This is a genomic window from Compostibacter hankyongensis, assembly GCF_039541075.1.
GTDB lineage: Bacteria > Bacteroidota > Bacteroidia > Chitinophagales > Chitinophagaceae > Compostibacter > Compostibacter hankyongensis.
In genome coordinates this window covers 806260-863041 of sequence record NZ_BAABFN010000002.1, presented here as the reverse complement: position 1 = coordinate 863041, position 56782 = coordinate 806260, and the positions used below count along the sequence as shown (strand labels likewise).

Genomic DNA, 56782 nt, shown 5'->3' with positions numbered 1-56782 from the left:
CAATGATCTTGTCGTCCGCTTCGCCGTTGTCCGTCATTTGCATGACGCCGATGACTTTGGCTTCCACGACACAGAGGGGCACCAGGTCGATCTGGGAAAAGATAAGGATATCCAGCGGGTCCTTGTCGGCGCAGTAGGTACGGGGAATGAAGCCGTAGTTAGCCGGGTAGTATACGGAAGAGTACAGCACCCGGTCCAGCTTCAGCATGCCGCTGTCCTTATCCAGCTCGTATTTCGCCCGCGAGCCTTTGGGTATTTCTATGATCCCGTTTACATATTGCGGTATACGGTCGCCTGCGGCCACGTGATGCCAGGGGTTAAACATAACAGCTTTTATATTACAATCAGTAAAAACAGCGCTGCAAAGGTAAGGGAGAAAGGGGAGAAATCCTTATTCCCCCGGGCTGTCAGGGGCGGGAGCGGAGCTGTCGCGGACAGCGGAATCTCCCGGCGGCACCGGCAGCGCAGATTCCCCGATGGAGTCCGGCATGGAGGGGCTCGTCAGATCGGGCATGAGGGTATCCTTGGTAAAGGCTACCTTCCATTTTCCCTTTTCGCGGAGCAGCTTCAGGGTCCGTTGTACGGTAGTGTCGGATTTGTTGGTGTAGTAAACGGTGGCTTCCTGTCCGTTTTGCTCCACATGCTTTATCTCGAATTGCTCATGCTGGTATTTTTCCCGGGCGGAAGCCGGCATCATCTTCTGGAAGGAAGCCAGCGCATCGAGCATGCTTTTGCTGCTTTCGGTGGCATATTGCTTGGCTTCTTCATAATGCATCTGCTGGATGGCGCTGAGAAATTTCAGGGCAACGCCTTTCGGGTCATTATCTTTCCTGCAGCCGGGCAAAGCGCTGATCGTCAATAACACAAAAGAGAGGAGAAACAGGAATTTTTGCATCAGGAAAGATTTATGATGTCCACGCAAAAATAGCGGTTAAGCCCTGAACCAACAAAAAAGTATAGGGCTAACGATAGGTAACGCGACAGACCTCGGTGGCATGCGGATTCAGGAAGAGGTTGTCCACTGCCACATAGGTAAACCCCGGCAGGTGGGAAAGGGGCAGATAGCCATCGTCGCCCGTCGCCAGCCGGAGCGCTTTGTATATAAATTCCGCGCAGTACATCCTGTTGTTGGTGTGCAGGTCGAACTGCAGGTCGAAAGGCAGCTTTTGCCGGTAGAACAGGGCTACGACGCTGTCCAGCCGGTGCTTTTCGCAGCCGGAGAGGCTGTAGCGGTAAATGCCGAAGCCGAGGTTGTGAACGGGGTCGCAGAAGTTTTCAAAGCGTTCCCGGCGGAGCGCCGCATCGGGGTTGTCTTCCCCGCCGAGCGCGTGGTACACGTAGGGAATGCCGTTTTCGATATGTACGATGCCGCCGTGGGAATAGGTCTTGTCGCGGAAGGAAAACTGCCGCAGCACCTGGCTGGTAAAATCGTTCCCGGTACGGAGTACAAGATCGCCGTCCTTCAGCGAAGGGCCGGCTGAGCCGATGAGGGTAAGGGCTCTCCGGTAGCGCCGGGTGGCCGCGGGGTCGGTTTTATACCAGGCGGGCATGCGGAGCGAGCGGGGGGCCGGATGGGGAACAGGGCGGACGGCGCGTGGAGCGCCGGACAGGCGCAGTTCTTTTATGCCGGGATAAAAAGCCATACCGGCGGTCAGTGTGGCCAGCAGCAGCGCCAGGCGCAGACCTGTTCTAAGGATGGCGCTGCCGCGGGGCGGCGGGTACTTCCTGTTCGTGATCTTTTTCATACGCCTTGATAATGGCTTTTACGAGGCGGTGGCGGACCACATCTTCCTCATCGAGCTCCAGGTACCCGATACCGTCGATATGCCGGAGAATACGGGTGGCCTTCAGGAGGCCGGACTGCTGATTTCTCGGAAGGTCCACCTGGGTAAGATCGCCCGTAATGATGGCCTTGGCGGAAGCCCCGATGCGGGTCAGGAACATTTTCAGCTGCAGGTCAGTGGCATTCTGCGCTTCATCGAGTATGATAAAGGAGTGATCCAAAGTCCTGCCTCTCATATACGCCAGGGGCGCGATCTCGATGACGCGGGTGGCCATGTAATAGCTGAGCTTGTCGGCCGGTATCATATCGTCCAGGGCATCGTAAAGGGGGCGCAGGTAAGGATCTATTTTTTCCTTGAGATCGCCGGGCAGAAAGCCCAGGCTTTCTCCCGCTTCCACGGCAGGGCGCGTCAGGATGATCTTCCGGACGGCCTTGTTTTTCAGCGCCCGCACAGCCAGCGCTACCGCCGTATAGGTCTTTCCCGTTCCCGCGGGGCCGATGGCAAAGACGATATCGTTTTTGCCGGCCAGGCTCACCATTTTTTTCTGATTGGCGGTACGGGCCTTTACCATACGCCCGTTGGGCCCCAGCACCAGCACATCGTTGCTGTTCTGTTCGGCAAACTGGTCGGCGCCGTCCTCCCCGAGGATCTGTTCAAAATACTGTTCGCTCAGGTGTCCGTTGCGCTCCAGATATTTCACTACCTGCCCGATCTTTTCCCGTGCCGTATCGATTTCTTCCGGGGCTCCCGAAAGCTTCAGCTGTGTACCCCGGGAGAGAATCTTCAGCAGGGGGAATTTTTTTTTGAGGATATCCAGCTTCCCGTTGTTGGTGCCAAAGAACTCTACGGGGTTAACGGTATCCAGGTTAATGATCGTGTCTGTCAAGGTTCACATGGATTTCAAAGATGAAAAAGAGCTTCTGCTTTTACCGCTGAAGCACCTTGTAGCCATTTTCCAGGAAGGCTTCCCGCTTAACTTTACAGTCGATTTCCGATCTGTCATGATGAATGCCTTCCTCATGTTCTGTTTTATCTTGTGACGTTAAACAGTTTCAAAGATATTCAAGAAAATGCAAACCGGGATAACGGCGTTACGCTGCCGCTCTTTATCCAAGCTTGAGCTGGCGGATCACGGCAGCGGGGTTGTCGCTGTTGAAAACCGTATTGCCGGCCACCAGCACATCGCAGCCCGCATCGGCCAGCCGCGAGGCATTTTCCAGCGTTACCCCCCCGTCTATCTCTATCAGGGCGCCGGATGACGTATCGTTGATCAGCTGCCGGAGCTGCCGGACCTTGGTCAGGGAATGCTCGATAAATTCCTGCCCTCCGAAACCGGGATTAACGCTCATCACCAGCACGATGTCCACGTCCCGGATGATATCGGCCAGCAGCGATACGGAAGTATGGGGATTGATGGCCACACCGGCTTTCATGCCCAGCTGCCGGATCTGCTGTATGTTGCGGTGCAGGTGCGGACAGGCTTCGTAATGAACGGTGAGGTGATCGGCGCCCGCTTCGCGGAAAGCTTCCGCATAGCGCTCCGGTGCGGTGATCATCAGGTGAACGTCCAGGGGCTTTTTGATCTGCTGCTTTACCTGCGCGAGGATAGGGAGGCCAAAGCTGATATTGGGTACGAAATTTCCGTCCATCACATCGAAATGCAGCCAGTCTGCCTCGCTGTTGTTGATCATATCTATTTCCCGGTCCAGCTGCAGGAAATTGGCCGACAGGAGGGAGGGGGCAACGTATATTTTTTTTGTTTGCAAAGCGTGTGTTTTAAGGTTTAAAGATAATCTTTTCAGGGGTTAACCGTGAGCCGTCTTTATTTTTTCCCGCCGCTGTGCAGGCGCTCCAGCGCTGTCCGCGGAGCCTCATAACCACTATCCAGCGCGGCCGCCTGACGGTAATCTTCCACTGCCCGGTGGCTGTCGTCCAGCGCTTCGTAACAACGGCCCCGCTGATAAAAGGCTTCGGCGCCGGCAGGCTCCACCTGGGTGGCCATCGTAAAAATATGCAGCGCCTGCTTCCATTGTCGGCCGCGCATATAAATTTTCCCCAGGCCCAGGTAGGCCGGTATATAATAGCGGTCTGTGCTTATAGATTGCCGGTACTGCTCCAGGGCGGCGGACAGATCGTGCTGCTGTTCGTGGAAGACGGCTTGCGCATACAGGGGCTCGGCCCGGGTGGTGTCCAGCAGGTAGGCCCGCCGGTACCAGCGCAGGGCTTCGTTTTTCCGGAGATGGCCGAGCAGGTCGCCCAGCGCCATGAGCGCATCGTAGTTACCGGGCTGCAGGGTCACCGCTTTGCGCATGTCGGGCAGGGCGGCCAGCGTATCGCCTTTTTCCTGCAGCACCTGTGAGCGCAGGCCATAGCCCTCCGCCGTTCCGGGATGTTGATCCAGCAGACTGTCCAGCAGCTGCAGGGCGGCCGGGTACTGCCGGTGCTGGAAATAGATATAGGCCAGCCGGAGGTAGGGCTGCGGGTTGGCGGGCGCTTTTTGCAGGGCCTGCCGGAAATGACCCGCCGCCTGCTGCCATTTTCCCAGCGCATCCTCGGTTTCGCCCAGGGCAAAATAGTAGCCGGCCTCTGCAGGACTGAGCTGTATGGCTTTCTCCAGATCGCGGCCGGCGGGTACATATTGTTTTTGCCGGTAGAAAGCCCGGGCACGCTCTGCGTAAAAACGGGCGCTGTCCGGATGAGCGCGGATGGAATCCGTCCAGGCCGCCGCTTCCGGCGACAGCTGCGCAGCGGCTTTGTCTCCCGCCTGCCGGTCGGCATGGCGGCAGCTGCTGCCTGCCAGCAGCAGGCATGCGATAAGGAACGCCGGAAAAAGAGAACGGGCCATGCGGCAAAGATAAGGGTCATCGACTGTTCCTTCATACCGGACTCCGCAACAAAACGGGAAAGCGCAAATCCTCTTTTTCTGATGGCATGGTTTTGGCGGGCGATGGTGAAAAAAAATTTGTTATGAAGACCTATGCCACGCTGATCTTGCTGGCGGCCATCGCCATCGGAGCCGTATCCTGCTCGAAGTCCGGCGATGATGCTCCTGCCAAAAAGAAGACTACCGTTACCCTCGAGAACAAAGGGGATATCGACTTTTCCAATTCCGTTATCGTGGCCTACCGCGGCAAAACCGCCGCCGAGATCGAGGAGGACACCACCCATAAAAGCTTTATGCTGGGAGCGCTTGCGCAGGGTGAAACATCGGAGACCATCACCATTGACTCGGGCTACAAGAGCATCGTTATCGGCTTCGTATATGCGAATGAGTTGCTGGGCCATCAGTATGTGTGCCAGATCACCGAGCTTTCGGGGGATATCGACTGTAATCCTTATGTGCTGAAGGCAGGGGAGAACAAGCTGGTCTTCGACACAGCGGCCACCTATCAGATCATCAGCTCTTCTCCGCTGGAAACCGGGGGACAGACAAATGACGCCGCCGGCCTGTCGGCCGATGGGTCCGTTAACATACAGGCGGGGAAAAGCGCATCCGCCGCCGCCATCCTCCATGCAGTTACCCCGGATATGAACCGCTGATCCTTTGCGTTTTTCATTTTATGCAGACTTTCGGATATTCGCAGGGTAACAAGCCACAACAGTTTTATGGAATACAGACAAATCGGTAGCAGCGATCTGAAAGCATCGGTAATTACCTTCGGCGCCTGGGCCATCGGCGGGTGGATGTGGGGCGGCACGGACCGCAAGGCCGCCATCAGCGCCATACGCGCCGCGCTGGATGAAGGCGTCAACACCATCGATACCGCTCCGGTATACGGTCAGGGGCTGAGTGAAGAGCTGGTGAAGGAAGCCCTGGAAGGTGTTCCACGTGAACGGGTGCTGCTGCTCACCAAATTCGGCATGCGATGGGATCTGGAAAAAGGGGTGCTGAAGATGCGCAGCCAGGACGCTGCGGGAAAAGATATCGCCGTGTACCAGTATGCCGGCAGGGAAAGTGTCATCAAAGAATGCGAGGATAGTCTCCGCAGGCTGGGAACCGATTATATTGACCTGTACCAGCAGCACTGGCCGGATGCCACCACTCCCATTGCGGAAACGATGGAAGCGGTGCAGCGCCTGATCGAGCAGGGCAAGGTACGGGCTGCCGGGGTGTGCAACTATTCGGCAGATCAGATGCGGGAGGCGGAGCAAACGCTGCCGCTGGCGTCCAACCAGGTTCCTTACAGCATGGTGCTCCGGGATATAGAGAAAGCGGTAGTGCCCTATTGTCTGGAGCACGGCAAAGGGATCCTCGTATACAGCCCCCTGCAGCGGGGTGTGCTCACCGGCAAATTTTCTCCTGAGCATGTTTTTGAAAACGACGATCACCGTTCGGGCATGCGTTACTATCAGCCTGAAAACATCCGGCGCATCAACGCTTTTCTGGAAAAGCTGCGCCCGCTGGCCGAAGAAAAGAAGGCCAGCATCGCGCAGCTGGTCATCCGCTGGACCATCGCGCAGCCCGGCATTACCGTTGCCCTGGTCGGCGCCCGCGACGCCCGGCAGGCGCAGGAGAATGCCAGGGCAGCCGCCATCCGCCTGTCGGAAGAGGAGCTGCAGCTCATCAGCCGGGAGCTGGAGGCGCTCCGGCTGGCCTGAGGCCGCTGCCGCGTTCCTTTTTCTGCAAAAAAAGCGCTACCCGCATGTACGGGTTGCCAAAGCTTTTGTAATTTTACAGGGAATATTTCCATCTGCAGGCCTGTAAAAGAACAAATTATTTTTCCGATGAAGCAAATAGGGGTGCTGTTGGCATTGTGCTGGGCGGTACAATTACATGGACAGTCTTTTATGCAGCAGCAGATGCATTCCGCAAAATTCCGGGAAGCATATGCGCAGAAAGAATTTGAGCTCAGGAAAGCCTTTGCCGCCAAGGGACTGACGTACCCCGCCCGGTATATCTATCTGCGGTCTTTTAAATACGACAGCGAGCTGGAGGTATGGGTAAAGAATGCGCCCTCCGATACCTTTACGCTTTTTAAGCGCTACCGTGTCTGCGCGCTGTCCGGGACCATGGGCCCGAAACGCCGGGAGGGCGACCGCCAGGTGCCGGAAGGTTTTTACTACGTCAACGAATTTAATCCCAACAGCCTTTACCACCTGTCGCTGGGGCTTAACTATCCCAACTTCTCCGACCGCCTGCACGGAGATAAGGAAACCCCGGGCGGGGGCATTTATATACACGGCAGCTGCGTTACCGTCGGCTGTATTCCGCTCACCAATCCCCAGGTAGAGGAAGTGTATCTGCTGGCCGCGCATGCGCGCAGCCTGGGACAGGACTATATCCCCGTACATATCTTCCCCATCCGTTTTAACAATAAACGGTCGCTGGATTATCTCGGCAGCGTATCGCTTACCGATGACGTATCCCAGCGGTTCTGGCTGAACCTGAAAAAAGCTTACGATTATTTTGAAGAGACCCATGAGCTGCCCGTGGTGATGTTCGACAGCAAGGGCAACTATGTGCTGCAGGAATACCGGCCGGCGCCGAATGCGGCCGCAAAGCCTGCTGCCCCGACGGCTTTTACCGAGCCGGTGGGCGCGCCCCAGTAGCCGCGGTCATTTCAGCACAAACTGTACTGTCTGCGGTGCACGCTGCTCCAGCAGCAGCGTGCGTCCCGCGGTAAAGCTTTCCAGCAGCTCCGGCTGGTAATGCCGGATGGTGAGCAGCTCCAGCCCTTCGTGGTAATTCACGCTGAAATCCCGGTGAAGGGTCTTGATCAGCCTTTCTATTTTTTCCCCGTCGTGCTCGATGCAGCAGGAGAAGCTGATGGCGCCGTTCTGTGTGAGGTTGATATGAATATTCAATCCGTGGAAGATATCGTAGATATCGCTGATCTTGTCTTCCGTGATAAAGGAAAAATCCCGGGAAGTAATGGTCAGCAGCACCTGCTTCTGTTTTAATACGATCAGGGGCGGCAGCTGACGCGAGTGATCTCCTTCATGGATGACGGTGCCCGGAAGCTCCGGGTCCAGGAAGCATTTCACATACAGCGGTATCTTTTTGTTCTGCAGCGGCTTGATGGTCTTGGGATGGATCACCCTTGCGCCGTAGTAGGCCATCTCGATGACTTCGCGGTAATTGATCTCCCGTATGCTGATGGTATCGGCAAACAGCTTGGGGTCGGCGTTTTTTAATCCCTCCACGTCTTTCCAGATCGTCAGGCTTTCCGCGTTCAGCATGTTGGTAAAGAGGGCCGCCGTATAGTCGCTGCCTTCCCGGCCGAGGGTGGTGGTATGCCCTTCCGCCGTGGAGCCGATGAAGCCCTGGGTTAACAGCAGGCCGTGCTGCCGGAGCAGCGGCAGTACCTTTTCGGTCATCTGCTGGCTGCTGTAAGGCCAGTCTACCTGCGCATCGCGGTAGGTGGCGTCGGTCCGGAGAACGCTGCGTACATCCAGCCATTCGTTGCCGATACCTTCATCCTTCAGATAGGCGCTTACGATAATCGACGAAAGCAGCTCTCCCAGACTCACCAGCTGGTCATAATAATAGTCGAAAGGCAGGTAAGGCTTTTCGCCGAGCCGCCATTCGGCCTCGGTAAAAAAGCGGCGCATACACTCGATGGCAGCATGCTCGGGATCGCGGAGCAGGGCCTCGGCAATTTCGAGATGGGACTGCTTGATGTTCTGCAGCAGCCGCGCTGCCGTTTCCCGCTGTCGCCGGTAATAGTGGATGGCTACTTTTTCCAGCTCGTTGGTGGTCTGCCCGATGGCGGATACCACCACCACCAGCTCTGTGCCGGAAAAGGGACGGATGATGCCGGCCACATTCCGGATCTGGTCGATCCCGGTCAGGCTGGCGCCCCCAAATTTAAAAACCTTCATAACTACTGCTGTAACGGTTGAAACCGGTCGTAATGATATCGCTTTGATATTCTTCGATCCTGCCTCAGGCAGGATGGTCATCTAAAGATAACCGTGACCGGATAAAAAAACCGGGGGCAAAGTTCGCATTCTTTAAACCAATAAAAAAATAAAGCCGGCTCCGGCACAACGAAAGGAAGATCAGCGGTTTTTATAGTAATTTAGGCGCATTTTTATCAAATAGACTGTGCTAAGATGAATCCGCAACGTAAGATCATGACCCTGGGGGAGTTCACCATCCAGGAACTCCGTAATTTCCCGGCGGCTACCGGCGAGCTCTCCGGCCTGCTCCGCGACATCGGCCTGGCGGCCAAACGGGTGAATGTGGAAGTCAGCCAGGCGGGGCTGGTGGATATCCTTGGCGATGCAGGCAGGATCAATGTTCAGGGCGAAGATGTAAAAAAGCTGGATATCTTTTCCAACCAGCAGTTCATCAGCGTGCTGCAGGGCGGCATCAACTGCGCCGGGGTAGGATCGGAGGAGAACGAGGATATCCTGGTGTTTGACGATCCGCTGAGCAACCAGTCCAAGTACGTATTGCTGATGGACCCGCTGGACGGCTCCGGCAATATCGATGTAAACGTCTCCATCGGCACTATCTTTTCCGTGCACCGGCGGGTGACCCCGCGCGGAACGCCCTGTACAAAGGACGATTTCCTGCAGCCGGGTAACTGCGTGGTGGCGGCAGGGTATATCATATACGGGTCTTCCACCATCCTGGTATATGCCACCCGCCGGGGGGTGAACGGATTTACGCTCGACCCGTCCATCGGGGAGTTCTGTCTTTCGCATCCCAACCTGAAATGTCCCCCGGACGGCAATATTTTTTCGGTGAACCTGGGGAATATGGAGAAATACGATGAGCCCGTCAAAGAATATGTGCGTTACTGTATGCATCGCGACCCCGGCAGCGGCCGTCCTTATACCCACCGGTATATCGGCTCGATGGTAGCCGATATTCACCGCAACCTGATCAAGGGCGGCATCTTTATTTATCCCGGTACGTCGGACCGCCCTTCGGGCAAGCTGCGCCTCCTGTATGAATGCAATCCCATGGCCTTTATCGTGGAAGTGGCCGGCGGAAAAGCGCTGACCGCGGCAGGGCAGCGGGTGCTGGATGTACAGCCCACCGCCATTCACCAGCGCACTCCCATGTATATCGGTTCCCGGCATATGATGGAAAAACTGGAAGATTTTTTGACGAATGCAATGTAACTTGCAGCCATGAGCGCTCCGCAGCAGATCATCGAGGTAAAAGAGCTTGTAAAAAAGTACGGCGATTTCACGGCGGTAGACGGCATCAGCTTCGGGGTGCGGGAAGGAGAGATATTCGGGCTGCTCGGGCCCAACGGAGCGGGGAAATCCACCACCCTCGAGATCATCGAGACCCTGCGGGAAAAAACTTCCGGCGAGGTATGGGTGGGCGGTTTCAGCCTCGACGAGCACCCGGAACAGATCAAAAAGATGATCGGCGTGCAGCTGCAGAGCTCCGGCTATTATCCCGGGCTGAACCTGACAGAGCTCATCGAGCTGTTTGCCGGGCTGTACAACCGGAAGGTAAAGCCGATGGAATACCTGGAGATGGTGAACCTCGGCGACAAGGCGAAGGTCCGGTACAAAGCCTTGTCCGGAGGCCAGCAGCAGCGCTTTTCTATTGCCACCACCCTGATCAACCAGCCCAGGATCATCTTCCTGGACGAACCTACCACCGGCCTGGATCCGCAGGCCCGGCGCAACCTTTGGGAGCTGATCCGGAAGGTGCGCGGTCAGGGCGCTACTATTGTCATCACCACTCACTATATGGACGAAGCCGAATACCTCTGCGACCGGGTGGCCATCGTGGACAGCGGCAGGATCATTGCCCTGAATTCGCCGGACGCGCTGATCGACGAGCTGGTAGCGGGCGGGTTTGAGCGTCCGCGCGCCGTAAAAAAGGCCAACCTGGAAGACGTGTTTATCCAGCTTACCGGCCGGGAGTGGAGGGGCGATTGAATATTGATTACCTGTTTGTATTTTTAGCCTATGTATCCTACAGTTTCCGATCTGCTACATGACCTGCTTGGCATCCGTGTGCCGCTGCCCATACAGACCTTTGGCTTCTTTGTCGTGGTCGCCTTCCTGGGGGCCGCCTATACGCTGATGCGGGAGTTGAAAAGACGGGAAGAGCTGGGCTGGATGAAGGGCGTAACGGAATCTTACTGGGTAGGTAGGCCGGCCGGTACGGGAGAGCTGCTGTGGAACGGGATATTGGGTTTCATCATTGGTTTTAAGCTCGTATATGCCCTTTCCCACTGGTCCGCCTTCTCCGCTAATCCCCAGCAGGTGCTGCTGTCCGTCGAGGGTAACTGGCCGGGTGCCCTTGCCTTTGCCGCCCTGTTTGTATTTCTGAGGTACCGCGATAAGAAAAAGCGCCGGCTGGATCCGCCCCGGCAGGAGAAAAGAACGGTGATGCCCCATCAGCGGGTGGGCGACTTTACCGTGCTGGCCGCCATCGGCGGTCTGGTGGGGGCCAAGATCTTCGACGGGCTGGAAAACTGGAACAGCTATATGGCCGACCCGGTAGGCAGCTTCTTCTCTTTCAGCGGACTCACCTTTTACGGGGGGCTGATCGTGGCGGCCATCGCCATCATCTGGTATGCCCGCAGCAAGCAGATCAGCGGCTGGCACCTGGTGGACAGCGCCGCCCCTGCGCTTATGCTGGCCTACGGGCTGGGCCGCATCGGCTGTCATATGGCGGGCGACGGGGACTGGGGTATCGAGAACCCCCATCCGAAGCCTTTTGCCGGGCTGCCGGACTGGCTCTGGAGCTATACCTACCCGCATAATGTGAACAATGCCGGCGTTCCTATCCCGGGCTGCGAAGGGCCGCATTGCTTCCAGCTGCCGCATGGCGTGTACCCCACTCCGTTGTATGAAGTGATCGCCTGCCTGATCCTTTTCGGCGTGCTATGGAGCATCCGGAAGAAGATTACCCGTCCGGGTATGATGTTCGGTATTTATTTCATTTTCACAGGAATAGAAAGATTTCTTGTAGAAACCATTCGGGTAAATACCCGGTATCATTTCCTGGGCATCAGCCCCACGCAGGCGGAGATCATCTCTACGCTGCTGGTGATCAGCGGGATCGGGCTGATCCTCTATGTGCGGAAAAAACATGCCGCGCTGCCTTTGATCCCGGCAAAGACTGCCGGCTGAACGGATAGGCGCTAACAGCGATATGACCTTTGCATCGGGATTATTTAGAACAATTATCTTATTGGGTGCTGCACAAGGGTTTGTGATCAGTGTGTTGCTTTTTTACTCGGGGAAAGACCGGCAGACGAACCGTCTGCTGGCCCTGCTGATCTTCCTGATCGCCCTGGCCTGTCTTGACCTCTATGGCAGCTTTCAGGGCTGGTTTGACCGTGGTATCCCCGAGCTGATCTCCTACTTTGTACCGATGATCGTGGTGATGCCTTTTGGTCCGCTCATCTTTTTCTATGTAAAATCTTCCCTGGATCCCGGTTTTAAAATGAGCAGGCGGCTGTGGATCCACTTTTATCCGGTGGTGATCGACTGCGTCCCCCAGCTTACCGCCATGCTGTATTTTGCCGGCCTGGCTACCGGTCTCATTCCAAGACACCCTCAGCCCTGGGGGCGTTTTATCGATACCTATAATGTATATTCAGATATTCCGAGATGGATATCTGTCAGTACGTATACTTGGTTATCAATAAAAAATATTCATTCATTTAAAATAAAAAGCGAGAATCTCACTATCTTCTATGACCCTGCCCGGCTGCGCTGGCTGCAACAGCTTACCCGTGGATTCTTAGGTTTCCAGGTGCTGTGGCTGCTTTATCTGATCCCTTATGTGATTCCCCGTTACACCAATATGATGCTGGATGTGTTTGACTGGTATCCCCTGTATGTACCCCTGGCGGTGCTGGTCTACTGGCTGGGAATAAAAGGATACCTGATGGCTCAGCAGGCCCGGCAGGGCGTCAAAAAGGGATTGGGCAAATCTGCGGTCCTGGAGGATGCTGCCGCCGGCCGGATACTTGCCATTCTGAAAAAGGCCATGGAAGACGACAGGCTATACCTGGACCCGCTGCTCAACCTGCAGGGTTTGGCGCGCCATACCGGGATTGCGCCCAAGACGATATCCGCCGTCCTGAACCAGCACCTGCATAAGAATTTCAACGAGTTTGTGAATGCCTACCGGGTGGAGGCTTTTAAGGAAAAGCTGTTGCAGCCGGAGGTGGACCGCTGGACCATCGCCGGCATTGCCTCCGAATGCGGGTTCAATTCCTCCGCCAGCTTCCAGCGTATTTTCAAGCAAACCACCGGGATGTCCCCTTCCGTTTACCGGAGTCAGGTTGTCTCTGCCGGAACATCCGTTTCCGGTTCTTCTCCTGTTTAACAGCGCTCAAATCCGGATCTGAGCACTGGATAATGCGCTTCATTTTACGGTTTTGGCGGAAATTTACCGCCGGGATTGCGTCCCTGCCGTCCTGTGTTTTTCCGGGGTTGTGTTCCTGCGTTTTAAGCGCATCTGTCATAAAATATTATAATTTCTTCTGTATGAAAATGACGTACTTAATATTATTTACTTCTATTTTTACTATAAATTCATCTGCCCAATCAGGGAAGGACAGCTCCCGCATCGCAGCATTTGAAAAAAAGATCGAGTTCCTCCGCAGGAAATATCATATCCCGGGTCTGTCTGCCGGGATCGTGAAGGGGAAGACGCTGGTCTGGTCAAAAGGTTTTGGCTATGCCGATGTGGAACATCGGACCGTGCCCGACAAGAACACCGTTTACCAGATCGCTTCCGTGACGAAGACGTTTGGCTCTATCCTGCTGATGCAGCAGGTGGAGGCCGGCCGGGTCAGTCTGGACGATCCTATTGCCCAATACGGCATCAACCTGGGCGCCCGCTGGGGCAGCGACCCCAGGATCAGGGTGAAGCATCTGCTGACCCATACGGCCATGGGGAACACGCTGAACGGGTTCAAGCCCGGCTATAGCTTCCGGTATAACGGCGGATGGTACAATGAGCTGACAAAGGTGATCGAAAGATCCTCCGGCCGACACTTTGGGGAGCTGCTGATGGAGAATATCGTACGGCCCCTGGGCCTGAAGAACACCGTTCCCAGCACGGATGACAGCGCGGCCTTCGCGCTGACGGGCTATGACCGGGAGGAGTTTATGCAGCGGGTAGCCAGACCTTATGACTGGGATAAAAAGCAGCTGAAGCCTGTCAGGTTCTCTTACGGCTTCGGCGCCGCTGCCGGCATTATGAGCACGGTGGCGGACCTGGCGGCTTATTCTGTAGCTATCGATGAAAAGCGGTTCCTGGACACGGCTACCTGGGAAAAGGTCTTTACCCCATTTGTTACACCAAAAGGAAAAACCCTGCAGTATGGCCTGGGATGGTTTGTAAAATATTATAAAGGGATAAAGGTGGTCTGGCATACCGGCTGGTGGACCGGCTATTCGGCTCTTTTTGTAAAAGTTCCTGAAAAGGGGCTCACCTTTATCGTTCTGGCTAACTCCCAGGACCTGAGCCGTCCCTTCTACCACATCATTCATCCTGTTCCCGGGATCGGCATGTTCAATCCTTTCCGCCGGAACCTGAACCGTACCTTACTGGGTTCGGATTTCGGACGGGCGTTTATGGAACAGATGGCGGGACTATAACGTTCCCGCGGATAGGTACGCGGAGTATAACTGGAGCGCATATACTCCTTTTCCCCGTGCTTACCGGCCGGCCGGTGAAATGGTAAAGGTCACCGGTATGGTATTGCAGGCGTCGTTCCAGTCCGGGCGGTCGGAGTTGTAAACGCTGAAGACCATACGCAGCTGCTTCCCATCGTGGCTGCTCCATTTGTTGGGAAATTCGAAGCCGAGGTATTCGCCTTTGTTCAGCCCGCCCCAGTGGTCGCTGTAGTAAACAGTCTTCCAGGGTCCCCAGGGCTCCGGCGCTTCGAATATGCCTATGCAGCCTGCAGGGCCGTGACAATCGGTAAGCAGATACCGTTTCAGTCCCGCATTATAAATGATGACGGGAAAGGGGTTGGCCTCTCCTGTGTCCTGGATGCTGAAAACAGGGTACAGGGATGCGGTGTTCCGGTTCCAGGAGGGGCGCCGCCGCCGGTCCAGGCCGCTCAGGCATTCGTATGCAGCAGGATATTCCAGGCTGTCCCGGTCGGCCCGCAGCAGATATATCCGATGTAGCGTATCCCCGCTGTTGAACCCGGCAATGTATATATTATGGTCGCGTGCGCCGGTATACCCCTGTCCGAAATTGACAAAGGATACCGGCTTAAAGCCTGCAGGACCGAACACTACGGGCAGGCCGGACCAGGACCTGCCCCGGTCGGTCGATCTGATCAGCCGGATATCGCACAAGGGATATTTTCCGTTCTGCTCGTTTTTCCAGGCATACAGGGTATCGCCGAGGGCCAGCAGTCCGGATACCTTTCCCTGCCGCACGCCGGGCGGGCCGTAAAAGATGTCCCTGCCGGCCCATTGGCCCGCCGAGTCGTCCAGACAGGCCAGGCCCCAGCTGACCTTTTTCGGACCGGAGAATCCGTTACCGTCGCCCCAGGCGGTGTACAGCCGGTCGTCTGCAGCCCAAGTCGCCGGCCAGATATCGCTGCCGCGGGCAGATGTTCTGACCTCGTTGAAATGGAAGATCACGTCCGTGATAAGGCTGCTGCGGGGGTAGGGAGAGGCGGTCTGGGCCCGGACGGGCATCCCGCTGCCCAGGATAAAAGCGAGAGAGAAGAGGCGGAGCAGGAGATTGATCATTGGTATTCGTTTTGGGAATAATTATATGTTCATTAGTTATTTGATAAGTAAATTATTACAAAATCTACTTGAAATTAAATAACGAAATTTTGAATGCTTTGTCTCTTTATTTACTTTAACTGAAGATCGGATTGGCCTCTTGTGTTAAAAATGTGTCTGATTTATTTTATGTTGTTTGTTGATTATTGGTTATGAATTTATAATGAGATTTATTTCAAGTTAAATATTATACGTGATCAATCTTGTCTTCGCAACCGTTACCCTCCTTCTTACCGGCAAATCCTGTTCGTACTGCTAATATAATCATTAAAAAAATCACCGCCTTTGTACATCAGCATGCCGTTGCTGCTAAAGCGGTTTTCCGGTTTCTTCCGCCCTTTTCCACCGTTCGTCCCGTCCTACAGACCGTTTGTGTAATACTATGTAGTATGTATTACATAGTACATATCTTTGCATTGTAACTGGTTAAAAAAAGTTCTAAATAAGTGTAACATTTTCTATGGCCGGATCGTCTTTGGATGAAAATAAAAAAAGGAAAAAAGACCGGTAGACCTTTTATAAACTCTGAAACTATTTAACAAACCCTATTGAAAGACCTCTGTCATGAAACCAGCCATTATCTATTCACGGTCTTCTTTTCGCATGCTTGTTCTTGCTCCGGCATTATTGTTTCTCATACTGCTGAGCCTTGTCCGTTCCCTCCGCGCCCAGGAAAAAGAGGGGAGTATCCTGGAGGGAAAGGTACAGACCTCCGAGGGCGCTGCCGCCTTTGTAACGGTCACCCTGCTGAACGCTTCCGATTCCTCCCTAGTAAAGGGAGCGGTCACCGATGAAGCCGGGCATTACCGGTTCAGCGAGGTGCCTGCCGGTCAGTACCTCGTTTGCGCTTCCATGATCGGGATGGAACGGGCCTGCAGCGCTCCTGTCCGTCTGGATACCGGACAACAGACCGTCGGCCTGCCGCTGCTGACCCTACGTCCCGGCACCCATGTGCTGCAGGGCGTACACGTAAAGGCGGCCCGGCCTTATATCGAGCACAAGCCCGGGCAGACCATCGTGAATGTGGAAAACAGCATCGTCAGCGCGGGAAACACCGCGCTCGAGGTGCTCGAAAAATCCCCCGGCGTTACCGTGGATAAAGACGGTAATATATCCCTAAACGGGCAGTCCGGCGTTACCGTGATGATCAACGGGCGCCCCACTCATCTCTCTTCAAAACAGCTGACCGCTCTGCTGAAAGGGATGTCGGCCGACGCCCTTTCGCAGATCGAGCTGATGACCCAGCCGCCGTCCCGCTACGATGCGGCCGGCACCGGAGGGATGATCAACCTCAAGATGAAAAAGAATGCCGGCACCGGGTTCAACGGTAATCTGACCGTCGGCGGTGGGCTGGGGGCCTTTCCGCGGTACAATGCCGGCGGCTCCCTCAACTACCGGAATGAGCATTTCAGCGCTTACGGGAATTATAACTTTAATCATGACAAAGACAAGAGCAGCCTTCTGCTGACCCGGAAGTTCTTTTCCCCCGGCGGCAAGTCCCTGCAGGCCATCCTGCGGCAGATGAGTGAGTGGGAGGAGCCGGCCGACAACCACAACGCCCAGGTGGGCATGGACTATTTTATTACCCCGGCGCATACTCTGGGCTTTGTGCTTAACGGCAGCGCCAGCAATTCCAGCTTCCACAGCCACAGCCCGGTGTATTTTATGGACGCTGCGGGAAAAACGGATTCCCTGGCTACTTCCGATAACCGTACGGGCGGCCGTTGGGAAAATCTTTCCGCCAACCTGCATTATACCTGGGATATGGACAGCGCCGGGCAGCAGCTGAGCTTTGATGCGGACTATGCCTATTTTAATATGCCCGGCTCCCAGTATATCCGTACGGATTTTACCGGCCCGGAGGGGGACACGCTCCGCTCCCCGGAGATTCGGCGGGGAGGGCAGCCTACCCGGGTCAATATTTATTCTGCCAAGATGGACTATACCCTTCCCCTGAAAGGCAATGCCAAGCTGGAGGGCGGTTTGAAATACAGTCTTGCCCATACAGACAATAACAGCTATTTCGAGACCCTCAGCGGTGACAAGTGGCAGCCCGACGCGGGCAACATCAGTCACTTTGTCTACCGCGAGAACATCAATGCGGCTTATCTGAACCTGAGCAAGACCTTTAAAAAAGGCTGGAGTCTCCAGGCAGGGCTGCGCGGGGAACAAACCATCTCCCGGGCCGAGCAGCTGACGATCGACTCCACGGTAAAACGCAATTATTTTCAGCTTTTTCCCAACATCTCCCTCAGCCGCCAGCTGGGAAAAGACAATCATGTCAGCCTCTCGTATGCACGGCGCGTGGACCGGCCCAGCTATCAGGACCTGAACCCCATGACCTTTTATGTGGACAAGTTCACCTATCAGTCCGGCAACCCTTACCTGCAACCCCAGTTCAGCCATAATATCGAGCTGTCCTACACCCTGAAAAACCGCTATATCGCTACGCTGGCTTACAAACGTACCGATCATATCATGACGCAGGTATTCCGGCAGATCGATTCCATACGGACGACCTTCATCACCATGGGTAACCTGAACAGCCGGGAAGACTACACCCTGAACCTGAACATCCCAATCAGCATTACCCCCTGGTGGTCCACGAACAACAACCTGCTTTTTATCTACCAGCGCTTCCAGGGTATCTATAACGATGTGCCCCTCGACAAGGGCATGCCTTCCTTTATCGGCAATACGCAGCAAACCTTTACCCTTCGGCACGGCTGGAAGGCCGAGCTGAACGGGATGTACCGCAGCACCGTCCTCGAAGGACCGCTGGTGGTATATCCGGCCTGGATGCTTTCCTTCGGGATCGAAAAGTCGTTATGGGACGACAGGGCTTCTCTGAAGCTGAATGTGCAGGATGTGTTTCAGACCCAGAATACAAAAGCGGACATGAGCATCGGGAACATTGACCTCTACCTGGAGCAGCGGCATTTCCGGCGCTGGGCCGGGCTGACCTTTACCTGGCGCTTTGGTAATGAAAAAATCAAGGTCAACCGCCACCGGAATACGGGGATAGAGGAAGAGCAGAACCGTATCCAGAGAGGGAATTAGAACAATTTGAGATTTTTTTTGAAAAAAACAGATTTTTTGGTGCAACCTTTTTCCAATTAGTTGTCTTTAACGATGTGCAACCAGGCAAACGGACAGATGGACACCCGGCAATTGCTGGAGCGGTACCGGCAGGGGAATGATCCCCTGGCGGCACGCCAGCTCTATGAGGCCTATGCCGGCGCGATGTATAACATCTGCCTGCGGATGCTGAATGACGTGCAGCTGGCGGAAGACACCCTGCAGGATGCTTTTTACCAGGTTTTTAAAAGCCTGCACACCTTCCGGGGGGAATCCACCCTGGGCGCCTGGATCAAAAGCATTGTCGTAAACCGGTGTCTGAACCAGCTGAAGAAGAAAAAGCACTTCTTCATGCCGGTGGACGAGATGGAGCTGACCGAAGAGGAGCCTGTGGACGAAAAGGCGCATGCCTATACCGTGGCCCGCGTGCAGGATGCCATCCGCAAGCTGCCGGACGGGTACCGGGTGGTGCTGAGCCTGTATCTCTTTGAGGGATACTCCCACAAGGCCATCGCAGCGGAGCTGGGTATCAGCGAATCTACTGCAAAAACGCAGTATCTTCGGGCCAAGGCCAAGGTTCGGCAGTGGGTGCAGGAAACGGCACAGGCCGGCTGAGCACAGCGCGGACTGCCGCAGACAACAGGAAAAGCAGGTATGGACCAGTTTGAGAAATTTGTGCAGGATCATCGTGAAGACTTCGACTCGGGGGGACCCTCTCCCCGGGTATGGGAGGGTCTGCAGGCTGCCCTGGAGGAAAAGCCCCGGGCTGTGCGTATCCGGCTCCGCCGGAAGACCTGGATGAAAGCCGCCGGCTGGCTGCTGCTGGCGGGTCTGGCGGCATGCCTGGGTATCTATCGCCTTGCCCGGCAGACAACGGTTCATCCCCTGCCGGAAGAGCTGAGGGAAGTGCAGTCTTATTACTCCGGCCGCATCAACACCCAACTGGAGGTAATAGAGCGGTACCCGGAAGCAAAAACAGGTTTGTCCTCCCGCGATCTGCAGGCTTTCCGGTCGGGCGACAGCACTTATCTTCAGCTGCGCCAGGCTTTGCGGGAGAACCCGGGTGACACGAGGATAAGGGCGGCCTTTGTAGAGTATTACCAGAGCAGACTGGAGGCGCTGGATAAGATAACGGGGCAGCTGCAGCAGCTCCATTCCTAAAACAAATACAAATGAAGCATACTTTTATACAACTGGGTTTATTTTTATTGTGCCTGCCCGTCCTGGCCCATGCGGGAGATCCTTTTCCGTTCAAACGTACGCTTGTGAAAACCTATCATGTACAGGCGGGCGCCGAGCTGAGCCTGGATAGCAAGTACGGCAAGATCAATCTCCATGTCTGGGATCAGCCGGTGATCAAGGCTACGATAACGATCACAGGCTTCGGACAGGATGAGGACCAGGCCCGGAGTATGGCGGAGGGAGCGTCCGTAAGCGGACAGCAAACAGGCAATAGGGTGAGCCTGCAGACCCGCTACGCCACGTCTTCATCCGGGAGCGGCGGGTCCCTCTGGAACCGGCTGCTCAGCTCGGTGGGGAACCACAACGGCAAACAATATGTGAACGTGGATTATGAGGTTTACCTGCCCCGGAGCCTGGCCCTGCTGTCGGTTGCCAACAGCTACGGGGATGTCTGGTGTGAAGATGTGACTGCCCGTACCCAACTGACGATTAAATACGGCAAGTTCCGTCTCGGAAATATGAAGGCGCTTTCGCTTGAGTCCGGCTACAGCCAGGGTACTGTGGGCGGCGCGGAGCAGATAGCGGTTAACGCCAGCTACAGCGAAATAAAGATCGATAAGGCCGGGCAGCTGAAGATAGATTCCAAATACGGGAAATTCAATCTGGGCGACATCGGGAATCTGCAGAACAATTCGAGCTACGATGCCTTCGCGGCAGAGCAGGTGGAAAAAACGGTAAGCGACTCGCGTTATACGGATTATAAGTTTGGCAGCATCCTGCTGGAGGGCGACCTGGATATCACGTATGGGAAGGTAAAGGTAGATGCCCTCGGAAACCGCTTCAGGCAGCTTCAGGTAGACGGCCGCTATGCCAATATAGACCTCGGATTGCCCGGGTCTCTTTCCTGCCGGCTCGACCTGGAGCTCGATCATGGCAATGTAAACCATTCCGGGTCCTGGGATTTCCGGAAAGTGGAAGACGTGAATGACAAGGGGAAGCGCACGTTCCGCGCCACCCTCGGCGATGCCGGTGAGGCTGCTGCGCCCATCCGGGTAAGGGGCGCCTATACCGATGTATCCTTAAAACACGCCAAATGATCAGTATGAAACCGGGCATGATAATAGTGCTCACACAGGGTTATGTTAATATGCGGGGTTTATCTCGTTCATAATAACAGTCATAGGTCTCGATGCACCTTCGGTGTCATCCGATCACTAAAATTAACGGATGAAAACATTTAAAATCGCCGCTGCGTTCTGCTGCCTGCTGCTGGCAACGGCCTGCACGGTAGATGGGCAGAAGGTCCGCGGCAACGGGGATATCCGCACGGAAGACCGGACAGCCGGCTCCTTTAACAAGATCAGCTGCGCCGGCATTTATCATGTATACCTTACCCAGGGGAGTTCAACCTCGGTAAAGCTGGAGGCCGATGCCAACCTGATGCCTTTTCTGCGGACGGAGGTACATGGAAATACATTGGAGCTGTCCGTAAAGCCCCGGACAAACATCGACCCCTCCCGCACCGTGAAGGTATATGTGACCACCCCCCGTATAGAAGCGCTTAATATCAGTGGGGTGTGCGAGATCGAAAGTCGCAATACCCTGCAGGTAAAAGACCTGAAGATCGGCGTAAGCGGATCGGGTGAGCTGGACCTGGATCTGACGGCGGATGCGGTGAAGACAGACGTTTCCGGTACGGGAAAGGTTGAGCTGGAAGGGAAGTCGACCGAAGCGGAGTACCATATTTCCGGTACAGGCAAGGTGTCGGCGGACGACCTGCGGACGGCCCGTACTTCGGTAAGCATTTCGGGTATGGGAAAGCTGGAGGTATATGCCACGGAGAAGCTGGATGTATCGGTGTCGGGCATGGGAGAGGTGCGTTACAAGGGCAACCCGCAGATCCACCAGTCGGTGTCCGGCATGGGAAGTATACGGCAGGAATAGTTTTTAATACAAGTTTAGATTTTGGTTAATGAATCGGGGGGTTGTCTAACCTCCCTTTTCGCGTTTAGGGGTTTCTGGTTTCGGGTTCCGGTTTCTGGTATGAAATTTATCTCGTGCACTATGATCTTAAAGGTCTCGATGAAACGAAGTTCGGCACCCCCATTTAAAAATAATTAAATCCCGTGCTGCGCCTTTCGCCTCTCATCTTTCACCGCCTTTATGTATTTTTGTATCCTACCAAAATCTCTTGCCATGCCTTCTTTTGATATGGTCAGCAAAGCCGACCTGCAAACCCTGGACAATGCTATAAACACCGTAAGAAAAGAAATAACCAACCGTTTTGATTTCAAGGGAAGTCCTGTGGAGATCGAGCTGGACAAGAAGACCTTTAAGCTGAACCTGGCGGCGGAGAGCGAAATGAAGCTCGATCAGGTCATTGATGTGCTCATCAGCCGTTCCATGCGGCAGGGGCTGGCGGCGGAAGTATATGATACCGGCAAAGAGCCCTTTCAGAGCGGTAAGCTGGTAAAAAAGGAAATACAGATACGCAACGGCATCCAGCAGGCCGACGCCAAAAAGATCGTAAAGCTGATCAAAGACAGCGGGCTGAAGGTACAGGCGGCCATTATGGATGATACCGTGCGGGTCAGCGCCAAAAAGATCGACGACCTGCAGGCCGTGATCCAGGCCTCCAAAACCTGGAACCTCGGTATCCCCCTGCAGTATATCAACATGAAGAGCTGAGCCGGGATAAATTGACGGCTGGGAGCGGAATATTATCAGATGGCCGAGGACGTGCAAAAGCTTGTTCTGGAAAAAATAAGCTTTTAAATATTGTCAGAACCGCTTCACCTCCACTTCGCGGCTTTTGTCTGTCAGCTCAAATACCAGATCGGGATTGTTGTCTTTGCGGACCTGCAATGCCCGGGCCGGGGCGCCGGAGAAGGGGAGCCCTTCCGTTTCGGGGCGTATCACATAATGATTCAGCGGCAGGAAAAGGGAGAAGGCGCCATTTGCATCCGTGAGGGTGCTGAAGGTATGGTTCAGATCGTCCGTGGCCGTAATGCGGATGCCCTCCGGGTTGACGGCCGCATCTTCCAGGTATTGCTGCCTGCGGATCACAATATGCCCGTCGAGCCGTCCGCTTCTTACCAGGGGCACCGCTATCTTCCGGTTCCGGGAAAGCGCTACGGACAGCGGCTTCATGAGGTACCAGTCGCTTCCGTTCACCAGCCGGACACTCTGCAGGCCTTCACGCAGGTTAGCATAACTGATCTTGCCTTTTTTGTTGCTTATGGCCGTTGCGCCGGCCACCTCCGCGATGATGCCGGGTAACGTATTTTCACCGGGATCCTGGCGGCCGTTCACATTTTTATCCGCGAAGAAGGTAAGCTCCAGCTTTTTCAATCCCGGAGCATTGTCCTGCATAAACTGTTTCTCCACGCCGATACGCGTCTGAAGGTTGCTGCCGTAGCCTTGCAGGTTATAGAAGGTATGAAAGACCTGGCCTTTCAGCTGCCAGGTCCTGCCCAGCCGGAAGCCGGCGCTGCCGTTGAACGTATTGTTCCAGTCCGCGAGATAAGCGTTATAGTTCAGGTAGTCGCTGAAGCTGACATCCAGCTTGTTCTTAAGCGCCCTGAAACGGATATTGGGCCCGAAGGAATAAGCGCGGTAACTCCCGTCCCGGACATATACCTCTTCTGCCAGGTAATAAGGTGCGGTCTGGACCGTCGCGTTAAGACCCCAGATACGGCAGTAATAGTCCGCTTCCACTTTCAGCGAGGAGTAGCGGGAATGCTTTAGCAGGGGATTGTCGCTTTTGACGCTCCCATAGTCTGCCGATAACCTGAAATGATGAGGCTGCAGATCATACTGCAAGTCCGCGGCCATACGGAGGGCATCCGAGCGGAGGTGGGGCAGGCTGTCTGTTTCCGGGAAAAGCAGGGAAGGCTGCATGTCCTGTTCCAGCAGGTAGGGTTTTGCGGTTAAGGAAAGACGCGGGGATATCCGCTGGGACCATCCGGCTTCGTAAGCAGTGATGTTGTTGTAGTTTCCTGCGGAAAACCCGTTCAGCGTATCGGTGATATAGGCCGGCCGGTTGTGCAGGCGGTTATAACGGAGAAAAAATGAGCTGCCGGATGACAGGCGGTATCCCAGCTGATCGTCCAGCTGTACGGCGCCCCGGCGCAGACCGCTGTAATAGGGAGAGCTGAAGTAGTTGTTCAGCCGGATATCCCATCGCGGGCTGTTCGAAGCATAGGTAAAACCACCCCCGTAACCGGGGCGTGCTTTTGTGCCTTTGTTGCCGCCTTCACGGCTGTAGCCCGCCTCGAGCTGCAGGTGCTGTTTCCCTTTTAACCGGATATCGGCCTGTCCGTTGACGAGACTGGCGAGCTCGCCGGTTCCCGGTGAGGGGCCGCGGATAACCGATAGCCTTGCCTCCGTTTGAGAAGCCGGCCTGTACCGGTAGCTGGCCGCCCAGGTAGCCGGCCGGTCCGGCGGTTTGTAGAGCTGGGAAAAAAGCATATAGTCGTCCTCCAGGTAATAAAGATCAAAGCCGCTTTTCCCGGAAGGCATCAGGCTTGCCTTTATACCGCGGCCGTAGAGGGGATAATCCAGGTTGTCATAGATATTGCCGGCTTTGACGCCCCAGTGCTTTCCCGTAAAAGCGACCCAGGTATCGTATCCTTCCAGGGCATTCAGGCGGTCATAATAATCGAGGTTAAGATGATAGTCCAGGCTTTTGCTGTCCCGGAGTGAAACATGGCCATTGCCCTGCAGCTGATAGAAGGAGGGGCCGTTGCTCATCGCCACTCGGGTCAGTCCTATACTGTTCTGCAGGAGATTGCTGTAAAGATCGCCACCCGTCGCCAGTCGTTTCTCACTGCTGAGGCTGAGCGCCCGCAGCTGTGTGCCGGCAAGAATGTTCCCGTCTTTGCCGGCGGCGGTTACCTGTATGGAAAAGTCCGTGGTATAACCTCCGCGATGCAGCAGCCGTCCCCGAAAAAGGAGGACGCGCTGCTCACCCGGTTGCAGCTGCAGCTCCTGGGTGGCCGGCGTGATCTCGAGCCCTTCCGGTATGGCGATGGCGGAGATGCGGAAGGAGAGGGGAGCGTAACCGCTGTTGACACATTTTACGGATATCTTGGACAAGCCGGTAGCGGGATCCGTATAGGTCACCGGTTCTGCCGGGCTGAGCAGCAGTTTTTCAGAGGCATCCGGCTGTACATAAAAGGTGGCAGTGACCGGCGGCAGGGGGACGCCCCGGAGGCGGAGCTGCACGGTAAAGGCTTGTAGTCCGCCCTGGAGGATAGCGGCGCTGCCGAGATACTTGACCGGCAACAGGCGAACGGCGTGCGGCGGCAGCAGGACGGTATCCGGCAGGGCAATAAGCGCGTCGCGGGCGCTGCCGGTACTGGTCAGGGTCAGCGTGGTGTCTGTAGTATTGGTAAGCTGCAGCTTATTGGAGAAAGTTGACCCGTAGCGGATCCGCACCGTGTCCTGCAGGAAAATACAGCGCACAGCTGGGGTATGTTGGGCGCGGCATATGACGGGGGCGGCCATACAAAAGAACCACAGTAAAAGTGCGGGGGAACGGGACATAGCTAACCGGAGAGATCGTCTGTTTCCGGCGGTTTTATGGAAAAGGGCGCGAAGGTACGGGTTTGTTTTGCAGGATATTCAGAAGGGATCTTGTCTTTTTGTTCAGTTTTGATTTCTGAAAAGGAGATTTGAGATAAAAAGGAACAAAATGAATGAACAGAGATAATCCCTGCTTTATTCTTAAGCGTACCTTCGCCGACCTTTTTAAACAACAAACCAAAAATGAAAAAATGTTTTCTGTACACGATGGTATTGCCCGCCATCCTGCTGGGTCTGCATCAGACCGCTAAAGGGCAAAACACAACCGGTACTACCACGCTCAAGATCCGGTTGGTGGATGCGCTGAATATTACTGTGAATCAAAGCGAGGTTGAGCTGGCCTTTGAGACTGCCGGGGATTACCAGGCCGGCAAGCAGGTGCTTATGGCCAATCACCTGACGGTCAGCAGCAATCAGGCCTACAGCCTGAATGTAAAGGCGGCTGATGCGGATCTTCCCGGTACTGCCTCCGGAAACGCGGCTACCATAGCTGCCAATACGGTGAGTGTGACGCTGCAGTCGGGAGATCTCGGGAATGATCCGACCCCGGTAACGCTTTCTACTACCGATCAGCAGCTGGTTACCGAGGCTACGCCGGTAATGAATAAGAACATCGACGTGGAATATGCTATTCCCGGCACCGTTTCTTCAACAGACGCCATCCTCGGGAAGCCGGCGGACACCTATCACACGACGCTGACCTACACCATCAGCCAGGATTAAGCAGTAGAGATGATGCACCTGCTGAAAAGGATGTCCCCTGCTGTGCTTGCCTTTATCCTTTGTCTGGGCAGCATTTCCGCCGCAAGCGGACAAGGGCTTTCGGTAGCTCCTTCCCGCATATTTTTCAGCGGCGGCGCTCCGGGTCAAACCCTCACCACACAGCTGGCGCTTTCCAATACCGGGAAAGCGCCGGTTGCTTTCAGCGCTGCCATGGCGGACTGGAAACGAGACAGCACGGGTAACAAAATATATGCTCCCGTCGGCAGCCTGCCCGGGTCCAACGCTTCCTGGGTGGAGACAAGGCCGGCGCTTACCGAGCTGGCTCCCGGAGAGCGGAAGGAGGTAACGGTATTGCTGCATATTCCCGGCGGTCAGCCCGCGAAGGCGCTTTCCCATTCGATGCTTTTCCTGACGCAGGTGAATGCGCAAAACGCCTTTTCCGGCTCGGATAAGCAGGGCAACAAAGTCGGCATCGATATCCGGCTGCAGGTGGGCATACATATTTATTATACCCCGCCGGGTCTTGCTCCGGGAAATCTCGAGCTGGTGGCCTTTGAGGACCGGGGCATGATGGCCAGGGAAAAAGACACCATAAGGCGGCTTGTCCTGAAGGTCCGCAATACCGGCGCTGCGGTAATGGACGGGAATATCCGTTTTGAGCTGACCAGTAAGGAAAGCGGAGAAGAGCTGCCGGTTCCCCCGCGAGCCGTATCCCTTTTGCCCGGCGCTGAGCAGCTGGTATATATGGACCTTCCTGCCCATCTGCAGGGGCATTTTCTGGCGGTAGCCCTGGTAGACAGCGGCGCCAAAACCCATCTGAAAGTTGCGGAAAAAGAAGTGGTATACGGGCCTTAAAGTCGGCATGGGTTTGCTCTGGTTTTTTGTCGCAGAGACAGTATCAGGACAAGCCAGTCTGACACTGCCGCAGGCGAATATCGAAAACGGGCAGCAGTATAAAATCCAGCTGGCTACCACAACTTACAATCAGCTGCTAAGTGTTGCTCCTAAGATATACATGTCCGCTGAAAGTGTGCTGAACTCCGGCGTCAATACTATTCCGCCGGAACGGATTGGTGTGCAGTTGGTATCGGTCGGTGGGGTAACCCTTCTTACCTCCACGACGAAAGTCAACTTGAGTCTTATCTCCCAAACTGTCTATAACGGCTTGCTTGGACTTCTTCCAGGTTCAGTAATTATTGAATATACTATTCCTGTCAGCGGATACGCATGGGTAGCTGGCAAGTACACTACAAACCTCCTCTTTGATCTCGGGGGAATCAGCGTTGCTACAATAGCAAGTCCCAAGCTGCTTACCCTAACCATTCCCTCTTTTATTACCTTTCAGCCGGCCGGAAACATTTTGCTGCATGTGGACAATTTGAGTTATTTCCGCAGTCAGGGTATTTCCGCTCAGCAGAATCTTTCCCTTGCCACGACAGTAGCGCACGGCATTCGTCTGAAGACCGCTTCCGGTACTTTCGGCTATGTTCCCCATGCGGATTACAGCAATGCCCCCGACCCCCATACGCCGGTAGGGCAAGTGCAGGTTCAGCTCACCGGGACCTCGCCGGGGCCTCCCGTTGCGCCTTCCACCGATTTTCAGGTGCTGACCCCTTCCGGGGGACTTCCGGTTGTTGCCGGCAATCATAATACGGATATGCTGACTTATACCCTTAGTCCCTCAGCCCTGAAAGCAGGATTCGTCCAGGCCGGTGCCTATACGGCCAATCTGGCCTATGAAGCTTTCGATGCCGGCGCCGTTCCGCAGGCGGGTCCTGTGGGGCAGGCTTCCGTGCTTACCGTCCAGGTGGATGATATGTCCGAGCTCAAGGTCAATGATCCCGGGATCGAACTGGCTTTTGGCGGCACGGCCGACTATGCCCAGGGGGTATCGGCAGAGCTGCCGACCCATCTTACGCTCAGCAAGACCACGCCTTACGAAGTATATATAAAGGCCACCTCGGCTACGCTGAACGACGGGCAGCAGCATACCATCCCGGTAAGCGTGGTACAGGTGGGTCCGGCTGCGGGACAGGCCGGGGTAACTGCCATACAGCTTTCCGAAACGCCCCAAAAGATCATAGACGGGGCCGCCCCGGTGGTCGACCGTACGGTCGGTATCCGGTACAGCATCTCCCCCGAGGCGGCACAGGGTCTTCTCGGCAAGCCTGCGGGAAACTACACCACTACGGTGATCTACAGCTTTACTGCTCTATAGAAGATAAAGGAAGTTACGTCTACGTTATTTTTCTAAGCACCAGCTCCTTTACGGATGTCGAGACCTGGTAATATTCTTTTGCTTCCTCTAATTCGGGAGCAGCATAATGGTGAGGATAACGTGCCCTGACTGCGAAATATTCTAAATCCTTGAAATCTACATTCAGAAATTCGGGATCAATAAGCGCACAATTCTTGAGCAAGAGGTCAAGATTATGGGTTTTGCTGATCTCCTGATCGCTGAAAAATAGAAAGGCCTTTAAAAGCTTTTCTGCGCTTGCTGACAATGAAAACAGGCAATGTCGAGAATAATAGGATTTGAATCTATGATCAGGGCGGCTGCAGTAAGATCGTGTTCTGCCCGTTCAATCCATTGGGAAAGAACCTCTCTATCTACTGGGTTCATAATTCAACCGCATCCTTTAGGGCATAATAGGTAATATAACCCTTCGAATTTCTGTAACGGTCCACTTCATGCTTACTCTGTAGTATAACATCGAATGGGGCATGTAAGGACCAGACCAGCGCCTTCCGGATCTTGCTTTCCCAGTTCATTTTTTCTCTGGGCGCATAGGCTTCCTGGGTAACCACGAGCAGATCGTAATCACTATCCGCCTGCTGGGTCCCACTGGAGCGGGACCCAAAAAGGAAAACCCGGGCATCCGGAAGAAAGGAATGTACGGTGGATTTAATGCTGTAAAGTGTCTCCTGGGTGCTCATGTAGCAAATATACCATAAATAACTCATGCATTTAGGCTTTACAAATCTGTTTTTTCCGGAAAAAATCCCTATCTTTGCAGCCGCATCAAAAACATGCCTGGCTGAAATCAGGCAATAAAAGTCATTATATGAAACAGGGAATTCACCCGCAGAATTATCGTTTTGTCGTGTTTAAGGACATGTCCAACGGATACAGCTTTCTGAGCCGCTCTACCGCTCCCTCCAAGGAAACCATCGAATGGGAGGACGGCAAGGAATACCCGCTGATCAAGCTGGAAATCTCCAATACCTCGCATCCCTTTTATACCGGTAAGAACGTACTGGTGGATACCGCGGGCCGTATCGACAAATTCCGCAAGCGTTACGAAAAGAAAGGCAAATAAGCCGTTCGGGATAAAATCGCAAAAGTCCTCCGCAGATTCGGGGGACTTTTTTTATTTTTGACTGCAGATGCCGAATTATATCCTTTGCGATACCGCCGACCGTAAGTATCTTTTCCCTTTCACCCATACCCGCCCCATCGCCGATTGCCGGGTGGGTATCCTCACCATCCGGGAGAAATGGGCTTTTTGGCTGGGGCAGCCTTCCTCCACACTTACCGAATCTTATCTTGCCGCCGGATATCCCCTGGAGATGGGCGATGACAATATATGGATCAACGGCAGCCTGCTGCCCGACGGGGAGCTTGCCGGCCGTATAAAACAGCTCCGACCGGGAGAGCGGCTGGTGCAGGGAGAGCGCTGGCTGGCCGCACGGATGCCGGAGAAATGGTCGGAAGCCGGACTGCAGCGGCTGACAGCCGTGACCTATACAGGGGCGGTACTGCGGCTTACCCGCCCGGAACATATCTTTCAATGGAACGAGGCCGCCCTGCGCGCGGATTTCGACCTCCTCACCCGGGGACGGGTTTCCCGTCCCGCTGACGCCTCCTGCCAGCTGAATGGCGAAGCCGTGTTTATAGAAGAAGGAGCTGTCGTACGCAACTGTGTATTAAATGCCGAGGCCGGGCCCATCTATATCGGCAAAAATGTGCAGGTCATGGAAGGCAGCCTGATCCGCGGCCCCTTCGCGGCGGGGGAAAACGCCGTTGTCAAGATGGGGGCCCGCCTATACGGCGCCACCACGCTGGGGCCGTGCTGCGTGGCGGGTGGAGAGATCAAGAACAGCGTGTTTTTCGGGTATTCGAACAAGGCGCACGACGGTTATCTCGGCGATGCGGTGATCGGTGAATGGTGTAACCTGGGCGCGGGCACTACCTGTTCCAACCTCAAGAACAGCGCCGCTCCCGTGAATATATGGAGCGAGGCGGAAGAAGGTTTTTATGCGGCGGGCGAAAAGTGCGGAACGCTGATGGGCGACTATTCCCGCACGGGTATCGGCGCATTGCTGAACACGGGCACGGTGATCGGCGTCAGCTGTAACCTGTACGGAGGAGCGCTTTTCCCGCGCTATATCCCGGGCTTTCTCTGGGGCGGAGAGGAGCGCTGGGCGGAATATATCCCGGGGAAGGCGGTTGCCCATGCAGGCAACTGGATGCGGTTGAAAAACAAGGAAATAACGAAAGCAGAAAAGCAGATATTACAGAAAATTTTTGAAGGCACCGCCGCCGCCCGGCAGCAGTTCCTGAACACTTACCCAAAATAAAGCTATACATCATTATGAGAAAAAAGATGGTTGCCGGCAACTGGAAGATGAACCTGACCCTGCAGGAAGGGGAACAGCTGATCCAGGCTATCCTGGATGCCGGACTCCGGCTGAACGAGAAAAAATCTGTGGTCGTGGCCACTCCTTTTCCTTACCTGGTGAGCGCCAAAAGCCGGCTCAGGAATTATCCGCATTTTTATGTGGCGGCGCAGAACTGCCATTCGCAGGCCTCGGGCGCTTATACCGGAGAAGTATCGGCCGCCATGCTGCAGTCGGTAAAAACGGACTATGTGATCCTGGGCCATTCGGAACGGCGGGAGTATTTCCGTGAAACCAACCAGGAGCTGGCGCTGAAGCTGGACCAGGCCCTGCATCACGGACTGAAGGTCATTTTCTGTTGCGGCGAGCCGCTGGAGGTACGGAAGGCGGAAACGCAGAATGACTATGTGGCCCGGCAGCTGGAAGAATCGTTGTACCACCTTTCCGCGGAGCAGCTGGAAAATGTAGTGATCGCCTATGAGCCCATCTGGGCCATCGGCACCGGGCTGACAGCGTCTTCCGCGCAGGCACAGGAGATGCATGCGCATATCCGGGCGCTGCTGTCCAGCCGTTACGGTCAGGAAGCAGCGGACAGCACAAGCATCCTGTATGGCGGCAGCTGCAAGCCTTCCAATGCGGAAGAGCTCTTTGCCTGCCCCGATGTGGACGGGGGGCTGATCGGCGGGGCTTCGCTGAAAGCAGAAGATTTTACGGCGATCGTGAATAGTTTAAAGGTTTAAAGTCTAAAGTTCCATTCCAGTCAGATAAACCTTGAACGTTAGGCCTTAGACTATTGAACGTCAAACCAAAAACCTCAAACCGAAAACATCCGTGTCCCGTATACACAAGTCGATCATGGTAACCGGTAAAGTCCAGGGCGTATACTACCGCGCCGCTACCCGGGAGCAGGCCCTCGCGCTGGGGGTGACCGGCACGGTGGAGAATCGCGCGGACGGCACGGTGGTCCTTGAAGCCGAAGGGGAAGCAGCGGCGGTGGATGCCCTGATCCGCTGGTGCCGGCAAGGCCCGCCGGCGGCGGAGGTTACAGGCCTCACCGTTACGGAAGGGGCCGTACAGGGATATGCCGGTTTTGAGGTTATTCGTTCCAGATGAAGAAATCGCCCCCTTCGTTAGATGTTTTTTAATAAATAGGCTATTTTTCGAATTTATATCAAACTATTTTTACATTTTCGTGAATATCCCTACATTTGTGCCGTTATTTTCACAGGAGCGTGGCAGCCGGAGATGCATCCGCGCTGTATAACGCGGTAGTCACATAAAAAAACCTGATCAAGCATGGAATTAGCCCAACGATTGAGCCGTATTGCTGAATCGCAAACCATTCAGATGGCCAAGCTCAGCCGCGAACTGCGCGCACAGGGGCAGGACATCATTGACCTGAGCATCGGTGAGCCGGATTTTGATACCCCGCAGCACATCAAGGATGCCGCAAAAAAGGCTATCGACGAAGGATATACCCATTATACGCCGGTGCCGGGCTATCCCGAGCTGCGGAAAGCCATTTGTGAGAAGCTGAAGCGGGATAACGGTGTGGAATATACGCCCGATCGGATCGTGGTGTCTACCGGTGCCAAGCAGTCTATCGCCAACGTGGTGCTCAGCCTGGTGGATCCGGGGGATGAAGTGATCATTCCCACTCCCTACTGGGTGTCCTATTCCGAAATTGTACGGCTGGAAAAGGGAGAAGTGGTTTTTGTGAAAGGCACCTTTGAAAACGAATACAAGATCACACCGGAACAGCTGGAAGCGGCGATTACGCCCAAAAGCAAGCTGTTTATCTACTCTTCGCCCTGCAATCCTACCGGTTCCGTATATACGCAGGAGGAGCTCGATGGTCTTGCCGAGGTATTCAAAAAGCATCCCCAGGTATTCATCATTTCCGATGAGATCTATGAATATATCAATTACCAGGGTGCGCATGCCAGCCTGGCTAAATACGATTTTCTGAAAGACCGGCTCATCATTGTCAACGGTTTGAGCAAGGGCTATGCCATGACGGGCTGGAGACTGGGATATATCGCGGCGCCTGTGCCCATTGCCAAGGCCTGCGATAAGATACAGGGCCAGATCACCTCGGGCACCTGCTCCATTACCCAGCGTGCAGGCATTACCGCCCTCACTTCGGACATGAAGCCGACGCATGACATGGTGGCCGAGTTCCGCCGCCGCCGGGATTATATGGTCCGCACCCTGCGCACCATTCCCGGGCTGAAGGTTACCGAACCCCAGGGCGCGTTTTATGTATTCCCGGATGTAAGCGCCTATTACGGGAAGAAGGCCGGAGATACCGTGATAACAAATGCGGATGCGCTGTGCATGTACCTGATCCGGGAAGCTCATATCTCTACGGTTACCGGGGAAGCCTTTGGAGAGCCGGATTGCATCCGTCTTTCCTATGCCGCCTCTATGGATAAGCTGGAGGAAGCGCTGCGCCGTTTAAAAGATGCACTTGCGAAGCTGGGAGATTAGGCGTTTGGGGGCCGGGGGGGCTCCTTTCACCCTTTACCTTTCACCCTTATCCTTTTGTAGATCCGTATCGCCATCATCAGCAGGATCATGATCAGCAGCAGAATGGCGATCCCTTTCAGCATATCCAGACTGCTTTTTAAGACAGCCAGGAACACGATGGCGATCAGGAAGATCGTGGCTACCTCGTTCCATATCCGGAGCTGGGTGCTGCTATACCGGAAAATACCGTGCATCTGCTGCCGGTAGATGTGCTGCAGGGAAAAATGATAGAGGTATAGTCCCAGTACAAATGCCAGCTTTACCCATAACCATTCCTGCATATGTCCGTAGAGGTAGAGCATCCAGGGGCCGAATATCAGCGTCAGGATAGCGGAGGGCCAGGTGATGCCGAGCCATAACCGGCGGATCATGATGCTGTACTGCCGCTGCAGCACGGTCCGCTCTGCTTCGGGCCTTTCCTGCGCTTCCCGGTTGTAAATAAACAGCCGGACCATATAAAACATTCCCGAAAACCAGGTGACGATAAAAATGATATGAAGGGCTTTGACATAGAGGTACATAAGACAAAGCTAACATTTTAAAAAGAAACATCCTCAGGCCGGGCTGCCGGCCCCGGCGAGGAGCCACCGGTGCAGGGCCAGCACCTGGGGGATCAGGGCCTGCTGACCGTCGTTGGTGATTACCTGGTCGCACAGCCGCATTTTCAGGGTTTCATCCAGCTGCCGGCTCATCCGCTGGAGCACCTCTTCCCGGCTGATCCCGCTGCGCTGCATGGTGCGCCGGATACGCAGGGATACCGGAGCATATACGCCGATGATATGGTCCATCTGGTGAAAAGCGCTGGTTTCGAACATCAGGGCAGCTTCCTTGATCACATAGGGCGCGGTCTGCCGTTCCGCCCAGGCAGCGCTGTCCCGCAAGGTTACGGGATGCACCAGCGCATCGAGACGGGCCAGCTTTTCGGGGTCGGCGAATACGGTATGGCCGAGCCAGGAGCGATCCAGGCGCCCGGAGGCATCATAGGCCCTGCTCCCGAACGCCCTGGTTATCTCCGCCTTTAAAGCCTCGTCTTCGTTCATCAGTCTCCTGGCGGCTCCATCGGCATCGTATACGGGTACCCCCAATACAGCAAAAATCCGGCAAACAGTACTTTTGCCGGATCCGATACCGCCGGTGATACCCACTTTCATCCGTTGAGATTTATCTTTTGTTGGGTTCGCCGGGTTATTTCTTTACCTCGGCGCCGGTGGTACCCTGGGCTTTCTTTTGCTGGGCCGTGGTATATTCCATGCTGATGGCCGAGCGTTCGATGGTCATATAAGAGCCGGGGCTTACCTCCAGCTGGAGGGTGTCGTCTTCGTTTATCTTGCTGATCCTGCCATGGATGCCGGCGATGGTGACCACCCTTTCCCCTTTCTGGATACTGGCGTTAAATGCCTTTTGCTGTTTGGCCTTTTTTGCCTGCGGACGGATCATAAAAAGATACATTACCACCAGCATGCCGCCGATAAAGATCAGGGAGCTGGTCGGATTGGGCGAGCCGTTTTGACCCATCATCAGGAAAGTCATCGAAGTCAGATACATGATTGTTTGGATTGTTTATGAATAGAAGAGATCAGTGCATGATACGGAGCAGAAGCAACCGGAAGCGCTCTCCCGCAGGGCCGCCTCCGGAAGGGCAAAAGTAAGCAATTTGTTTTATTATTTACCGCTGCGCTCCGCCTTGCGGATTTTTTGCGCCGTTGCGGGGTCCTTCAGAATATTGTCGAGGATGCCGTTTACGAAATGCCCGCTCTGGGGGGTGCTGTACACCTTGGCGAGGTCGATGTACTCGTTGATCGTCACCTTGGTGGGGATGGTAGGGAAGTACAGGAATTCGCAGATGCCCATTTCCATCAGCAGCATGTCTACGGCGGCAATGCGCTCCGGATCCCAGTTCTGCAGCCTCGGGCGGATCAGGGAAAGGCAGTAATCCCGCTTGTCGAGCACCGTCTGCAGGAGGTTGCGGGCATATTCGAGCTTTTCTGCGCTGATAAGCTGCAGGAAATTGAACAGCCGGGGTTTATGAAAATAGTTGTTTACCAGTACCGACATCATTTCCCGGTCGTCGTCCCAGTGGAGGAAATGGTCTTCGAGATGCTGGCCGAAGGCCTCGCTTTTCATCAGCAGCTCATTGAACAGGTAGCTGATGATCTTCTTTTCCTCCGCCGGCGTCCGCTCCAGGGTGCCGGTATATTCCTTATAGCTTTCGCTGCGGGCCAGCTGCAGATAAAGCTTTTTTATCAGGCCTTTATCCGCCAGCTGCGCACAGTGCATTTCTTCCGCCTTGTGCTGGAAGCCCTGTTCGCTCAGCAGCTGCCAGAGATAGTCGTTGCCGGCAATCTTGGTATTTACATTCAGATCGTCCTGGGAGGGCAGGTGCTTGGATGACCTGATCTGGGCGTCTGTTTCGGCATAGAGGGCTACCTGGGCGATGTTATACAGCAGGTAAATAAAAAGCTGGCTGGTCTGGTCGAGATGATGCTGCAGGATGCGGGCGGGATCAGCATGGCGCCGGGGGCCGGCGGCAGGGGTTTCAGAGGGCTGTTCCACAGATTCCAGGGCATACAGGGTCTGCATAACCTTTATACGGATATTTCTTCTGCTGATCATACGAAGGCAAGAGCTTTTAGCGGCGCAAAGATAAGAAAATGTAAGCATGAACCAATATCCGCTTTTGTCTTCCGGTTCCGCCGGTTTACCACCCGGCTGGGGAGGCAGGGCCGGCCGGCAGCGGTTTCCCGTCTTTTTCTCAACTGAAAAAATGGCATATAAAAAAATAGAGTACCTTCGCAAACCTGTCAAGAAACTGAAAAATTGGCTTTTCCTGCCGCTTGGCATAATTCTCGATGCGGGAAAAAATATTTCATTTCATTATTAAATCAGCCTTAAAAATTGCACAACTATGGCCAAAAGTGTAAGCATCAAACCTCTGGCGGACCGGGTGATCGTACAGCCTGCCGCTGCTGAAGAAAAGACCAAGGGCGGAATCATCATTCCGGATACTGCCCAGGAAAAACCCCAGAAAGGCACCGTTGTGGCGGCCGGACCGGGCAAAAAAGACGAGCCTGTAACCGTGAAGGTGGGCGATACCGTGCTGTACGGCAAGTATTCCGGCACCGAAATCAGCCTCGAAGGGGAAGACTATCTTATTATGCGGGAATCTGATATCCTGGCAATCATCTAACTGGCGGTGTGCCTTACAGAAAGGAATGTCGCTTTTTATTTTTTAAAATCAAAAATCCTCAAACCGATTTATCATGTCAAAACAATTGTTTTTTAATCTGGACGCCCGCAATAAAATGAAGAAAGGGGTGGACACGCTGGCGAATGCCGTAAAGGTGACCCTGGGCCCGAAAGGCCGGAACGTGGTCATTGAAAAGAAATACGGCGCTCCCTCCATTACCAAGGACGGTGTAACTGTTGCCAAAGAAGTTGAGCTGGAAGATCCCATTGAGAACATGGGTGCCCAGATGGTGAAGGAAGTGGCCTCCAAAACGGCCGATATCGCCGGGGACGGTACCACCACCGCCACTGTGCTGGCTCAGTCCATTATCAGCGAAGGCCTGCGTAACGTAGCCGCCGGCGCCAACCCGATGGATCTGAAACGGGGCATCGACAAGGCTGTGAAAGCCGTAGTGGACAGCCTGAAAAAGCAATCTGAAAAGATCGGTTCCGACAGCAACAAGATCGAGCAGGTAGCCGCCATCTCCGCCAACAACGACAGCGAGATCGGAAAGCTGATCGCCGAAGCCATGGGCAAGGTGACCAAAGACGGCGTGATCACCGTGGAAGAAGCAAAAGGCACCGATACCTATGTGGACGTGGTGGAAGGGATGCAGTTCGACCGCGGTTATCTCTCTCCCTACTTCGTAACCAACAGCGAAAAGATGCAGGCCGAAATGGAGAATCCCTACATCCTGATCTATGACAAGAAGATCAGCGCCATGAAGGATATCCTCCAGATCCTGGAAAAAGTGGCCCAGCAGGGTGCTCAGCTGCTGATCATCGCCGAAGACCTGGAAGGCGAAGCGCTGGCTACCCTGGTAGTCAATAAGCTGCGCGGTGCGCTGAAGGTGGCTGCGGTTAAAGCTCCCGGCTTTGGCGACCGCCGCAAGGAAATGCTGCAGGATATCGCTACCCTTACCGGCGGTATCGTGATCAGCGAGGATCAGGGTTACAAGCTGGAGAACGCCGACCTGACGTATCTCGGCCGCGCCGAATCCGTAACCATCGACAAGGATAATACCACCGTTGTGGACGGCAAGGGCAAGAAAGAAGATATCCAGGCCCGGATCAACCAGATCAAATCCCAGATCGAGGTGACCACCTCCGATTATGATAAGGAAAAGCTCCAGGAACGTCTGGCCAAGCTGAGCGGCGGCGTAGCCGTACTGTATGTCGGCGCTACCACCGAAGTGGAGATGAAGGAAAAGAAAGACCGCGTGGACGATGCGCTGCATGCTACCCGTGCGGCTGTGGAAGAAGGTATCGTGGCCGGCGGCGGAACCGCCTTTATCCGCGCCATCGAAGTGCTGGACAAGCTGGAGAACAACCATGAAGACGAGAGCACCGGTATCAATATCGTAAAGCGCGCCATCGAGGAGCCCCTCCGCCAGATTGCCGCTAACGCCGGCATCGAAGGCTCTATCGTGGTACAGAAAGTAAAAGAAGGGAAAGGCGATTTTGGCTTCAACGCCCGCAGCGAAGTATATGAGAAATTATTCTCCGCCGGCGTGATCGACCCGACCAAGGTAACCCGCATTGCCCTGGAAAATGCAGCTTCTATCGCCGGTATGCTGCTGACCACCGAGTGCGTGGTAGCCGACAAACCCGAACCCAAGCCCGCCGCTCCCGCAGCTCCGGGTGGAGATATGGGTATGGGCGGTATGGGTTATTAATCCCCGCACCCCACGAAAAGAAAAAGCCCCTCCTGCTTCAAGCGGAGGGGCTTTTGTTATGTGCTTAAGTTGTTTTCTTTCAAGGCGTCTGAGCGGCTTGTTTATCTTTCAGCTTGCGCTCGGCCCGATACGAGCCAGGGTTCACTTCGATAATTTTTCGGCCTGGACAATTGCGAGCGCCTTTCCGCTCGATCCATTGAAGGTCAGCAGAAGTTGCTTACCGTCCTCCGTCAGCTTACGGCATTGTTCAAATAGGGTCTGAGGCTGTTTTTTTCCGTTGATATAAAGCGCCCTGTCATTCATCATTACGGTGTAATGAATATTATCCTTTAGGAGTCCGTGCCGCTTCAGGACCTCCGTCACGGGTGACCGGAAATCGCCTGCCTGTGCATCCCCGAATATTCTTCCGCTGACCTTCGTGGCCACTATTATGCTGCCGGGATTGCGGGGCGCAGCCGGAACCGGTCCGGACAGGCTGTCCGGGGGAGCGGGCGGCAGGGGCGATGCGTTGGGCGCGACCGGTTTGTCCTGGCGGTTCCATTTTGCCCGTTTTATGGCCGTGTCTGCCTGGCGTAGCGAAGATTCCATCTGCCGCCGCAGGCTGTCCCAGTTGGTCCGCTGCAGATTGGCCTGCGCGTGCCGTAATGCTTCCATGCTGCTTTGTCTTATGCTATCCCAATTCGTTTGCCGGAGCTGACGCCGGGCTTCTTCCATGGCTTTGCCGGTTTGCTGCCTTATACTGTCCCAATTCATCCGCTGCAGCTCGCCCTGCATCTTGCTGAGGGCTTCCATGCTGCTTTGTCTTATTTTTTCCCAGTCGGTTTCCCGGAACCGGCGCTGAGCCTCGGCCATAGCCTTGCTGGTCTGCCGTTGCAGGCTGTCCCAGTTGATGTGCTGCATTTCGGCCTGTGCCCGTCGTACGGCTTCCATGCTGCTTTGCCTTATACTGTCCCAGTTTGTCTGCCGGAGCTGACGCCGGGCCTCGGCCAACGCCTGGCGGCCTGCCTGCAGCTGAGACTTCTCCAGTTGCCGTAACATTGAATCTACCTGCTGCTGTGCGTCGGCCTTGCGCTGGTGGTAATGTTCCAGTTCTTCATTCCAGCGCTCGCGGCTTTCGTTGAGGCGTTGCCTTGCCTCGTCCTCATTTTTCAAATCGTCCGTCCCGTTCCGGGGAGCCGTGGTATCTGCCCGGGGGGCCGGAGCAGCGCCGGGCGCCGGGGCCGGCAGGGGGATAAATACGGGAACAGCGGCCTGCAGGGTAACATCGGCAGAAAGCGGCGTAGCGTGGGTGCTGCCGGAGCTCCGGTGCCGGATGGCGTTGTGACCTTCTTCGGGGGTAAGCCAGGCTACGGAGGCAATTCCTCCGGCCAGCACCAGCAGCGCCAGGAGCTTTTGGGTGATGCTGGTCTTTTGTACTCGTTTTTCCATGATATGTCGTATTCTGCAGAAAAGTTGGTGGCGGCGGCCGGTGACCGCCATGGCGATCTGGTGCTGCTGCCGTCGATATTCCTCTACGGCTACCAGGGTATGGGCATAGGTCAGGGGCGCGGTGCTGCGGGTAACGATCTCATCGCAGGCGTTCTCCCGTTCCAGCCGGATATGCCGGCTGATCAGCCATATAAAGGGGTTGAAAAAGAGCAGGGTCTCTGTCATCTGCTGGAGCAGGTTCAGCAGGTAATCATGCCGCCGGATATGGGCCAGCTCGTGCAGCAGGATAGCTTCGATCTGTTCGGGGCTGAGCTGGCTGGCGAGGCTGAGGGGCAGGTATATGACCGGTTTCAGGTGACCCGTCATCAGGGGCACGTCGATATGTGCGGACAGGAAAAGTTGCACCCGTTTTGTGATATGCAGCTGCGCGGCCAGCTTTTCCAGATAGTGTTCCCAGGCCGGATCAAAGGGAATGGCCCGCCGGGTGCGGATACGGCGAAGCTGCCAGCCTTCCCGTCCCAGCCGGAGAGTGCGGAACAGCAATCCGAGTACATAGCATCCCACCAGGTAGGGGAGCCAGGTGTTGATTTCCGCCCATAACGGAACCGGTGCAGGCGGAGGTGCGACGGGAAGAACCGCCGGGTATGCCTGTAGCGCGGCGGCCGGGAGCAGCGGAAGCCGTTCCCCGGCAGGAAGCGGATGCCAGAGCCGGAAAAAGGTAAAGAGGAACCAGGCGCCTGCGGCTGCCAGTGCGGACAGCGAAAGCAGATAACGCACGGCGGCAGCGGCGCGGCGGCAAAGACGCATCAGCAGCCAGAGACAGGCGCTGATCAGCATAGCCTGCCACACCGAGTGGAGCAGCGTCCACCCCAGGGCCTGTACGAAAGAATCAGAAGAGGACCACATGGGTTATTTTTTTGATCGTTCCAGTTGTTGCAGGTAATCTTTGATTTTTTCCAGTTCTCCGGCGCTGGCCCTGTGGTGTCCCAGGGTCTGCATCACCAGGCTGGCCGCCGAGCCGCTGAACAGGGTATGGATCATGCGGTCCAGCAGCTGGTGCTGGGTGTCTTCCCGGGAGACGGAGGCTTCATAGATATGAGTGCGCGCTGAGGTATCCCTGCGGAGGGTACCCTTATCATGCATGATCTGCATCAGTTTCAGCGTAGTGGTGTACCCGGTTTCCTTCTGCCGGGCCAGGACCTCATGCACCTCCCTTACGGTGGAAGGGCCTCTTTCCCACAAAACCTGGAGAATCTCCAGTTCGCTTTCGGTGGGGCGTGGGTGTTTGTCTGCTGCCATAACGTATGTTTAAAGAGATCGTCCGGTGCGGCGATTACGATGATTACGAAACTTATCGTATTCAAAAGTACGAATTTGTTCGTAATAACAAAAAAATTTTATTCGGCTATATATTTCGAGAATGATTTCGGGAATAATGAGAAATAGATCTTTCCAGACGGCGGCTGGCGAGGTGCGGTCAAAAACATTAGCTTTGTAAGCATGACGGGCCGTTTTGATGCTTGCCATCCTTAAACAAAGGAAAAATGAAATCAATGCTTTCTTCCGCCGACAGGGCCGCGGAGATTTCAGGTTGGGTCATCCTGGCTGGGCTGTGGATCCTGACACTTTGGTCCTATCCGGGTCTGCCCGATATTATTCCTGTTCATTATAGCGGGACCGGGCAGGTCGACGGTTACGGAAGTAAATCGGCTCTTCTTATACTGGCCGCTATAGGAACTTTTCTTTTTATCGGTATGACCATACTGACCAGGTATCCTTTTATCTTTAATCATCCGACCGGTATAACGGAGACGAATAAAGTCGGACAACGTACCGGTGCAATAAAGCTGATCAGGTATTTGAAATTGCTCGTGGTGCTTGTTTTTACGATCATCGTATACAGCACCCTCCAGATAGTATCGGGGAAAAGCGGAGGGCTCCGCATCTGGTTTTTGCCGCTGATCGAGGGACTGATCTTCGTACCGGTGGTTTATTTTGTAATCAGATCGCTCCGGACAAGGCCGCGAAGCCGGCAGTCCCGATAAGCGATATTCGTCAACCTCAAAATCATCCGATCATGGAAAAGCCGAAGCAGGCAAGACCGGCAAAAACCTGTTATTCCCATCTTGGCGGCAAGCTGGGAACCTTGCTCATGGAGACATTTGCCGAAAAGGGCTGGATTGCAAAAACCGGTGGAGCCGACAAACATTTTTACATTACCGGCAAAGGGGAGAAGGGGTTCGCCGCCCTGGGGCTGGACCTTTCCCAACTGAAGCCGGAAGCCCTTTGAGCGCATCCGGAAGCCGCTCGTGAGCGCACCGGATGCCGCCAGGCTATATATCGCTTAAGTCTTATCCCGGAAAGCGGTTCCGGTCAGGAACCGCCATGATGCGCAGGTTTTTTACCTCGGGGCCGTACAGGAAGGTGCTTGTCGCTTGTGCCCGGGCATCGCGGTATTCCGTCTTTGCGCCGGAGGGACTTACGGCGCCCGTCTCCGGAACCGTACTGTTAAAGCGGTTGGCCAGCGTGGGTGCGATCACCAGTGAAACGATAGACATCAGCTTGATCAGGATGTTCATGGAAGGACCGGAAGTATCCTTAAAAGGATCGCCCACGGTATCCCCCGTTACCGATGACTTGTGCGGTTCGGAACCTTTGTAGTGGGTAGTGCCTTTGATATCCACCCCTTTTTCAAAAGATTTCTTGGCGTTGTCCCAGGCGCCGCCGGCATTGCTCTGGAACATACCCATCAGGACCCCCGACACGGTTACGCCGGCCAGCACGCCGCCGAGCACTTCCGGGCCAAAGATAAATCCGACCAGCACCGGCACCACCAGGGCGATAGCGCCCGGCAGTAACATTTCCCGTATGGAGGCATTGGTGGAGATGGCCACACATTTCTCATATTCCGGTTTGCCTTTTCCTTCCAGAATACCGGGGATTTCCCGGAACTGCCGGCGTACTTCCTCTACCATGGCCATAGCGGCCCGGCCCACCGCCGCAATGGCGAGGGACGAAAAGATAAAGGGGATCATGGCGCCGACAAACAGCCCGGCCAGTACCCGGGCCTGGTAGATATCAATATGCTGTGTGCTGGGATCGGGCATGGCTACCCCGACGAAAGCGGCAAACAGGGCCAGCGAGGTCAGCGCTGCAGAAGCAATAGCAAAGCCTTTTCCGGTGGCGGCGGTGGTATTGCCGACTGCATCGAGAATATCCGTTTTGGCCCGCACATCTTTGGGCAGCTCGCTCATTTCGGCGATGCCGCCGGCATTGTCCGCAATGGGCCCAAAAGCATCGATCGACAGCTGCATGGCGGTGGTGGCCATCATCCCCGCCGCCGCAATGGCTACGCCATACAGGCCGGCAAAAGCAAAGGAGCCGTATATGCCTGCCGCCAGCACGATCATGGGCAGCATGGTGGATTCCATACCCACAGCCAGACCGCCGATGATATTGGTGGCATGACCGGTAGAGGACTGGCTTACGATGCTGTTCACCGGGCGTTTGCCCATCGCCGTATAATATTCGGTGATCACGCTCATCAGGGTGCCGACAACCAGGCCTACGATCACCGCGCCGAATACTCCCCCGGAGGTGAAGGAATGACCGCGCAGCGTGAGCGTGGCGGGCAGCATGTTTATGATGATGAAATAAGCGGAGATGGCCGTCAGGATCACGGCGATCCAGTTGCCCACATTCAGCGCACGCTGTACGTTTCCGCCTTCTTTTACCTTTACAAAATAAGTGCTCAGGATGGAGAACAGGGTGCCTACGCCGGCAATGACCATCGGGAGGATCACCGGGGAAAGACCGTTATACCCATCCGTAAAGCCGGGTTGCTTGCTGATCTCCCCGCCCAGGACCACGGTGCCGATGATGGTGGATACGAAAGAACCGAACAGATCGGCGCCCATACCGGCTACGTCCCCTACGTTGTCTCCCACGTTATCCGCAATGGTAGCGGGGTTGCGGGGATCATCCTCCGGGATGCCGGCTTCTACCTTACCCACGAGGTCGGCTCCTACGTCAGCCGCTTTTGTATAAATACCCCCGCCCACGCGGGCAAACAGGGCGATGCTTTCCGCACCCAGCGAAAAACCGGTCAGCACTTCCAGCGCTTTCTCCAGCTCTCCGTTCTGCGCATTGATGACGCCGAAAAGATTCAGTACCACGATCAGGAGTGCGCCCAGCCCCAAGATGGCCAGGCCGGTAACGCCCAGTCCCATCACGCTGCCTCCGGTGAAAGAAACGCTGAGCGCCTTGGAGAGGCTGGTCCGGGCGGCTTCCGCCGTCCTGACGTTGGACTTGGTGGCGATCCGCATGCCGTTGAATCCCGCAAAGGCGGACAGCACGGCGCCGATGATAAAGGCAATGGCGATGATCCAGCTGGAGCGGGGGTTTACATAACCCATATAACCCAGCAGGATGGCGGCGATAATTACAAAATAGGTCAGGATCTTATATTCTGTCTTCAGGAAGGCCATCGCCCCTTCGGCGATGTGACGGGCGATTTCCGTCATTTTTTCATTTCCGCTTCCCTGCTTCGAAACCCATACTGATTTGGCAATCATGAATAGCAACGCAATGATTCCCATAACGGGGATAACATACAAGAAATTACTCATACAGTAGTTTTAACCATTTTAATTTTCAGCCGTTAAATTTTGTCTTTTATTTCGTTCATCATGTCCTTTCAAAAGGTCTCCATGAACGCTCCGCGTTTCACTGGCCGTCCCGGGCCGGTAAAAATAAGGCATAATATTTAATGTTGCATGTCCGTTCCGGCTATTTCCAAAAAGGCCGCGCCGAGATGGTCGATGATGTCGGAGGCCAGCATGCTTTCGGGGGAGAGGGCTGCGGCGGCATGATCGCCGGCACGACCATGAATATACGTGCCAAGCAGGGCTGTTTCCAGGGGAGTATACCGCTGCGCCAGCAGCCCGGTGAGGATGCCGGTGAGCGTATCCCCGCTGCCGGCGGTGGCCATGCCGGCATTGCCGCTGGTGTTGAAGAAAAAGTTCCCTTCCGGTGTACAGGTGCAGCTGTGATGTCCTTTCAGGATAATATACACGCTGTGCTCCGCGCAGGCTTTGCGCATTTTTTCGAGGCGGGCGAAATCATCCGCATCGGGGCCGAACAGCCGCTCAAATTCCTTGGGGTGGGGGGTAAGGAGGCTGCCGGCCGGCACATGCTTCCACAGCTCCGGGTGCCGGGCCAGGATATTCAGCGCGTCGGCATCCAGCACCACAGGACTGCCGGCCCCCTGCAGCAGCTGCTCCAGCGCCCGCACCGTATCGGGGTGCTGTCCGATCCCCGGACCGATCCCGATGCTCTGATAAGGGGTATCGTCTCTTTCGCCCGGGACCAGATGGGTCTCTTCCTCATCGCACAGGCACATGGCCTCGGGCAGCGCCGTCTGCAGCGGTATATACCCGCAGCGGGGAATCCGGCAGCTCAGCAGTCCGGCTCCGCTGCAGAGACAGGCCCGCGCGGAGAGCAGGGCGGCCCCCATTTTTCCAAAGCTGCCCGCCGCCAGCAGGGCATGTCCGTAAGTACCCTTGTGCGAAAAGGCCGCTCTTTTTTTATAAAAACGGCGGATGAGCCTGGCGTCGATGGTCTGGTAGGGTGTCGGCGTTTCGGCGATATAATCCGGGTGCAGCCCGATGGGGAGCACCGTTACCTTGCCGGCCGCCGGCGCGCTGGCCGGGAGCAGGAAGGCCAGCTTATAAAACATAAAGCTGAGCGTATGGGTAGCCCTTACCGTTATACCGTCTTTGGCGGGAGGCTGGTCTGCATACATGCCCGAGGGAATGTCCACAGAAATTACGGGGTTGTGCAGGTCGTTGATCCGGAGCACGATATCCCGCATGAGCCCGCTGAGGGGCCGGGTAAGACCGGTGCCCAGCAGGGCGTCCACGACAAGGGCTCCGGCCGGCAGCAGCGGAAATTCTGTAGCGCTGCGGATCATGACAGGGCCCTCTCCGGCCTGCTCCAGCCGCTCCCGGTTTATTGCGCAGTCCGGGGAAAGCCGGTCAGCAGACGTCACAAGCCAGGCCTGCGCGGTATATCCGCGGGCCCGGAGCAGGCGGGTAACGGCCAGCCCGTCACCGCCGTTGTTACCGGTGCCGCAAAAAACACAGACGGGGACAGTTGCGGGAAACCGGCTGCATATCCAGTGCGCGCAGGCCGTGGCGGCTTTTTCCATCAGGTCCGTGCTGCTGATGGGCAGATGCCGGATCGTATAGGCGTCGGCGTCCCGGATAAGAGGAGTGGTAAATACTTTCACGCGTAAAAAGATAAAAAGCCTTGTCGCCCCAAGGGGCAACAAGGCTCAGAAGATGTGCTAAGCGGTTTTTACTTAAAAGGCGTACCGGATGCCCAGGCCGAACCTTGCCGCCAGGAAGTCGGTGCCGTGCGTCAGCGAAAACAGCGGACGCCAGTCGAAGGAAAGGGCAAAAGGTGCGGCGCGGATCTTATAATCCAGCCCGATCAGGGGGCGGATATCGAAATCCGTGTAGTGCTTGCCAAAAAGCAGTTCCGGACCCAGACCTGCATACCACTTGAGGCCCGCGGCGCCGGTAATGTCGCTATGGTATTCATACAGCACGTTAATGCCGGCTCCTCCGTTGAAGAACATCAGGTTGGCTTCTCCCACGTTATGATCCGTGAAGAAATGCTTTCCGGAAATACCCACCATGGTAGCTCCGTCCCCGAAGTCAACACCGAGCCCCAGCCCTGTACGGTAGCTGGAGGAAGTGTTTTGGGCGAAGGTTTTGCCGCTGCTTAATCCTATGACGAGGACTACAACGGAAAGAAAAAGCAAACATTTTTTCATAGATGTGTAGTTGAGGTTACATTTCGGCTGCAAGTTAGCGAATAATTTGCAGTTAAGTTCTTTTACAGCAGATATAGCATAAAACATACCAAATATCGGGCAGCGGATAAGGCGGCTTATTTTCTGCGCCCCAGATAGAAATACCCGGCTGTTCCGGCCAGCAGCGATGCGGCGATGATGGCTATTTTGGAAATAACCTGCAGGGATATTTCGCCGAAGGCGAGCGTGGCAATAAAGATAGACATGGTAAATCCTACACCCGCGATCATACCGATGCCGATCAGCTGACCCGTCCGGGTCCCCGACGGCAGCGCGGCCAGCTTCAGCCGCGTGGCTGCGGAGGAGAACAGGAAGATGCCCAGGGGCTTGCCCAGCACCAGTCCGCAGACGATACCCCAGGTTATCGGGGAAGCATATACGGGAGCCAGCGAACGGGGAAACACGATAGCGGTATTGGCAAGGGCAAACAGTGGCATGATGATGAAATTAACCGGGTCGTGCAGGCGATGCTCCAGCTTTTCAATGTGGGTCATCGGCATGCAGAAGGCCAGCAGCACGCCGGAAATGGTAGCATGTATACCGGAATTAAAGATGCAATACCAGACCACAAGACCGGGTAGAAAATAAAAGAGCGGCTGCCTTACCTTCAGCAGGTTCAGCAGGGCAAGCGCCGCAATGATGCCCAGCCCGGCCAGCAGGAAACCCGGCTGCAGCCCGGTGCTATAAAAGATGGCAATGGTAATGATGGCCCCAAGGTCGTCGATAATGGCCAGGGCGGTGAGGAACACCTTCAGGGAAAGCGGCACCCGGTTCCCCAGCAGGGACACGATACCCAGGGAAAAGGCAATGTCGGTAGCCATGGGAATGCCCCAACCGTGATGATAAGGGGTGTTGCCGTTGAACAGCAGGAAGATCAGGGCCGGACATATCATCCCACCCAGTGCGGCCAGCACGGGCAGCATGGATTTTTTCGGAGAGGAGAGCTCTCCCTTCAGCAGCTCTCTTTTGATCTCGAGTCCTGCGAGGAAAAAAAAGACGGCCATCAGTCCGTCATTGATCCAATGCAGGATGCTGTGGGGCAGCGAAAGGCTTTCTGTGGGAAGGTGTATTTCTTTTTCCCAGAACGACGTATAGGCGGCACTGCTGAAAGGCAGGTTGGACAGCAGCAGCGAAACGGCGGTGCAGGCGATGAGCACGATGCCCACCGAGCGGCTGTCCTGCAACCATTCTTTCAGGGGACTTAATAATCGGCGGATAGGCTTGTCGGCCATGGAGATCGAATAAGGTTAAAAAATCAAAAAGGGCCCTCTGCCGGCGGCGTCAGGGCTGCGGCAGGATCAGCGACGCTTTTGTCTTCGGTCTTCGCTTTTCCTCCCAGCGGAAATTACGGAGCTTCAGCTCCCGGGGGTCGCTGACCTGGGTCAGGGGCGTCATGGTGCCGTCCACACTCTTTAGCCAGGTCACTTTATACAGTTGACCGTCTTTGAAGTTGATGCGTATGGCGGATGACTGGATCCGCGTGCCGCCGATAAACCCGCCGTAATCGTCCTTGGCAAAATAAACGGTTTCGGCGTTGCCGTTGACCTGCATCCAGTCCAGCCTGTTCTCTTTGAAATAACCGTATATGATATTGCCTTTGATCTGGTTGTAAAAGCCGGAGCCGGCATCGTTTACGATCAGGGCATTGTTGAGCAGGTCAATGCGGTCCGCACCCTGGTTGCGTGTATGCAGCAGGATGGTGTCGCCGGTCAGCTGGCTGCCGGATACCCAGAGGATAGGGTCGTGGTAAAAACGGAAAACCGAATCGCGGTCGGAATAGTAGAGGCTGTCCGACAATCCCTGCATGGAGTCGGAGAACAGCTTTACATGGTGATAAGCGATGATGAAGCGGGGAGCGGTGCTGTCCTGCTGTGGTACGGTAGCGCTGTCCCGCGGCGGAGGCGTAACGGTCCGCGCGCTGTCCTGCGCCGGAGCGGCAAGGCTGTCGGTTTTGGTCGCTGCGGCAGGGGCGGATGTGGATACTTTGGCCGCCGTATCTGTTTTTGCCGGGGCCGGGGCGGCGGTTGCTTTGGCTGGTGCGGCAGCAGTATCCTTTTTCTTTGCCGGCTCCTGCTGCGCTGCCGAATCCAGACTTTGCTGCAGCAGCGCCTGCGTATGCAGGAAAGCATCCCGCTGGGCGGCAATACTGTCTTCCGCTGCCTGGAAAACCGGCAGGTCTTTGAGCATATCGGCGGGCTTCACCGTGATGCTGTCGCCTTCCGGGGGCGCCATTCCCGAAAAGAGGGTATCTGCCGCGAGGTACAGGGTGTCCGACTGCTGCATGAGTATCATCACCGGATGCTGTATCGCCAGGATGGTCTGGGTCTGCGAGTTGGAGACCGCATAGTTGGACAATACCGTGATATTCCTGAGCGTGTCGGTCCATACCACATTGCCTTTGGCCACGCCGACCCCGGTGGTCTTGTCATAGTTCAGCGTATCGGCCGACAGGTGCTGGGTGCTGTCCACGATAGAGGAGCGGCTGCACAGGTGGGCATAACGCTGTTCGGTATCGTAATAACCGCAGGTGGTATTGATATCCGCGCTTCCGGTATGGATGGCGGTGGGCGCTACGAAGGTGGCAATCTTGCTGACGGTATTATAAAGCAGGGTGTCGGTGGTCAGCACATACTGCGGGTCGGTCAGCTTTACATTGTTCTTGAAATAAGCGTCTTTGGTATTCGAATAATAATAGCCCTGCCGGCTGGTGAGCACGGTGCTGTCGGTCACCAGCTTTCCGCCCTGGCTGTATATGCCCACATGCGTATTGAGGTCGTAATCCAGCTGCGGCGTGGTGAGGACCATGGTGCCGTCCGTCATCTTCACGTTGTTCCGCAGGGTAGCTTTTTTTTCGTTGCCCAGGTAATGCAGATAATCGGAATAGGTATGCACGCTGTCGGCCTGGTTGATATGGATATGGCCGTAGGCATCGATGATATTGAGGCTGGCGTTTCGGATAGCGCTGTCGCAATAAAAGAGGGTGGTACCCTGCTTCAGGATCACGTTCCCGATCAGCTTATCCAGATTGCCCGAATCGTTTTTGGACTGGATGCCCTGCAGCACGTCCGCCTGTATCAGCTGCACGGCTTTTGCGGAATCGATACGCGGGACCGGCGAAACCGGAAAGGGCGTCGGCTGCTGGGCGCAGGCTACGATGGCCGGCGCTAAAAGGGCGGCTGCCAGCAGGATGCGGCGGCTTTGCCTTTTCAGGGAAAAAATATGTTTACGCGGCTGCTTCGCCATCTTGCGTGATTCCTGGTTCTGCATCCTGCCTCCGGGCAGGAGGGGAAGACATTATTGTTTCAGCGTTGTATCCGAAGGCAGCGGCCGCGCTGTTTCTTTTCTCCCGAACAGGGAGAAATGTACATACCGCTTGGGGTTGAGCCGGAGGTCCTCCATCAGCAGGTTGAGGTTGTAGGTAGTAGCCTGCAGGTTGTTGTACAGCTTTTTGTCGTTGATGAGCAGTCCCAGGGATCCGTCGGGACTGTTGACCTTGGCGATGATGCCGTTCAGCTGATCCACCGACTTGTTGAGATTGTCAAGCGTTTCGCCGATCGGCGCATCTGCGATCTTTGCAGTGGCGCGCTCCGTATTGTCCATGATCTGGCTGATCTTCTCGTTGTTGTTCCTGAGGTTGCCGGTGATGGCATTCAGGTTTTTGGTCAGTTGCCCGAGAGAATCGGCTACCCTTGAAAAGGATTGCATGGCATTTTTCATCTCGGCGATGGACAGCTGCAGGTTGCGCCGGGTATCGGCATCAAGGGTGCCGTTCACCGAAAGCAGCACGGAGTCCAGGTGGGTGAGCGTGCCCTGCACCTTGCCGCTCAGCGGCTTGATATCCTTCATAAGGGAGGAGGTAAACGATCCCTCCACAGCGGCCCGGATGGAATCCCCGTCGTTCAGGCCGGTTTTGCTGTCGCCCATGTCGATGCGGACGGCCTTGCTGCCCAGCAGATCGGCGCTGATAATGGACGCCACGGAGTTGGAGGGGATGTCGATCCCCTTTTTTATGGAAAGGGTCACCCGTATCTTATCCACGTTTTCATCCATGAAGTCGATACTGGACACGCTGCCCACCGCCAGCCCGTGTATGCGTACGGGGTTGGAGGTGGCCAGTCCCTGTGTGTTGTCATAATAAGCATAAAGGGTAAGGTTTCTCGAAAAAAGATTTTTCCCTTTCAGTAAGTTGAAGCCTAAGACAAGCAGCACGATACCCACGACGGTTAATGCGCCGACTTTCGTTTCGTTCGAGATTTTCAAAGCTGATCGGGTTTGGTCCGCTACAAAAATAGCGAAATTATAAGATGCCGCTTTATTCGAGTCTTTTTCCGTTCTGATAGCCGACGATAAAGGCGTCCCGGAATCCCATCAGCTTGATCTTCTCGAGCTCACGGTCGGCCGAATCGTAATCTTTGTATTCCCCTTCCAGACAGCGGTACACCTTCTGGTTGTTCAGCTTTACCGATTCTATGGACACGGGACCGTCCAGCTTCTTGAACCGGTTGTCGTCTGCCTTGACGGGATCGTTGCTCACCATCAGCTGTATCTTATAGATCGTGCCGGCGGCGGGCTGCGGGATGGCCGGGGAGGTTTTTCCCGGGCCGGCCAGCTCCTCCGCGCTGATGCCGCGGATACCCGCCAGATACCGGGTAAAGGCTTTATAGATGCACCCGACCAGCTCATCCTGCTGATTGATCAGGTAATGTTCTTCCTCGGGATTGCTGATAAAGCCCGTTTCGATGAGCACGCTGGGCATGCCGGTGGCCTGCAGCACCCAGATGCCTACCTGCCGCTGCTTTACCTCGCGGCTTACGCGTCCCACCTTGGAAAACTCGCCTTCCACGTTGGCGGCGATATCCAGGCTGTGACGCATCACGTCCCGGCGCATCATGTTCACCATGATCTGTCCTTCTGCAGAATTATCGGAATTCAGCAGGGACTTGAACTCAGGATCGTCTGCCAGGGGACCGTTTTCTTTCAGGGCCAGGTCTTTATCGGAGTTTTTCTGGATACCCCATACATAGGTTTCCGTACCCCGGGCCGGGCTGGGCGTGTTGTAGGTGCGGTAGGTAGGTACCCGCCTCCGAACTCTTTTGCCGTGGCTCCTGACGTATACGGTCCGGTAGCCGGACCGTACACGATGCCGGGTATAGGCAGAATTGCAGTGTATGGAGATAAAGAGGTTGCCGTGGGCCTTGTTGGCAATGATGGCCCGCTGCCGCAGCGAGTGATTGATCCGCTGCTTGTTGGAGCCCTGGTAGTTATCACCCGGCAACACGTCGGTGGTGCGGGTATAGACCACCTGCACGTTCGGCACCTGGGCCATCAGCTTTCCGAGCTTGAGCGCTACCGACAGGGCGACGGTTTTTTCGTTGGTGACCTTGCCGATCGCACCCGGGTCGATACCGCCGTGCCCGGGATCGATGACCACCACAAAAGGGGGCTCGCCGGGAGGAGGGGCGGGGAGGGCATCAGTGGAGGCAATGGTATACCGGGGAAGCAGGCAGCAGATTAGCAATAAAAACCAGCTCGTAAAAGAGACGCTCAGCAGTTTTCGATACATCACGATTGTTTTTCGACAGGTGATTGAGGCATGTTCTAAACAAACATCCTGCAAGGTCATATCTTCAACGTATATTTTTCAATTGTATTATGGAGTTTCCGGCAGAATAATACCTTATCCCCGTGTGTTTTATAGGTAAAAACATGTAGGTTTGTGCCGTTTTTAGATGAAAAATATCCGCAAAAATAGCGTAAAATTCATTCTGCCGGTGCTATTTTTAGCCGGGGTGCACAGCAGCTTCCGAGTCTGTGCGCAAAAGACTACAGGCAGGGATGCCGTCCTTCCTGCCGCAGCGGATACGCTTCCTCCTTCCCCGGACCGCCTTCCTCCCCCTGACATCATCCTGCCTGCAGACAGCGGGGCCGCCCAGTCGTCAGACAGCCTCCGGCCCGCCGGAAATACCACGGCTCCCTCCCGGGATACCGGTACCCTCTCTCAGGACACCACGCATGTCCCTTATTCCAAGGACACGCTCGATGCGCCCGTGAAGTTCCAGGCGGAAGATTCGGTAACCCTGGTAGTGCCGGAAAAAAAGATCTATTTATATAAAGGAGCCAACGTCGACTACAAGGACATCAACCTGAAGGCCGGGAAGGTAATGCTGGATCAGGCTACGCAGGTCGTGGATGCGCATTATATAAAGGACAGCGCCGATGAAAAGACGGAGCTGCCGGTATTTACCCAGCAGGGGCAGGAGCCGCTGGAATCGGATTCCATGCTGTACAATTTCAAGAGCACCCGCGGCAAGATCTACAATACGGTGACCCAGCAGGGGGAAGGGTTCCTGTATGCGGATCAGGCCAAAAAGCAGAAAGACAACTCGATTGATAATGCCGAAGCGATATTCACCACCTGCGACGAATATCCGCCGCATTTTGCTTTCCATGCCAAAAAGGTAAAGATCATTCCCAATAAGCTGCTGATCTCCGGACCCGCCAATGTGGAGATCATGGAGATACCGACGCCGCTGTTCATCCCCTTTGCCATTTTCCCCCTCACGCACGGTCAGCGGACCGGCATACTTCCGCCCACCTATGAAGCGGCCCAGCAAAAAGGTATCGGGCTCACCAACGGGGGGTATTATTTCGGGCTGGGGGATTACTTTGACCTGACGGTGCGCGGGGATATCTATTCCTACGGCAGCTGGGCGCTGAACCTGAACCCGCGTTATTTCAAAAGATACCATTACAGCGGATCGATGATGCTCAGCATTGCCACCACCCGCTTCGGCGATCCGCAGACCTCAGATTTTACCCGCTCACGCGACTTCCGGATCATGTGGTCGCACAGCATGGACAGCAAAGCCCGTCCGGGTGTTACCTTTTCCGCCAGCGTAAATGCCGGCACCTCTACCTATAACCAGTATAACGTTACCGATCCTTCCATCCGCCTGAACAATACGCTGAGCTCTTCCATCGCCTTTTCCAAAGCCTGGCAGGGTTCGCCCTTCAACCTGACGCTGAGCGCCAACCATAACCAGAACACGTCCACCCGGCAGGTGAATATCACCCTGCCAGAGGCGGCCTTTACCATGAATACCATTTACCCTTTCCAGCCGAAAGAGTATGCCGGCACGCCGAAGTGGTACGAAAAGATCGGTATCGGCTATTCGCTGAATGCGCGCAACTCGGTGGATTTTATCGATACCACCCTGCTCAAGCCCGGCTTTTTTGACAAGTTCCAGACCGGCATCCAGCACCAGGTGCCGATCAGCCTTACCCTTCCTCCGCTGGGACCCGTTACCGTATCGCCCAGCGTCAGCTATACCGAGCGCTGGTATACCAAAAAAATGTACCGCACCTTTGACGCCAAGCACAATCGGCTGGATACCACTTATGACAAGGGGTTGTACACCGCCCGGGAAATGACGATGGGCCTGTCGGTAAGCTCCGCGGTATACGGCATGTTCCAGTTCAACAAGCGTAACCGGAATGCCAAGGTACAGGCCATCCGCCACGTGATGCGCCCCAGCCTGAGCCTGAGCTACAAGCCGGATATGAACCAGCAGTACTATTACAATGTGAAGGTGGATACCTCGGCCCTGACCCCCTATCAGCGGGTATCTGTATTTGACGGTATCGGCTTCGGTCCCTTCTCGGAGGGCCGGTACGGCGGTATCAGCTTCGGGATAGACAATAACCTTGAAATGAAGGTCTTTTCCAAAAAGGATACGGCCACCCATTCCAAGAAGATAAAGCTGCTCGACGGCTTCGGCATCAACGGGGGATACAACCTGGTAGCCGATTCCTTCCAGCTGCAGCCTTTCAGCGTATATGCCCGCACGTTATTGTTTGATAAGATCAACATCTCGGCCAGCGGTACCGTGGATCCCTATGTCCACGATTATACGGGCCGGATGATCGACAAGTATGTATGGGAGCAGGGCCGTTTCAGCCTGGGCGAGCTGCGCAACGGCTCCATCAGCATCAGCACTTCCTTTAAATCGCCGGATAAAAAGGGCAAGAAGGAGGAGGATACCCAGGATGAGACCGACCAGCTGCAGCCGGGTCAGAACCCGCTGGACCTGCAGCAGGAGCAGATGCGGCGGATGCAGGAAAACCCGGGGGATTTTGTGGATTTCGACATTCCCTGGAGCATTAACCTCTCCTACAGCCTGAACTTTACCAAAACCCGCACGCCGGACTACAAGCGGGATACTACCATCTTTGCCCAGTCGCTGAACTTCAACGGCGACTTCAGCCTCACTCCCAAATGGAAGATCGGCCTCAGCAGCGGCTTCGATTTTCTCAACAAGCGTCTGACCTATACCACGGTCAACATTACCCGCGACCTGCATTGCTGGCGCATGTCCATCAACATCGTGCCGCTGGGCTTTTACAAATCGTTCAACATCACCCTCAACCCCACCGCGGGCATCCTGCATGACCTGCGGATCAACCGGCGACGGCAGTTCTACGACGTATTCGGGAACCCGCAGTCCACCGGCGGCGGATTTTACTGATAGCCTGCACGAAAGCGGCAGACCTGTCCGGCGCCTGCGTGCTCAGGCTTTTCCGGCATTGCCTCCCGCTCCCGCTATATAGCCGTCCCTCATCTGATGGAATATCTTTTCCGTTAAGGCGGGTACGTCATCCGGTCCCAGGCCGGCGGTGGGCACCGGCGGCATATACCGGATGCGGATACGATGGGGCCAGGCATAAAACGACAGCCCCGGCGGAAGGATCTCGCGGGTATGAAAGATCAGGGCGGGCACGATGGGGTGCTGCGACTCCACGGCTACCTTAAAAGCACCCTTGTAGAAAGGCTTGAGCGGAGCGGAAGTTTTGTTGCGCGTGCCTTCCGGGTAAAGGATCATGTGCATGCCCTGGGCGAGCACCGCCTTCATGTCTTCGATGCTTTTCAGGCGGCTGTTGGGGTCGCTGCGGTCCACCAGCACGGATCCGCTGCGGTAGATCAGCCCGAAAACGGGTATTCTTGCCAGCTCTTTCTTGGCCAGCGTTTTGCTGGCTCCCGGCACATAGGGGGTAGATACCAGCACATCCGCCAGCGAGTTGTGGTTGTAAACGACCACATAGGTGGTGTCCGGGCGGAAATGTTCCTGACCCGTTCTCGTAACGGGACAGCCGATCAGCGGTAGGTAAACGCCCATCCATACACGGTAGCTGTCCATGACGATCTTTGTCCTGCGCCGGTCGTCGCGGACCAGGAGATGGGCAAGGCTTACGGGGATAGCCACCAGCAGGATGGTGATGATAAACATCAGCAGGGCGTACAGCGCATAGACCCGTCCCAGGATGCGCTGCAGGGCCGGTATTCTTTTTTGTGTCACAGTGTCCAGTCTATAGGTTTTTTGCCTGCCTGACGCAGGAGCTCGTTGGTTTTTGAAAAATGGCGGCAGCCGAAAAAGCCGCGGTCGGCAGAAAAAGGCGAAGGGTGGGCGGCCTTCAGAACGGGATTGCGCGCGGTATCGATCAGCGCTTCTTTCTGCTGGGCAAAACGGCCCCATAGCAGGAATACCACACCTTCCTTTTGTTCGGATATCTTGCGGATAACGGCATCGGTAAACTGCTCCCAGCCGGCCTTGCTGTGGGAGGCGGGGGCGCTGGCCTCCACCGTCAGAAAGGCGTTGAGCAGCAGCACTCCGCGGGTGGCCCATTTTTCGAGATTGCCGGAGCGGGGAATGGGATCGCCCGTATCGGCATGCAGCTCTTTAAAGATGTTTACCAGCGAAGGTGGCGGCGGTACGCCGTCCGGCACCGAGAAGCAGAGACCATGCGCCTGCCCGGGACCATGATAAGGATCCTGTCCCAGGATGACGGCCTTTACCCGGTCAAAGGGCGTCTTGTCAAAAGCGTTGAAGATAAGCGGTCCCGGAGGATAGATGGTTTTCCCTTTCTGCTTTTCCGATTTCAGGAATACGGCAATATCATGAAAGTAGGGCTGTTCAAACTCATCCTGTAAAACGGCTTTCCACGAGGGTTCGATCTTTACATCCATAGCGATTGCGGAATTTAGGGCAGGCGCTGGTCCTGCCGCGTTGAAGTTCCGAAATTAGTAAAATAATTTTACCTTTGCCGCGCAGGCTGCGCAGGAGATGCGCTCCTGCTTTTTGAAATACTCCGACCCGGTAGCTCAGCTGGATAGAGCAACAGCCTTCTAAGCTGTCGGTCATGCGTTCGAATCGCATCCGGGTCACTTTCCTAAAACAATCTTTGCTGAAAACGGGGGGCTTCCAGCTTTGTCCCGCAATGTTTGTTGAGCGCCTGAATCAGATATAAACACAGTTCAGGGGAATCCTTTTCGTCATGCTGATGCATAAAAAAATAAAGCTGTTTCAACCCCTGCTGTAACCAGC

54 protein-coding genes, 1 tRNA gene and 1 pseudogene (2 of these 56 running past the window's edge) are annotated in these 56782 nt (G+C 55.3%); 29 read left to right on the top strand and 27 right to left on the bottom strand.

The features are described 5' to 3' along the window. The 6 genes from ABD851_RS08350 to ABD851_RS08325 form a co-directional block, all read right to left on the bottom strand. Positions 1-325 carry the 5' portion of an inorganic diphosphatase gene (locus ABD851_RS08350; protein WP_344978150.1) on the bottom strand. 233 nt of this gene lie to the left of the window's left edge, so only the first 325 of its 558 coding nucleotides appear in the window; its start codon is at positions 323-325; the stop codon falls past the left edge of the window. Positions 326-391: 66 nt separating this feature from the next. After that, a complete protein-coding gene (locus ABD851_RS08345; RefSeq protein WP_344978147.1) occupies positions 392-895 on the bottom strand; it encodes a nuclear transport factor 2 family protein in 504 nt (167 codons plus the stop codon). Positions 896-962: 67 nt separating this feature from the next. Beyond that, positions 963-1745: a C40 family peptidase gene (locus tag ABD851_RS08340; protein ID WP_344978145.1), complete on the bottom strand. Its 783-nt coding sequence runs from the start codon at positions 1743-1745 to the stop codon at positions 963-965. Continuing rightward, positions 1690-2670, bottom strand: coding sequence for a PhoH family protein (locus ABD851_RS08335; protein WP_344978143.1), 981 nt, complete (start codon positions 2668-2670; stop codon positions 1690-1692). The genes ABD851_RS08340 and ABD851_RS08335 overlap by 56 nt, the downstream gene beginning before the upstream one ends. A 220-nt stretch (positions 2671-2890) precedes the next feature. Beyond that, the gene (rpe, locus tag ABD851_RS08330; protein WP_344978141.1) at positions 2891-3550 is read right to left on the bottom strand and encodes a ribulose-phosphate 3-epimerase; all 660 of its coding nucleotides are present in this window, start codon (positions 3548-3550) and stop codon (positions 2891-2893) included. 56 nt (positions 3551-3606) lie between these two features. After that, the gene (locus tag ABD851_RS08325; protein ID WP_344978139.1) at positions 3607-4629 is read right to left on the bottom strand and encodes a tetratricopeptide repeat protein; all 1023 of its coding nucleotides are present in this window, start codon (positions 4627-4629) and stop codon (positions 3607-3609) included. Between the two features lie 122 nt (positions 4630-4751). Between ABD851_RS08325 and ABD851_RS08320 the strand changes: the two genes are divergently transcribed. The 3 genes from ABD851_RS08320 (at position 4752) to ABD851_RS08310 (ending at position 7334) form a co-directional block, all read left to right on the top strand. Then, on the top strand, positions 4752-5324 hold the full coding sequence (locus ABD851_RS08320) for a hypothetical protein (protein ID WP_344978137.1): 573 nt from the start codon (positions 4752-4754) through the stop codon (positions 5322-5324). Positions 5325-5390: 66 nt separating this feature from the next. Continuing rightward, positions 5391-6383, top strand: a complete 993-nt coding sequence (locus ABD851_RS08315; RefSeq protein ID WP_344978135.1) for an aldo/keto reductase — start codon at positions 5391-5393, stop codon at positions 6381-6383. Positions 6384-6509: 126 nt separating this feature from the next. Next, the gene (locus ABD851_RS08310; RefSeq protein WP_344978133.1) at positions 6510-7334 is read left to right on the top strand and encodes a L,D-transpeptidase family protein; all 825 of its coding nucleotides are present in this window, start codon (positions 6510-6512) and stop codon (positions 7332-7334) included. Between the two features lie 6 nt (positions 7335-7340). On the opposite strand, the gene ABD851_RS08305 is transcribed toward ABD851_RS08310, so the two are convergent. Further along, positions 7341-8606 (bottom strand): aspartate kinase, encoded by a 1266-nt coding sequence (locus ABD851_RS08305; RefSeq protein ID WP_344978131.1) that lies wholly within the window; start codon positions 8604-8606, stop codon positions 7341-7343. 234 nt (positions 8607-8840) lie between these two features. Between ABD851_RS08305 and fbp the strand changes: the two genes are divergently transcribed. The 5 genes from fbp to ABD851_RS08280 all read left to right on the top strand — a co-directional run bounded on the left by fbp (position 8841) and on the right by ABD851_RS08280 (position 14327). Then, positions 8841-9860 (top strand): class 1 fructose-bisphosphatase, encoded by a 1020-nt coding sequence (fbp, locus tag ABD851_RS08300; protein ID WP_344978129.1) that lies wholly within the window; start codon positions 8841-8843, stop codon positions 9858-9860. Between the two features lie 9 nt (positions 9861-9869). Next, complete coding sequence (locus ABD851_RS08295) at positions 9870-10637, top strand: ABC transporter ATP-binding protein (RefSeq protein WP_344978127.1); 768 nt, start codon at positions 9870-9872, stop codon at positions 10635-10637. 30 nt (positions 10638-10667) lie between these two features. After that, positions 10668-11840: a prolipoprotein diacylglyceryl transferase gene (locus tag ABD851_RS08290; RefSeq protein ID WP_344978125.1), complete on the top strand. Its 1173-nt coding sequence runs from the start codon at positions 10668-10670 to the stop codon at positions 11838-11840. A 61-nt stretch (positions 11841-11901) separates the two neighbouring features. Then, on the top strand, positions 11902-13047 hold the full coding sequence (locus ABD851_RS08285; RefSeq protein ID WP_344978123.1) for a helix-turn-helix domain-containing protein: 1146 nt from the start codon (positions 11902-11904) through the stop codon (positions 13045-13047). 161 nt (positions 13048-13208) lie between these two features. Beyond that, positions 13209-14327: a serine hydrolase domain-containing protein gene (locus tag ABD851_RS08280; protein WP_344978121.1), complete on the top strand. Its 1119-nt coding sequence runs from the start codon at positions 13209-13211 to the stop codon at positions 14325-14327. 60 nt (positions 14328-14387) lie between these two features. Here ABD851_RS08280 and ABD851_RS08275 read toward each other — a convergent pair whose 3' ends face one another. Continuing rightward, positions 14388-15440, bottom strand: a complete 1053-nt coding sequence (locus tag ABD851_RS08275) for a glycoside hydrolase family 183 protein (protein ID WP_344978119.1) — start codon at positions 15438-15440, stop codon at positions 14388-14390. 603 nt (positions 15441-16043) lie between these two features. On the opposite strand from ABD851_RS08275, the gene ABD851_RS08270 reads away from it, so the two are divergent. The 6 genes from ABD851_RS08270 to ABD851_RS08245 all read left to right on the top strand — a co-directional run bounded on the left by ABD851_RS08270 (position 16044) and on the right by ABD851_RS08245 (position 22427). Continuing rightward, positions 16044-18539, top strand: a complete 2496-nt coding sequence (locus ABD851_RS08270; RefSeq protein ID WP_344978117.1) for an outer membrane beta-barrel protein — start codon at positions 16044-16046, stop codon at positions 18537-18539. A gap of 72 nt (positions 18540-18611) precedes the next feature. Next, positions 18612-19172: an RNA polymerase sigma factor gene (locus ABD851_RS08265; protein ID WP_344978115.1), complete on the top strand. Its 561-nt coding sequence runs from the start codon at positions 18612-18614 to the stop codon at positions 19170-19172. 39 nt (positions 19173-19211) lie between these two features. Beyond that, complete coding sequence (locus ABD851_RS08260; RefSeq protein ID WP_344978113.1) at positions 19212-19718, top strand: hypothetical protein; 507 nt, start codon at positions 19212-19214, stop codon at positions 19716-19718. An 11-nt stretch (positions 19719-19729) separates the two neighbouring features. Further along, positions 19730-20836, top strand: coding sequence for a DUF4097 family beta strand repeat-containing protein (locus ABD851_RS08255; protein ID WP_344978111.1), 1107 nt, complete (start codon positions 19730-19732; stop codon positions 20834-20836). A gap of 130 nt (positions 20837-20966) precedes the next feature. Beyond that, positions 20967-21683, top strand: coding sequence for a head GIN domain-containing protein (locus ABD851_RS08250; protein ID WP_344978109.1), 717 nt, complete (start codon positions 20967-20969; stop codon positions 21681-21683). A gap of 252 nt (positions 21684-21935) precedes the next feature. Continuing rightward, positions 21936-22427 (top strand): YajQ family cyclic di-GMP-binding protein, encoded by a 492-nt coding sequence (locus ABD851_RS08245; RefSeq protein WP_344978107.1) that lies wholly within the window; start codon positions 21936-21938, stop codon positions 22425-22427. A 93-nt stretch (positions 22428-22520) separates the two neighbouring features. Here the strand turns inward: ABD851_RS08245 and ABD851_RS08240 are convergent, their stop codons facing one another. Further along, a complete protein-coding gene (locus ABD851_RS08240) occupies positions 22521-25205 on the bottom strand; it encodes a hypothetical protein (protein ID WP_344978105.1) in 2685 nt (894 codons plus the stop codon). 303 nt (positions 25206-25508) lie between these two features. Here ABD851_RS08240 and ABD851_RS08235 point away from each other — a divergent pair, with 303 nt between their 5' ends. The 3 genes from ABD851_RS08235 to ABD851_RS08225 all read left to right on the top strand — a co-directional run bounded on the left by ABD851_RS08235 (position 25509) and on the right by ABD851_RS08225 (position 28266). Beyond that, positions 25509-26048 (top strand): hypothetical protein, encoded by a 540-nt coding sequence (locus ABD851_RS08235; protein ID WP_344978103.1) that lies wholly within the window; start codon positions 25509-25511, stop codon positions 26046-26048. Between the two features lie 9 nt (positions 26049-26057). After that, positions 26058-26903 carry a fimbrial biogenesis chaperone gene (locus ABD851_RS08230; protein WP_344978096.1) on the top strand — a complete coding sequence of 282 codons (846 nt, stop codon included), beginning with the start codon at positions 26058-26060 and terminating at the stop codon, positions 26901-26903. A 514-nt stretch (positions 26904-27417) separates the two neighbouring features. Continuing rightward, on the top strand, positions 27418-28266 hold the full coding sequence (locus tag ABD851_RS08225; RefSeq protein ID WP_344978094.1) for a hypothetical protein: 849 nt from the start codon (positions 27418-27420) through the stop codon (positions 28264-28266). A 19-nt stretch (positions 28267-28285) separates the two neighbouring features. Here the strand turns inward: ABD851_RS08225 and ABD851_RS18015 are convergent. Together ABD851_RS18015 and ABD851_RS08220 are read right to left on the bottom strand one after the other, a co-directional pair. Further along, a pseudogene (locus ABD851_RS18015) lies at positions 28286-28671 on the bottom strand (HEPN domain-containing protein). Continuing rightward, the gene (locus tag ABD851_RS08220) at positions 28668-29012 is read right to left on the bottom strand and encodes a nucleotidyltransferase domain-containing protein (RefSeq protein ID WP_344978092.1); all 345 of its coding nucleotides are present in this window, start codon (positions 29010-29012) and stop codon (positions 28668-28670) included. The pseudogene ABD851_RS18015 and the gene ABD851_RS08220 overlap by 4 nt, the downstream one beginning before the upstream one ends. Before the next feature lie 101 nt (positions 29013-29113). Here ABD851_RS08220 and ABD851_RS08215 point away from each other — a divergent pair, with 101 nt between their 5' ends. The 5 genes from ABD851_RS08215 to ABD851_RS08195 all read left to right on the top strand — a co-directional run bounded on the left by ABD851_RS08215 (position 29114) and on the right by ABD851_RS08195 (position 33158). Next, positions 29114-29368, top strand: a complete 255-nt coding sequence (locus tag ABD851_RS08215) for a type B 50S ribosomal protein L31 (RefSeq protein ID WP_344978090.1) — start codon at positions 29114-29116, stop codon at positions 29366-29368. Positions 29369-29435: 67 nt separating this feature from the next. Beyond that, entirely contained in the window at positions 29436-30629 is a 1194-nt protein-coding gene (locus ABD851_RS08210; protein WP_344978088.1) for a putative sugar nucleotidyl transferase, read from the top strand. A gap of 14 nt (positions 30630-30643) precedes the next feature. Further along, positions 30644-31408 carry a triose-phosphate isomerase gene (gene tpiA / locus ABD851_RS08205; protein ID WP_344978086.1) on the top strand — a complete coding sequence of 255 codons (765 nt, stop codon included), beginning with the start codon at positions 30644-30646 and terminating at the stop codon, positions 31406-31408. 91 nt (positions 31409-31499) lie between these two features. Then, the gene (locus ABD851_RS08200; RefSeq protein ID WP_344978084.1) at positions 31500-31781 is read left to right on the top strand and encodes an acylphosphatase; all 282 of its coding nucleotides are present in this window, start codon (positions 31500-31502) and stop codon (positions 31779-31781) included. A 183-nt stretch (positions 31782-31964) separates the two neighbouring features. Continuing rightward, positions 31965-33158, top strand: coding sequence for a pyridoxal phosphate-dependent aminotransferase (locus ABD851_RS08195; RefSeq protein ID WP_344978082.1), 1194 nt, complete (start codon positions 31965-31967; stop codon positions 33156-33158). 26 nt (positions 33159-33184) lie between these two features. Here ABD851_RS08195 and ABD851_RS08190 read toward each other — a convergent pair whose 3' ends face one another. From ABD851_RS08190 to nusB, 4 genes are all read right to left on the bottom strand, one after another. Then, positions 33185-33718, bottom strand: a complete 534-nt coding sequence (locus ABD851_RS08190; RefSeq protein WP_344978080.1) for a CopD family protein — start codon at positions 33716-33718, stop codon at positions 33185-33187. A gap of 33 nt (positions 33719-33751) precedes the next feature. Continuing rightward, positions 33752-34348 carry a dephospho-CoA kinase gene (gene coaE, locus ABD851_RS08185; RefSeq protein ID WP_344978078.1) on the bottom strand — a complete coding sequence of 199 codons (597 nt, stop codon included), beginning with the start codon at positions 34346-34348 and terminating at the stop codon, positions 33752-33754. 34 nt (positions 34349-34382) lie between these two features. Beyond that, positions 34383-34742 (bottom strand): preprotein translocase subunit YajC, encoded by a 360-nt coding sequence (gene yajC / locus ABD851_RS08180; RefSeq protein WP_344978076.1) that lies wholly within the window; start codon positions 34740-34742, stop codon positions 34383-34385. 117 nt (positions 34743-34859) lie between these two features. Next, the gene (nusB, locus tag ABD851_RS08175) at positions 34860-35810 is read right to left on the bottom strand and encodes a transcription antitermination factor NusB (protein WP_344978074.1); all 951 of its coding nucleotides are present in this window, start codon (positions 35808-35810) and stop codon (positions 34860-34862) included. 46 nt (positions 35811-35856) lie between these two features. Here nusB and ABD851_RS08170 point away from each other — a divergent pair, with 46 nt between their 5' ends. The 3 genes from ABD851_RS08170 (at position 35857) to groL (ending at position 38098) form a co-directional block, all read left to right on the top strand. Continuing rightward, positions 35857-36078 carry a hypothetical protein gene (locus ABD851_RS08170; RefSeq protein WP_344978071.1) on the top strand — a complete coding sequence of 74 codons (222 nt, stop codon included), beginning with the start codon at positions 35857-35859 and terminating at the stop codon, positions 36076-36078. A 24-nt stretch (positions 36079-36102) separates the two neighbouring features. Then, positions 36103-36384, top strand: coding sequence for a co-chaperone GroES (locus ABD851_RS08165; protein ID WP_344978069.1), 282 nt, complete (start codon positions 36103-36105; stop codon positions 36382-36384). A 73-nt stretch (positions 36385-36457) separates the two neighbouring features. Next, positions 36458-38098 carry a chaperonin GroEL gene (gene groL / locus ABD851_RS08160; RefSeq protein WP_344978067.1) on the top strand — a complete coding sequence of 547 codons (1641 nt, stop codon included), beginning with the start codon at positions 36458-36460 and terminating at the stop codon, positions 38096-38098. Positions 38099-38239: 141 nt separating this feature from the next. On the opposite strand, the gene ABD851_RS08155 is transcribed toward groL, so the two are convergent. Further along, a complete protein-coding gene (locus tag ABD851_RS08155; protein ID WP_344978065.1) occupies positions 38240-40432 on the bottom strand; it encodes a M56 family metallopeptidase in 2193 nt (730 codons plus the stop codon). Between the two features lie 3 nt (positions 40433-40435). Then, a complete protein-coding gene (locus ABD851_RS08150) occupies positions 40436-40825 on the bottom strand; it encodes a BlaI/MecI/CopY family transcriptional regulator (RefSeq protein WP_344978063.1) in 390 nt (129 codons plus the stop codon). 245 nt (positions 40826-41070) lie between these two features. On the opposite strand from ABD851_RS08150, the gene ABD851_RS08145 reads away from it, so the two are divergent. Then, the gene (locus ABD851_RS08145; RefSeq protein ID WP_344978061.1) at positions 41071-41571 is read left to right on the top strand and encodes a DUF1648 domain-containing protein; all 501 of its coding nucleotides are present in this window, start codon (positions 41071-41073) and stop codon (positions 41569-41571) included. 32 nt (positions 41572-41603) lie between these two features. Then, complete coding sequence (locus tag ABD851_RS08140) at positions 41604-41816, top strand: hypothetical protein (protein WP_344978059.1); 213 nt, start codon at positions 41604-41606, stop codon at positions 41814-41816. A gap of 61 nt (positions 41817-41877) precedes the next feature. Here the strand turns inward: ABD851_RS08140 and ABD851_RS08135 are convergent, their stop codons facing one another. The 7 genes from ABD851_RS08135 to ABD851_RS08105 form a co-directional block, all read right to left on the bottom strand. Then, complete coding sequence (locus ABD851_RS08135; protein ID WP_344978058.1) at positions 41878-44154, bottom strand: sodium-translocating pyrophosphatase; 2277 nt, start codon at positions 44152-44154, stop codon at positions 41878-41880. A 137-nt stretch (positions 44155-44291) separates the two neighbouring features. Continuing rightward, on the bottom strand, positions 44292-45815 hold the full coding sequence (locus tag ABD851_RS08130) for an NAD(P)H-hydrate dehydratase (RefSeq protein ID WP_344978056.1): 1524 nt from the start codon (positions 45813-45815) through the stop codon (positions 44292-44294). A 72-nt stretch (positions 45816-45887) separates the two neighbouring features. After that, complete coding sequence (locus ABD851_RS08125) at positions 45888-46364, bottom strand: hypothetical protein (protein WP_344978054.1); 477 nt, start codon at positions 46362-46364, stop codon at positions 45888-45890. A gap of 116 nt (positions 46365-46480) precedes the next feature. After that, positions 46481-47635 (bottom strand): Na+/H+ antiporter NhaA, encoded by a 1155-nt coding sequence (gene nhaA, locus ABD851_RS08120; RefSeq protein ID WP_344978052.1) that lies wholly within the window; start codon positions 47633-47635, stop codon positions 46481-46483. Positions 47636-47684: 49 nt separating this feature from the next. Further along, the gene (locus ABD851_RS08115) at positions 47685-49646 is read right to left on the bottom strand and encodes an OstA-like protein (protein WP_344978050.1); all 1962 of its coding nucleotides are present in this window, start codon (positions 49644-49646) and stop codon (positions 47685-47687) included. 51 nt (positions 49647-49697) lie between these two features. Next, positions 49698-50663, bottom strand: coding sequence for an MlaD family protein (locus ABD851_RS08110; RefSeq protein ID WP_344978048.1), 966 nt, complete (start codon positions 50661-50663; stop codon positions 49698-49700). A 52-nt stretch (positions 50664-50715) separates the two neighbouring features. Next, positions 50716-51966 (bottom strand): N-acetylmuramoyl-L-alanine amidase, encoded by a 1251-nt coding sequence (locus tag ABD851_RS08105; protein WP_344978046.1) that lies wholly within the window; start codon positions 51964-51966, stop codon positions 50716-50718. A gap of 208 nt (positions 51967-52174) precedes the next feature. Between ABD851_RS08105 and ABD851_RS08100 the strand changes: the two genes are divergently transcribed. Beyond that, complete coding sequence (locus ABD851_RS08100) at positions 52175-54928, top strand: putative LPS assembly protein LptD (RefSeq protein WP_344978044.1); 2754 nt, start codon at positions 52175-52177, stop codon at positions 54926-54928. A gap of 42 nt (positions 54929-54970) precedes the next feature. Here the strand turns inward: ABD851_RS08100 and ABD851_RS08095 are convergent, their stop codons facing one another. Then, positions 54971-55756 (bottom strand): lysophospholipid acyltransferase family protein, encoded by a 786-nt coding sequence (locus ABD851_RS08095; RefSeq protein ID WP_344978042.1) that lies wholly within the window; start codon positions 55754-55756, stop codon positions 54971-54973. After that, positions 55753-56424, bottom strand: coding sequence for a uracil-DNA glycosylase (gene ung / locus ABD851_RS08090; RefSeq protein ID WP_344978040.1), 672 nt, complete (start codon positions 56422-56424; stop codon positions 55753-55755). Before ung ends, ABD851_RS08095 begins: the two co-directional genes overlap by 4 nt. 124 nt (positions 56425-56548) lie before the next feature. On the opposite strand from ung, the gene ABD851_RS08085 reads away from it, so the two are divergent. Beyond that, a tRNA-Arg gene (locus ABD851_RS08085) sits at positions 56549-56622 on the top strand. Positions 56623-56627: 5 nt separating this feature from the next. On the opposite strand, the gene ABD851_RS08080 is transcribed toward ABD851_RS08085, so the two are convergent. Continuing rightward, positions 56628-56782: the end of a DUF72 domain-containing protein gene (locus ABD851_RS08080; RefSeq protein ID WP_344978038.1), read on the bottom strand. The gene runs 751 nt beyond the window's last position; 155 of the gene's 906 nt are visible here — the last part of the coding sequence; the start codon falls outside the window, past its right edge; its stop codon occupies positions 56628-56630.

What these genes read in the sequence shown, in the direction of transcription:
- ABD851_RS08345 (WP_344978147.1), bottom strand. Translation starts at nt 895, where the DNA reads ATGCAAAAATTCCTGTTTCTCCTCTCTTTTGTGTTATTGACGATCAGC.
- ABD851_RS08340 (WP_344978145.1), bottom strand. Translation starts at nt 1,745, where the DNA reads ATGAAAAAGATCACGAACAGGAAGTACCCGCCGCCCCGCGGCAGCGCC.
- ABD851_RS08325 (WP_344978139.1), bottom strand. Translation starts at nt 4,629, where the DNA reads ATGGCCCGTTCTCTTTTTCCGGCGTTCCTTATCGCATGCCTGCTGCTG.
- ABD851_RS08320 (WP_344978137.1), top strand. Translation starts at nt 4,752, where the DNA reads ATGAAGACCTATGCCACGCTGATCTTGCTGGCGGCCATCGCCATCGGA.
- ABD851_RS08315 (WP_344978135.1), top strand. Translation starts at nt 5,391, where the DNA reads ATGGAATACAGACAAATCGGTAGCAGCGATCTGAAAGCATCGGTAATT.
- ABD851_RS08310 (WP_344978133.1), top strand. Translation starts at nt 6,510, where the DNA reads ATGAAGCAAATAGGGGTGCTGTTGGCATTGTGCTGGGCGGTACAATTA.
- ABD851_RS08305 (WP_344978131.1), bottom strand. Translation starts at nt 8,606, where the DNA reads ATGAAGGTTTTTAAATTTGGGGGCGCCAGCCTGACCGGGATCGACCAG.
- fbp (WP_344978129.1), top strand. Translation starts at nt 8,841, where the DNA reads ATGAATCCGCAACGTAAGATCATGACCCTGGGGGAGTTCACCATCCAG.
- ABD851_RS08295 (WP_344978127.1), top strand. Translation starts at nt 9,870, where the DNA reads ATGAGCGCTCCGCAGCAGATCATCGAGGTAAAAGAGCTTGTAAAAAAG.
- ABD851_RS08290 (WP_344978125.1), top strand. Translation starts at nt 10,668, where the DNA reads ATGTATCCTACAGTTTCCGATCTGCTACATGACCTGCTTGGCATCCGT.
- ABD851_RS08280 (WP_344978121.1), top strand. Translation starts at nt 13,209, where the DNA reads ATGAAAATGACGTACTTAATATTATTTACTTCTATTTTTACTATAAAT.
- ABD851_RS08275 (WP_344978119.1), bottom strand. Translation starts at nt 15,440, where the DNA reads ATGATCAATCTCCTGCTCCGCCTCTTCTCTCTCGCTTTTATCCTGGGC.
- ABD851_RS08270 (WP_344978117.1), top strand. Translation starts at nt 16,044, where the DNA reads ATGAAACCAGCCATTATCTATTCACGGTCTTCTTTTCGCATGCTTGTT.
- ABD851_RS08265 (WP_344978115.1), top strand. Translation starts at nt 18,612, where the DNA reads ATGTGCAACCAGGCAAACGGACAGATGGACACCCGGCAATTGCTGGAG.
- ABD851_RS08260 (WP_344978113.1), top strand. Translation starts at nt 19,212, where the DNA reads ATGGACCAGTTTGAGAAATTTGTGCAGGATCATCGTGAAGACTTCGAC.
- ABD851_RS08255 (WP_344978111.1), top strand. Translation starts at nt 19,730, where the DNA reads ATGAAGCATACTTTTATACAACTGGGTTTATTTTTATTGTGCCTGCCC.
- ABD851_RS08250 (WP_344978109.1), top strand. Translation starts at nt 20,967, where the DNA reads ATGAAAACATTTAAAATCGCCGCTGCGTTCTGCTGCCTGCTGCTGGCA.
- ABD851_RS08245 (WP_344978107.1), top strand. Translation starts at nt 21,936, where the DNA reads ATGCCTTCTTTTGATATGGTCAGCAAAGCCGACCTGCAAACCCTGGAC.
- ABD851_RS08235 (WP_344978103.1), top strand. Translation starts at nt 25,509, where the DNA reads ATGAAAAAATGTTTTCTGTACACGATGGTATTGCCCGCCATCCTGCTG.
- ABD851_RS08230 (WP_344978096.1), top strand. Translation starts at nt 26,058, where the DNA reads ATGATGCACCTGCTGAAAAGGATGTCCCCTGCTGTGCTTGCCTTTATC.
- ABD851_RS08220 (WP_344978092.1), bottom strand. Translation starts at nt 29,012, where the DNA reads ATGAGTTATTTATGGTATATTTGCTACATGAGCACCCAGGAGACACTT.
- ABD851_RS08215 (WP_344978090.1), top strand. Translation starts at nt 29,114, where the DNA reads ATGAAACAGGGAATTCACCCGCAGAATTATCGTTTTGTCGTGTTTAAG.
- ABD851_RS08210 (WP_344978088.1), top strand. Translation starts at nt 29,436, where the DNA reads ATGCCGAATTATATCCTTTGCGATACCGCCGACCGTAAGTATCTTTTC.
- tpiA (WP_344978086.1), top strand. Translation starts at nt 30,644, where the DNA reads ATGAGAAAAAAGATGGTTGCCGGCAACTGGAAGATGAACCTGACCCTG.
- ABD851_RS08195 (WP_344978082.1), top strand. Translation starts at nt 31,965, where the DNA reads ATGGAATTAGCCCAACGATTGAGCCGTATTGCTGAATCGCAAACCATT.
- ABD851_RS08190 (WP_344978080.1), bottom strand. Translation starts at nt 33,718, where the DNA reads ATGTACCTCTATGTCAAAGCCCTTCATATCATTTTTATCGTCACCTGG.
- coaE (WP_344978078.1), bottom strand. Translation starts at nt 34,348, where the DNA reads ATGAAAGTGGGTATCACCGGCGGTATCGGATCCGGCAAAAGTACTGTT.
- yajC (WP_344978076.1), bottom strand. Translation starts at nt 34,742, where the DNA reads ATGTATCTGACTTCGATGACTTTCCTGATGATGGGTCAAAACGGCTCG.
- nusB (WP_344978074.1), bottom strand. Translation starts at nt 35,810, where the DNA reads ATGATCAGCAGAAGAAATATCCGTATAAAGGTTATGCAGACCCTGTAT.
- ABD851_RS08170 (WP_344978071.1), top strand. Translation starts at nt 35,857, where the DNA reads ATGAACCAATATCCGCTTTTGTCTTCCGGTTCCGCCGGTTTACCACCC.
- ABD851_RS08165 (WP_344978069.1), top strand. Translation starts at nt 36,103, where the DNA reads ATGGCCAAAAGTGTAAGCATCAAACCTCTGGCGGACCGGGTGATCGTA.
- groL (WP_344978067.1), top strand. Translation starts at nt 36,458, where the DNA reads ATGTCAAAACAATTGTTTTTTAATCTGGACGCCCGCAATAAAATGAAG.
- ABD851_RS08155 (WP_344978065.1), bottom strand. Translation starts at nt 40,432, where the DNA reads ATGTGGTCCTCTTCTGATTCTTTCGTACAGGCCCTGGGGTGGACGCTG.
- ABD851_RS08150 (WP_344978063.1), bottom strand. Translation starts at nt 40,825, where the DNA reads ATGGCAGCAGACAAACACCCACGCCCCACCGAAAGCGAACTGGAGATT.
- ABD851_RS08145 (WP_344978061.1), top strand. Translation starts at nt 41,071, where the DNA reads ATGAAATCAATGCTTTCTTCCGCCGACAGGGCCGCGGAGATTTCAGGT.
- ABD851_RS08140 (WP_344978059.1), top strand. Translation starts at nt 41,604, where the DNA reads ATGGAAAAGCCGAAGCAGGCAAGACCGGCAAAAACCTGTTATTCCCAT.
- ABD851_RS08135 (WP_344978058.1), bottom strand. Translation starts at nt 44,154, where the DNA reads ATGAGTAATTTCTTGTATGTTATCCCCGTTATGGGAATCATTGCGTTG.
- ABD851_RS08125 (WP_344978054.1), bottom strand. Translation starts at nt 46,364, where the DNA reads ATGAAAAAATGTTTGCTTTTTCTTTCCGTTGTAGTCCTCGTCATAGGA.
- nhaA (WP_344978052.1), bottom strand. Translation starts at nt 47,635, where the DNA reads ATGGCCGACAAGCCTATCCGCCGATTATTAAGTCCCCTGAAAGAATGG.
- ABD851_RS08115 (WP_344978050.1), bottom strand. Translation starts at nt 49,646, where the DNA reads ATGGCGAAGCAGCCGCGTAAACATATTTTTTCCCTGAAAAGGCAAAGC.
- ABD851_RS08105 (WP_344978046.1), bottom strand. Translation starts at nt 51,966, where the DNA reads ATGTATCGAAAACTGCTGAGCGTCTCTTTTACGAGCTGGTTTTTATTG.
- ung (WP_344978040.1), bottom strand. Translation starts at nt 56,424, where the DNA reads ATGGATGTAAAGATCGAACCCTCGTGGAAAGCCGTTTTACAGGATGAG.